This is a genomic window from Nitratifractor salsuginis DSM 16511, from assembly GCF_000186245.1.
In the GTDB taxonomy this organism is placed as follows: domain Bacteria; phylum Campylobacterota; class Campylobacteria; order Campylobacterales; family Sulfurovaceae; genus Nitratifractor; species Nitratifractor salsuginis.
In genome coordinates this window covers 622,456-680,126 of record NC_014935.1, presented here as the reverse complement: position 1 = coordinate 680,126, position 57,671 = coordinate 622,456, and the positions used below count along the sequence as shown (strand labels likewise).

The following is a 57,671-nucleotide window of genomic DNA, read 5'->3' as shown; positions in this document are numbered from 1 at the left end:
CAATACCGACATCTTCAGCCTCAACCGTCTGGGCAAAGCGGTCAAAAACGCCATCACCCATATGGCCTATCCCTATGACGCCGTGATCAGCGAAGATTACCTGCATGTGCTGGCATACTATCTCGACAATGGCTTCGAGGCCCTCAACGACAAAGAGAAAGAGCTGATGGAGAGCCTGGCCCTCATCGATGCCGAAGGCAAACTCCTTCCCGGCGGCGAAGCCCTCGAAGAGGTGCTCCATATCCTCAGAGAGCAAGCCTATCTGCCTGCCAGGACCTTCGATCTCGAAGCGTTGGATGTCGAGATCCTCAGAGGCATCGACGAAGTGATGAAGCGTCACGAGTCCAACCCCGAAGTGCTCCCGGCCCCCGAAGAGATCCGCCACTACCTGCTGGATCTCCCCCTCAAAGAGTACAAAGCGGTCAAAGAGCACTACGGACGCCGGCTCAATGAGGATATGGGTTATCAGAAAAAAGAGGAGCTCAAGAAGAAATTCGCCGAAGCCCTCACAGTTGAAGAACTCTTCAAGAGTTTCTACGAAAAAGGCAACCACTGGCTTGAGAAGCTGATGGATGTGATCGAAGAGTCTCTGATGACCCTCAAGAGCTTCAGCCTCGTCGAAGCCAAACTGAGTGAGGATGGCAAACTCTATTACGATATGACCCCGGAGGGACGTCTGGTCTTCGAAGAGCAGAAAGAGAAAGGCTTCCGCGAAATCAGCGCTCCCGCTGTCAAAGCGATCACCATCCGTGAGAGCGAATTCGGCGCACCCAACCTGGAGTGGTACGAAGCGGCCAAGGCCGAGCACCTCGTCGGCGGCGGCGCCCCCACCCATTCGGGCGAGATCTATGCCGACCTGGCATATAACGTGGAGCGCAAGCCCCACATCACCCGCTTCGAGCTGCAGATCCTGCACAAGCTCCCCGAGCGGGGCTATTTCGTCGAGAGCCTCTACGAAGACTTCGACCCCACCCTCAAAGAGGAGGTCACCTACGGGCTCAACAAGCTCGAGGCACGCGGATTTGTCGAGCTCCTGCCCGATGGCGGTGTCGTCGTCACCGAAGCGGGCCACCTCATCAAGCGGGCACTTAGCGGCACTCCCGAATCCTTCGGCAATGCCCTCAACCCCCTGGTAGTCCGGGTCCTCGACGCGCTGCACGAAGTGGGCAACCTCTATGTCAAGGAGCGCAAAGTGCGTATCCTGCCCAAAAACATCAAAGAGGCGATCAAGATCTCTGGTCTCGATCCCGAGACCTTCAACAAGGCGCTCACCGTGGCCCGTAACGCCAAGTTCATCGGCCACACCAGCATCAACGAGGCCGGCCTGGACATCCTGGAAGCCTACGAGCTTCTCAACAGCTAAAAACTTTGCGGGGAACTCTTCACAATTCCCCCAAAATAAAAAAGCCCCTCCTCTTTGCAGAGGAGGGGCTTCCTTCCTATTTCGAGTCTATCCCGAAATATATTATCTCATCCAAATATTCTCAAGCACACCCGGCACTCAGAAACAAAATCCCGCCTTTTCCAACTCTTTGCGAATCACAGCCATTTGGGCATTTTTGCTTTCACCGCACCAATCAGGGGCCAGGAGTGTCTCATCCTGGATTCCGGCGGTCATACGTTGGATGCTTACATCTGCGGGTTTGAGGCGAAGGGCTTCGATGAGTACCTCGATATACTCTTCGCGGGTGATGGGAGTGAACTCTCCCCGTTTATATTCATTGGCCAACAGGGTCTGCTTTACTACATACAGAGGGTGATATTTGACCGAGTCGATCCCCCAGTCATAGGCAGCTTTGGCGGAATCGAGCATCATTTGCTTATCCTCACCAGGAAGGCCGAAGATCAGGTGGCCGCAGACTTTGAGCCCCTTGTCTTTGGCCTTTTTGATCGCCTGTTCCACATTGAGGGCATCGTGTCCGCGATTGATTCTCCGGAGGGTCTCATCATAGATCGACTGGATCCCGTATTCGATCCAGATCTCATACTCTTTGGAGAGCTCGGCCAGATACTCCAGGGTCTCATCGGTAACACTGTCGCTCCGGGTCCCGATGCTCAGTCCCACGACCCCCGGATAAGCCAGGGCCCGTTCATAAAGGGTCCGAAGGGTCTCGAATGGGGCATAGGTGTTGGTAAAGGCCTGGAAATAAACCAGGAATTTCTTCACCCTTTCTTTTCGGCGGAAAAGCTCCTGGGTGCGGGTGACCTGCTGGTGAAGTTCGGCAAGCTGGCGATCGAGGATCGGATTGTGGGGTGAATTGAGGTTGAGAAAGGTTTTGCCGGCGTTCTGGGCGAGGTTGGGACTGAACGATTCATTGAGGCAGAAGGTGCATCCCCCTTTGGCAACAGTCCCGTCGATATTGGGGCAGGTAAATCCGCTCAGCCCCACCGGGACTTTGCGCACCCTCTCACCGAAACGCTCTTTGAGATAACGCCCGAAGGTGTAGAGGGGCTGTATCCCCTTCGTACCGCAAGCCAAGGATTATTCTCCGCCGCAGCTGGGCGATTCGGTGCATCCCCCGGCAAAATAGTTGCCGTCGAAGCTCACCAGGGAGTAGTTGCGGTCACGGCCCAGGGCATCGACCAAACCGTCGAGGGAAAGGAAGCCTACGCTGTCGGCCCCGATATACTCTGCGATCTCCTGAGGCGTATAGCGGGTGGAGATCAGCTCCGCCTGGGTGGGAGTATCGATCCCGTAGCGGCAGGGAAATTTGATCTCGGGAGCGGCGATGCGCATATGCACCTCTTTCGCTCCGGCGTGGCGGAGCATCCGCACGATCTGTCGGGAAGTGGTTCCCCGCACCAGGGAATCGTCGACGATGGCGACTCGTTTCCCCTCGATCAGATATTTGATGGGAGAGAGCTTGAGCTTGACCTTCAAATCCCGGATCTGCTGGGTCGGCTCGATAAAAGTCCGGCCCACATAATGGTTGCGCACGATCCCCATTTCGAAGCGCAGCCCCTGCCCTTCGGCAAAGCCCATAGCCGCCACCCCGCTGTCAGGCACCGGCAGGACCAGGTCCACGTCGGCGGGCTGCTCTTTGGCCAGGTTATGCCCCATCTTCACCCGGGTTTCATAGACATTCTTCCCGTCGATGATGCTGTCGGGCCGGGCGAAATAGATATATTCGAAGGCGCAGGGGCGGTAGTCGGGTTCGAAGATCTGCTCGCTCACCGGCTCTTTGCCCTCTTCGAAGATCAGCATTTCACCCGGGCGCACATCCCGGACAAACTCGGCATCGACAAGATCCAAGGCGCATGTTTCACTGGCGGCGATCCATCCGCCGTCGGGCAGCCGCCCCAGACTCAGGGGACGGATCCCGAAACGGTCGCGGATGACAAACATCTTCGATCGGCTCTGAATGATCAGGCAGTAGGCCCCTTCGATTTTGGTGAGCATATCCTTGATCCGGTCGACGAGATGGTCTTCCTGGCTCTTGGCGATCAGATGGACGATGTTCTCCGTATCCATATCGGTCTGGAAGATCGCTCCCCGCTCGATGAGGCGGTTGCGCACCTCCATCTTGTTGACCAGGTTGCCGTTATGGGCGACGGAGATCTCCCCCAGTTTGTATCGGGCGAAGACCGGCTGGGCATCCAGCACCGAGTCCTTACCGGCCGTGGAGTAGCGGTTGTGCCCGATGGCGCAGCGCCCTTCCAAAAGCTGAAAACTCTCTTCGTCGAAGACTTCGGTCACCAGCCCGCGATTTTTGATCAGACGAATCTTCTCCCCGTCGGCGCTGCTGATCCCCGAAGACTCCTGCCCCCGATGCTGCATAGCAAAAAGGGCGTAATAGGCGATCTTGGCAGCGGTGTCACTCCCGAAAACTCCCACAACGGCACACATTATCTTTCTCCTTCGGAGTCTGGTGAATGGTGAATAGTGAATAGTGAATAGTTGCGGGTTACATTGCTTTGCAACGTCTCCTTCTCAAAAAGAGCAATGCTATCGCATTGCATACCGAAATTCCTCATTCCTAATTCCTCATTCCTCATTATCATATGCCCAGGCAGTCGTTGATGCTGTAGAGGCCGGGCTCCTGATCTACGAGCCATTTGGCGGCGCGGATCGCCCCTTTGGAGAAGGTCTCCCGGCTGGTGGCCACGTGGGTCAGCTCGATATATTCTCCATCGTTATAGAAGCCCACCGTATGGCGGCCGACGATATCGCCGCCCCGCAGGGCCATCACGGCGATCTCGTCCTTGCTCCTGGGGCCGATCTGGCCGTCACGGCCGCTGACGCGCACCTTTTCCAGATCGAGGCCGCGGCCCTTGGCTGCGAACTCGGCAAGGGTCAACGCCGTCCCGCTGGGTGCATCCACTTTGTGGCGGTGGTGCATCTCGACGATCTCGATATCGAAATCCTTGAGGGTGGAAGAGACCTGCTGTACCAACTGTTTGAGCAGAGCGATGCCTGCCGACATATTGGAAGCGTAGAGCACCGGCATCTTCTTGGACGCCTCTTCGATGAGATTTTGCTGATGGACACTCAATCCGGTCGTTGCGATCACCAGTGCGGTCGGATTCTCCATCGCCGCTTCGCAGAGTTCCTGGGTTGCCGCCGGAGCGGAGAAGTCGATGACGACGTCACAGACTTTGAGCATTTCGGGAATGCTGTTGGTAGCCAAAACCCCTTCGGGAAGCTCCTGCTTCAGCTCATCATAGACGTGGACAGCCGAAAGCTCCAGCGTGTCATCTTCCATAACGTTCTTGATGAGATGGGCTCCCATTCGGCCGGTTGCTCCGAGAATTCCTGTTTTGATCATTAGAGTTCGTTCTCCTGAATATAGTGAAGGGCTTGCATACCCGCAATGGCGCCGTCGCTCGCGGCACAGACCACCTGTTTGGGGGCTTCGATCCGCAGATCTCCCGCGGCGAAAAGGCCCGGTACGGAGGTATGCATATTGAGATCGACGATCACCTGCCCCTGTTCGTTGACGTCACAAAGGAAGCTGCCGTCTTCCTGCTTGAGAACCTTGTTGTTGACGTTGTTCCCGACAAAGACAAAGAGGCCGGGAACCTTCAGCACTTCTTCGCGGCCGTCTTTGAAGCGGATCTTGACCCCTTCGAGGCCCATCGCGTCGCCGAAGGCCTCTTCGACGGTCGCATTGAGGATAAACTCGATCTTGGGATTCTTCATCGCCCGCTCCACGGTCGGAGGCGCGGCGCGGAAGGTGTCGCGACGATGGATCACATAGACTTTGGAGCAAATATTGGCTAGGTAAAGCGCCTCTTCGAGTGCGGTATCCCCACCTCCGAGCACGGCGACCTCTTTATCTTTGTAAAAGAAGCCGTCGCAGGTAGCGCAGGTACTGACCCCACGGCCGAGGAACTCCTCTTCGCCCTTGAACCCGGCGCGTCTCGGAGTGGAGCCGGTGCAGACGATCACCGTTTTCGCTTCGACCGACTCGTCGCCGCTGAGTTCGACAATAAAGTGCCCAGCCTCGCTTCGACGCACCCGCTGAACCTCTTTCATCTCATGTTTGAGACCGAAGTGCATACACTGCTTGGGCCAGGGCTCCATCAACTCCATTCCCGTCAAAGGGGGATCTTCGCGGAAGACACCGGGATAGTTCTCGATTTCACTACTCTGAGTGATCTGCCCTCCCGGCATTCCCATCTCATACATGACGACCTCTTTGAGTCCGCCGCGTGTGGTGTAGAGCCCCGCGGTCAAACCGGCCGGCCCTCCTCCGATAATGGCACAATCGAGCATCATCTCTCCCTTGTTTATGAAAGCTTGCATCGCTTCGCCGAGACGAAACGGGGCAAACTCTCGGCCGACGATCGGCCAAGAAGGCCTTAGGCCAGCAGAGCGTCGAGCTTCTCTTTGAAGACCTGCTTGCCGGCGGCACCGACCATCTGATCGACCAGTTCCCCGTTTTTGAAGAAGAGGATGGTGGGGATGGAGCGGATACCGTACTTGATGGCGATCTCCTGCTCTTCGTCTGTATTGACTTTGGCGATGGTCGCTTTGCCCTCATACTCCTCGGCCAATTCCTCGATCACAGGTGCGATCATCCGGCAGGGTCCACACCAGGGAGCCCAAAAATCTACGAGAACAACGCCCTCTTTGATGGTGTCATCGAAGTTGTCTTTGGTCAGTTCAACATATTTACCCATTATTCTTCCTTTATGTAGTGATTTGCGAGGTTGATTATACCCAGTTTCGTGTAATGTTTGGTAGATACCAGAGAAATTTACTCCGATTTTATTTCCGGTGTCTCGAGAGGAAGCGGATACTCCGGAAAAAGCGCGGAGCGTGTCCCGGGAATCGGCTCATTTCCCACAGCTTTGACCGTATAGACGAAGGAAATTTTCGGCGCTTCGCTTCGATTGGCCCCCGCCCGATGAAGGAGTCGGCAATGGAAGAGGACCAGATCCCCCTTCTCCAGCGTGAAACGCACACGCCCCTCGATCCAGGGCCGGTTGGGAGCGTAATCGTCCCGGAAAAAATCCCGTTCATCGAAAGATTCGGGCGAAAATTCCTGCCGGTGGGAGCCCGGGATAAACTCCAGGACACCGTTCTGCTGGGTTTCACGGCCCAATGCCAGCCAGACACTGAGCAGGCGGTCGTCCCGGTAGTGCCAATAACGTTCGTCACGGTGCCAATGGGTCGGGGTGCTGCTGTGGGGCATCTTGGTCATGATCGAATTGTGATGGGCCGTCACCAAAACCGGCATTTCCTCCAATAGCTCCGCCAGCAAAGGGCGGATGGCAGGTTCACGCATCCACTCCCGGAAAAGAATGTCCCGATCGTAGACCTGCCGCAGCCTCCGCACCGTCTCCCGATACTTCTTCTTGTCGATACCGATATATTCCGATTCCATCTCCAGAGGAGGGATCCGGTACTTCAAATGGACGTGGGCGATCCCTCTGATCGCATCACAGCGCTCCGGCTCCACCGCCTGCCGGAAGAGTAAAAAGCCCTGCTCGTGAAATTTTTGGAGCTCTTCATCACCCCACTCGATTCTCAATGACACGTCACTTCCTTATTATCTGATTATCTGATATTCTCCAGCCGCTCGATCTCGTTCCGTATCACGATGGATGGGAAATAGGTCATCCACCTCTTATTCGCCATAATACTGAAGCGGGACAATAACTTGTTGGTTTCTTGCTCACAAAATTATACAATTATACATCGAATCAAGATTTTTGGAAGCATTTTTAACTAAAAGAAGTGGCGCATAGGAATTTCACAGTTAGAATTCCAATCTTGCCCAATTTATGGTCATAATCGTTTCATTTCACTATCTCTCCTTTGGAAGATACATCGTCCATACTTTGAAACTCATTATCAAACTGCAGCAAAAGATTATGCTTTATTCCTTGTCTCTAACGTTGAAGCAAACTTTTTCACTCAATAGTAAAAAATTTTTTTAATAATTTGAAATCTGAGGTTTACAATACTTTTTGCTGCTATCTATTATTTTACATACAATTGGTTATCTTAAAAAACTCTATAAATTATTTCCAAATTTATTTACTAATAGTTTTTGGAAATTTTTAATAGTATCATTCAAAAAGCAATCGAAGAAAGAGAACTATAAGAATGTTCCAAAAATGGGCAAATATACCGGAATGGGCAATAGGATCGGGAATTCTGGCGGGCAGTGTTTTAGCGGCTCTCCTACTCTTTTATCGTAAAAAAAAGAAAACCCGTTCTTTCATAAATACTGCAGAATTTAAAGCATTTAAAAAGACGTGCCAAACCGCAGAAGAGACAGTCATTATTGTCGATAGAACCTATCATATCGTTTTTGCCAATAATGCCGCAAAAATGCTCTATCCGATCGATAGAGGACAAAACCTTAAAGAGATAACAAAAGAAACCTTCCGCTACTACAATCCCCAAGAACAGGAATGGCTCCCCCTCGACGAGCTAATTCACCGTCACCGCAAACGCAAAACCGAGCACGCCAGTCTCTTTACACTACAACTTGACAAAGAGGGCACCGGCCAGGTACAAGTCAAAGTGAGCTCGATCAAGTCCGAAGACAATCAGCATATGGATATTGTTGTCGTTCGTGATACGAGCTGCGAACAATCTCTGGTTAAACTTCAAAATACCAATAGCTTCAGTGGCTTACCCAACCGTTATAAAGCCTTCGCCGACATCGGATCCCGTATTGCAAGCAGCACCCGTAGAACCCGTTTTGCCGTCATTGTTCTGGAAATGGACAATGTCAGCCGTTTACGTGGAGCGCTTGGATACAACGATATGGAACGGATTCTCTCCCATATTGCCAACGCCATCCGGGAGATGGAAGAGGAAGGAAATATCAAAGGATACCATTTCGACTACTCGACCTTCGTACTCATTCTTGATCAACCAAAAGATATCCACAGCATCCATCTGACGATCAGCCGCTTCGGCAAATTGGTTGAACAGATCAAGAGCACGGCAAAAGAGATGTTCAGACTCTCCTTCTCCACAGGCGTCAGTCTCTTTCCCGAGCATGCAACGGTAAATGACCTTCTCAACAGTGCTTTTGCCGCCTTGGCCAAGGCGCAGGAAGAGGGTTCAGGCCATACCGTCATCGCCCAAAAAGACAAATTGCTCCAATCCGATGCCGTACTGACTCTCAGCCGTGAGATCAAAGAGGGTTTGAAGAATCGCGAATTTAAACTCTATTTCCAACCCATCTTTAGCAGCCAAGATCTTCGTCTGGCCGGAGCCGAAGTGCTTCTGCGCTGGAAGCACATAGAAGGGATGCGTCATCCGGGTATGTTTATCCCTTTTGCCGAGAAAAGCGGTCTGATTATCGATATCGGCTATTACGTGCTCGAAGAGACCCTGCGTATGCTCACCCACTGGAACCATTCGGGCTTTCTACCGATTCAACTCAATATCAATCTCTCACTGCGGGAACTGGAGAGCATAGAGTTTATGAATCATCTCAACCGGGTGCTCTACCAATACGATATCGGGGATTCAGGCATCAAATATGAAATCACTGAATATGCCTCGATGCACAATCCCATTTTGACTCGGGAGCGGTTGGAAAAGTTACACCAAATGGGTATCAAGGTCGCCCTCGATGATTTTGGAACCGGCTACTCCTCCTTTTCCCATTTGGCGGAGTTTCCCATCGATACCCTCAAGATCGATAAGAGCTTTGTCGACAATATGGTCCAGGATCGAAGCAAGCAGCACATCATCTCCAGTATCACCAAACTCGGGCACAGCCTGGGAATGAATCTCGTCGCCGAAGGGATTGAAACCCGGGATCAGGCAAAACTGCTTCAGCAGATGGGAGTCGACCTCTTCCAGGGCTACTATTTCGCCAAGCCGATGTCTCAGCTAGAGTTCCAATACCTGCTGACTCATCCCGACGAACAGAAGATTACAGTGTAATATTTTCCAACAACTCCATCTCACCTCGTCGCACGATGAGCGCGTCGATGCAAAGAGGAAGATCCAACCCCTTTTCTTTGAGATAGTATTGCGCCGAGTTGATGACCCGGCGCAGTTTGGTGGGGGTAAGATTATAGATCGGGTCGAAATCCTGGGAAGCGCTTTTGACTTCAACGAAGTGGAGGATACCGGATCGCTCGGCAATGATATCGATCTCCCCCAACTTGCGAGCATAGTAGTTACGTTCTATGATCCGAAAACCCGCCTCCTCCAGAAAGCAGGTCGCCAACTCCTCCGCATCGTTACCGAACTGCCGCAAAAGATTACGCTTCATCTTCTTCTCAAATAAAAATTCTCAACGCATTCCATCTTCCATCTTCCATCTTCCATCTTCCATCTTCCATCAACTTCCCGCCCACGCTTCTCCCACGGGGATCACTTCCACTTTGACCGATTTGAATCGAGCGGTGAGGATCAGCTCATCCGATTCATCCCCGAAAAGGGTATTGATCCGGCTTTTGGCGTGATGGAAAGTACAAAAGAGGGTCCGGGGGCGGATAGCGTCGCTGTAAGCCACCTTGAGCGCTTCGCTCTCCCCGTGCTCCGAACGTAGGATCACCCGTTCCCCGAAACGCTCCTCATCTTCGGAATTGGCCAGGAGGATATCCTCGTCATATCGGCTTTTGAGGCGTTGGCTGCGTTTGGTCTGGGCGGCGTTGTTGTAGTGGGCCAGGGTCCGTCCGGTGGTGAGGTAGTACCCTTCTAGAGAATCTCGGTAGAAACGCCCCTCCAATATTTCCTCGACCATCCCCCGCTTTTGCCACTGACGGTAGACGAAACGCCCCAGGCCGTCTTCAGTCCGGAAATCGAGCAGATGCAGGATCGGGGTATCCTCGTGGTAGATGGGCCACTGCATACCCCGCTTGCGGTGACGCTCCAACCGATAGTAGGCGGCACCGCTGAAACGCTCGGGGGCTTCCCGGCGCACTTCGTTCCAGACATCCTCGCTGGAAGCGAAATCGAAGTTTGCTCCGTCACCGAGTTTCTTCGCCATTAATGTCAGCACTTCCCAATCGTCGGGCAGATCACTCTGCACCAGAGGCTGAGAGAGGTGAAGCCGGCGCATCGCGTTGACATAGACCCCGGTCTTCTCGTAGGCCGATTTGACCCCCACCACGATATCGGCACGCTGGGCGATCTCGGTCATAAAGAGCTCCTGGACCATAAGAAAATCGAGCTGCTCCAAGGCCCGGTCGATCTTGTTGAGATTGGGGTGGATATGGGCCAGATCCTCTCCCATATTCAAAAGCGCCTTGATCTCTCCCCGCTGCATCGCGTCGATAAGCTGGGGTGTCATCAGCCCCACCTCCCTGGGAGGACGGTAATCGGGAGCATAATAGGGCAGACAGCCCATATCGCAGGCGCCTTGCACATTGTTCTGCCCCCGCAGCGGCATCAAGCCCGCCCCGCTCTTGCCGATATTGCCCGTCAGCAGGGCCAGATGGGTCAGGGCCATCACCGCATAGGAACCGTCGATGTGCTCCGTGATCCCCAGGCCCCAAAAGATCATAGAACGCTTGAGGGCGTACTCCCTGGCGATATTGGGGATCATCTTCGCCAAATATTCATACCCCTCGACTTGCTTGAAAAAGGCGGGGTCGGCATAGGGGTCGTTCAGGATTTTCTCTTTGTACTCTTCGAAATTTTTGGTGCGCTTGGCAATAAACTCCTCGTCGTAAAGCTCCTCTTCGATGATCACCCGAGCCATCATATTCAAAACCATCAGATTGGCTTCAAAAGGGATGATACAGTCGTGTTTGGCCAGCTTGGAGAGCTTGGTGCGGCGGACATCAATCACCGCCAGATTGTTCTGGGTGCGGGCCACATCCACAATGCGGTTGGCGACGATGGGATGGGCTTCGATGGTGTTGGAGCCGATGACGATGATAAATTCCGTTTCATAGATATCGTTGTAGGGGTTGGTCGCGGCCCCTTCGCCGATGGTAGCCCGCATCCCTTTGAGGCTGGGAGAATGACAGACCCGGGCGCAGTTATCCACGTGAGGCGATCCCATCGTCTCCCGGCAGAATTTCTGAAAGGCATAGGCGCTTTCACAACTGGTTCGCGCCCCGCCGATGGCGCAGAAACTTTTGGGACCATAGCGCTCCCTGATCTGCGCCAGCTTTGCCGCGGCGATATCGGTGGCAGTCTCCAGATCCGTCTCCATCCAAGTCTCGTCCAGAGGCTTCAGCCGCTCGGCGTAACGCTCCGCCAACTCAGGGTTTCGCTCCAGAAAACTCCGGCGCACCCGAGGAATGCGCACCCGGTCTGCCGCCTCGACAAAATCAAAGCCGTATTTGCCCTTGATGCAAAGCTTGCCCTGGCTGACTACTCCATCTTTCTGGGCATAGACTTTGACGATCCGGTTGTTCTCCACCACCCCGGTAATATCACACCCCACCCCGCAGTAGGTACAGACACTCTCGACCTCTTGACGCTCGACCTCTCTGTTCATCTGCTCTCCCGATATTTTCTGCTACTTTGTAACCTACTTTTGCTTAATTAGTCGTAAGATAGTCGCAAGTCGCAGGCACGGGGCTCCGCCCCTCAAGTCACAAGAAGAATTGTGTTACGTGCTATCTGCTAAGTCTCCAGTTTCACCACGTTGTTGATGGAAGGTGTGAGCTTGGGTTCAATTTGAAATTCAAGAGAGGAGTGATAGGCTGAGACATCTCAGAATAAGGCAAAGGAGAGATGAAACAGCACTATCATTGCAATGCGAGGACCAACTCGCATATACGCCAAAGTATACAGAAATCCAAGGCAAGCAATCAAGAGTTGGCCCGACGTTTCGGTGTCAGTATTCAGACAATCAGTAAGTGGCGGAACCGTCAAGAGACACAAGATCGTAGCAGTCGGCCCCATACGATTCATTATGCGCTAAATAACCTGGAGCGGGAAATTGTACGCATCGTGCGAACCTGTACCTGGATGCCCCTGGATGATCTGGTAGAGATCCTACGAAGTGTGTTTCCCGGTATCAGTCGATCTGCCGTGTACCGAACGCTCAAAACATTGAAGATCAGCCGTGTTCCCGAAGAGAAGCGAGCCAAGGCAAAGAAGTTCAAAGAGTATGCTCCGGGCTTTGTCCATATGGATGTGACCTATCTGCCAAAGATCGATGGAGTCAAATACTATCTCTTTGTAGCCATCGATCGTGCGACACGCTTGATGTACTACAAGGTCTACCGAAGCCGAAGTGCCGGTAGTGCAATGGATTTCCTCGAAGAGTGTCAACGCTTCTTCCCTTTTAGGATCACTCATATCCTGACCGATAACGGAATGGAATTTACCGACCGATTCAGTCAGGGACGAAAGGAACCGACCGGAAACCATCGCTTCGACAAGCTCTGCAAAGCGTTAAAGATCACCCATCGTCTCACGGAACCCTTCACTCCACAAACCAACGGAATGGTCGAACGAGCCAATGGTCTGATTAAAGAGCGAACCATCAAAGTACAGAACTATGAAAATCTAAAGCAGATGAGAGCTAAAGCGGTTTTTCGGGTTGCTAAAAATCCTTTAAACCTTCGGTAATATGGTGCCTAAAAAGGACTTTTTTACAGATGGCTTGTAAAAAAGTGCCCTATCTGTGGTTCAAAAGCGACGAAAAAGAATGGTAAAAGAGCAGGAATTCAGCGCTATTTTTGCCAAAGTTGCCGGCAGAGCTTCTCTTCTCGTAGACGTCCCTCCCGCCTCAGAAAACGACTCTTTACTGCCTACTTCTATGAGCACCAAACCCTCAAAGCCTTATCCCGGACCTATCATAAGGATCGGGAGTGGATTCAACGTCAGATTCATAGCTATGAACCGCCAAAGACTTCACCACATCCCAGACCGGTCACTTTGGTTATCGATGCGACATTCTTCGGAAAACGGGGAGAGGGCTTTGGTGTTCTTGTAGCTAAAGATATCCTGAGTGGCCAACTGGTAGCGTATCGTTTCATTCAGACTGAGACGCTCAATGAATATGCGATGCTTCGGCAAAGCCTTCTGGATCAGGGCTTTATCATCCAGGCCGTCACCGTCGATGGCCGACGGGGATTGTTTGGGCTCTTTGCCGACCTTCCGGTTCAAATGTGCCATTTCCATCAACAAGCCATTCTCACTCGTTATCTGACGCGCAGACCTACCTATCAAGCCTCTAGGGATCTCAAGCGTATCGCTTCCTATCTTGGACAGACAACCCCCTGCCGTTTCCGCTATATGCTGGAAGCCTGGCTCCAACGGCACAAAGATTTCTATGAAGAAAAAACCCCTGACGATTCTCCACGTGGATGGCATTACACCCATGATCGACTCCGCTCGGCCTATCGAAGTCTTGAACGCAATCTTCCTTATCTCTTCACGTATAAAACCCATCCTCATCTTGGCATAGCCAATACAACCAATACTTTGGATGGTGGACTCTTCTCTCCTATGAAAGCTTTATTGAAAATCCATCGGGGTATTGGAGACTCTATGAAGAAGAAACTCATCACTGATTTCCTAGAAAAAGCAATGAAATAGCAACCCGAAAACCCGCTTTAAGTCGCAGATGATAATGGATTTGGATAAGTTCCTTCTTTACTATCTCTTTACCAGACGCCACGGAGGACTCAGAAAGGAATTGAAAGTCAAAACACCTTTTGAAGCATTGCGCTACTGGTATAATCTGGAATCTGATCTATTCAGGAAATCTCCTGAGATGTTCAAAGCCGACACACTGCTCTGGCTTCAACAACGTGGTGAAACCTGACAGCTAAGTGCTACGATTTTTTCAATTCAAAATCCAAAATCACCTTCCATCTTCCATTCTCCATTCTCCATTCTTCGGTTACTCATTACTCGGTTACTCGGTTATTCCGTTATTAAGTCTCTCCTTCGCCCGTCGCACGATCTCCTCATCCTCCGCCAGATCGAGCCAGCGGAATTTCTGACCGCTCTGGATCGTGCCGTCGACGATATCACCGCTGTCGCGATAAGCCAGATCCAGCCGGGCGATCTCAAAGCCGCTCTTCGTTCGGCAGAACTTCTCCAGCCGCTCACTGCTCTGAAGGTTGGTATAGAGAAAACACCAACTCTTCAAACCGTTGCGTCCCACCCTTCCCCGAAGCTGATGGAGCGTCGCCAAACCCAGGCGCTCTGCCCCCACGATGACGATGGTCGTCAATCTGGGCAGGCTGATCCCCACTTCGATCACCGTGGTTGCCAGGAGGATTTTGCCCTGCTCCCGAAACTCCAGCAGAATCTCCTCTTTGTTCCTGTCCCTGCCGTGGGTCACATAGACTCCCTCGTAGCGCTTCTCCCAAAAGCCCCTCGCCTCGTCGATCGATTGATAGGGGATCTGCTCGCTCTCCTCCACCAGGGGGTAAACGATGAGCACCTGATGATCCTCTTCCAACTCCTTTTCGATGTGCCGCAACAGCTCGGGAAAGTCACTCCGGCCGATTACCCGGGAGTGGATCTCCTTCTCGAAAGGAGTTTGGGTGATGAGGCTCACATCGATGAGCTCCGACTCCATCATCGCCTGGGTCCTCGGGATGGGGGTGGCGGAGAATTGCAGATAGTGGGGGCGGCGCTCCCCTTGGCTTACCAACGCCTCCAGCAATGCCCGCTGTTTGGTGCCGAAGCGGTGCTGCTCATCCACCATCACCAGAGCCGCCTCGGGCAGATCCTCCAGATAGAGCAGTGCGTGGGTGCCGATGATAAAATCAGCCTCCCGGTAATCCCCTTCGCTATTGCCCTGCATCACCAAAGCCACTTTGAGCTCCCGGGGGAGATATTTGCACGCCTCTTCATAGAGCTGCCTCGCCAGGATGGAGGTGGGCGCCATCAGCACGGAGCGATCACCACCCGCCATCACCGCCGCCGCCAGGATCACCATCGTCTTGCCGCTGCCCACATCCCCGATGATCATACGCCGCGCCGCCTTCTCCTTTTGGGAGAGGTCCTTTTGGATCTCGGCGATCACTTTTTGTTGATCCGGCGTCAAGGTAAAGGGCAGGGTTTCGACAAAAGGTTCGATAGGCCGGTTTAGCGCCTTGAGGGCGGGATAGTCGTGGCGTTTGGAGCGAAGCTTGCGCAGGTGGTTGTAGGCTTCGATGAACTTGAGCTGCCCCACAACCTCTCCCTCGATCTGAGGCGGGGGCGCTCCGGCCTCGCTGTAGCGCTCGAGGAAATGAAGACGCATCAGCAATCCCACCTCCTCACTCTGCAGCCCCTCGGCAAAAAGATTGCGTTCGGTGACATAATTCTCGATCAAAGCCCGCATCTGAGACTCTTTGAGCACCGTTTTGTATCGGGGGAAGATGCGCCCATACTCTTTGAGGGAGCGGGGCTGGGCGATCTGGGGCCACCCGTTAAAAAGGGAGACTTTGCCGTGGATGATATGGCGGCTTCCGGGTTCGAAGAGACGCTGATGGTAGGGTGTGGCTTTGAAAAACTGCCCGCTGATCCTCCGACCGAGAGCGGGGAGAAAAAAACGCACCTGCATCCGCCCCCCCCGGATCCGGCGATCCTCCACCTGCGCCTCAAAGGTCTGCACCCGCCCCGGCTCGATCCTGGAAGCAAGCCGGGTATCCTCATAGGAACTCGGCAAAATCAGCGCCAGGTCCAACAGAGTCCGGATTTTGAGCTTTTGGAACAACCGTTTCGCTTCAACCTCTTCCATACCCACTCTTTATAGATTATTATTACACCGGCGACCATTAATCCAATATTTGCGATGGAGCTTTCACTCGATGGCGACAAAGGAGCACTCAACCCCGAAGGGGCACCGCAGGTGTTTGCGACTGCCAGAGCTATCGAGTGAAAGCTCTGGTTGGAGTGAAAATCATATTTACTCTTTAGAATATTACAGAATAAAGTAGGGTTAGAAGAAGTTTTATAAACAATTTGCAATATTCTTGAAGTTTTGGATTAGGAAATCTTTTATGTCAAATGAGCTTATATATCATTGGAAGATCAAAAAAGGACGTCAGTCCCTTGCGTTTTCTTTTTCTTTGCTTCGTTTCCTTTTTCTTTGTCGCAAAACAAAGAAAAAGAAATGAAGAGGGAAACCGCTAAACTACTTTTTCGTGACGATCGACCAACTCAACTTCCCGATCTCAGGATGGGCGTGAATAAAGGCATTCAGATCCTCCAGCTTCATCGTCCGGATCATCTCCAGCTCTTTGGCCGACCACTCAAGCCCCAATCCGTCGTAATACTCGTGGAAAGCCCGGCTCATACGCTGGGAGAGGGTCTCGGTGCGCAGGGGCTCGCTGCCTAAAAAGAACTTTTTGGCGCTCTCCAGCTCCTCGGCGCTGACCCCACCTTTGAGGAAACGGTCGACCACCTCCTTGACCACCTTTTGGGCCTCTTTCTGACTCTCGAGTTTGGTCTGGAGGTATCCGCTGAAATAGCTGTGGGTGCGCTGGACTGCCAGACGGCCGTAGGCGGAGTAGGCCAGGCCCCGCTTGACCCGCACCTCCTCCATCAGGCGGCTGCCGAACCCCCCGCTTCCCAGGATGAAAGCCGCCACTTTGCCGTAAACCCGGTGGGTATCATTGGCCTCCATCGCGTAGGGGGCTCCGAAGTAGATATAGGCTTGGTCCGTCTCTTCGGGGGTGACGACTTCGCGTTCTTTGTCGTTGGCGCTGAAATGGGGGATGGGGGCCACCTCTCCGTGAGTCAGTGCTTCAGCCGCCTTTTCGACCGCCTTTTTCACCTCCTCGGGAGTGAACTTGCCCCCGATGACCACGATAAGATTCTCCAGATGCAGATGATCCTTCAGATAGCTCTCGACCTGCTCCAATTTCAGATGGCTGATGCTTTCGGGAGTTCCCAGTGCCGGATGGGCCAGCGGAGTCCCCTCGAAGAGGATCGAGCGCAGCTTGGTCGCGGCGATGTAGTCAAAGTCGCTCTCTTTTTGGCGCAGCTTGCCCAGGGTCTGGGTCTGCACCTTTTTGAAGGCTTCGGGAGTCAGGTTGGGGTCACGCAGCAGCTCGGAAAGTTTCCCCAAACCAAAGTCGAATTCACTCTTGAGTGCTTCGAGAGAGAGGACGAAGGTCTCCCGACCCGTATCGGCGTGCAGCTGCACCGCCCGGTTCTCCAGAGCCTCGGCGAAGGCGATGGCCCCCTCTTTGCGGGTCCCCTCTCCCAGGATCCCGGCGCTGAAGCGTGCGATCCCCGGCACCGTATCGGCTAGGGACCCGCTATCGCGGAACACAAGCTCCATCGACGCCAGGGGAAGGCGTTTCTCCTTTTCGAAGACGACGGGGATCTTGACCCCTTTGACGGTAACGTGCATCAGTGTTGCGGCCATAATTGTTCCTTGAACTATAAAAATCGCTGTAATAATCTTCAATATCGAGCGTTGAGCGCTGAGCGTTGAGCGCTGAGTAAAAATTGAGCGGAGCCACTGCACCGCCTTCCGAAATTCCTCATTCCTCATTCCTCATTCCTCATTCAAAAATATTCGAGAATTTCATAAGCGGTGTTCCTTTTGGCGGGGCGTTCGCCGATGTCGCGGATGAGGCGGATCATCTCCTCCTGGTTCATCCGGTTGCTGGCCCCGGCGGCGGAGACTACATTCTCCTCCATCATCGTGCTGCCCAGGTCATTGGCTCCCCAGAGCAGTGCCATCTGTCCAATGTAGCTGCCCTGGGTGACCCAGGAGCTTTGGATGTTGGGGACATTGTCCAGGAAGAGCCGGGCGACCGCCAGGAGCCGTAGATAGCGGTTGGCCGACTGTTTGCGGATCTCGGGGATCTCTTCGACCAGTCGGGTGTTTTTGCCCTGGAAAGACCACATAATAAAGGCCCGAAATCCCCCCGTCTCATCCTGGAGCCGGCGGATATGATCGAAATGCTCCACGATCTCCCGGTCGGTCTCCACGGTGCCGTACATCATCGTCGCCGTGGATTTGATCCCCAGCTTGTGGGCTTCGCGATGGACCTCCAGCCAAGTATCCTTGTCCAGCTTCTTGGGAGCGATGATATCCCGCACCCGGTCGCTGAGGATCTCCGCTCCGGCCCCGGGGATGGAGGCCAGCCCTTTGGCGTGGAGCCTGCGGAGCACCTCCCGGATGGAGATATTGGAACGTTTGGCGATGTAGTCGATCTCGATGGCGCTGAAGCCGTGGATGGTTATTTGCGGATATTTCTTATGAATATGCTCCACCAGATCCTCGTACCACTCGATCTCCAGCTTGGGATGCACCCCTCCCTGAAAGAGGATCTGGGTCCCCCCAATGGCCAGAAGCTCCTCGATCTTTTGATCGATCTCCTCGAAGCTCAGGATGTAGGCGTCGTCATTCTTCTCGTGGCGGTAAAAGGCGCAGAATTTGCAATCGACCCAGCATACGTTGGTGTAGTTGATGTTGCGGTCCACCACGAAAGTCGTCACCCCTTTGGGATGCAGCTCCTTTTTGCGGGCATAGGCCATCCGCCCCAACTCTTTGAGATCGGCGTTCCGGATCAGATCCACCGCCTCGTCGATGGTCATACGCATAAATGGGCTCCTTTATGCGTATGAATGAGAAATGAGAAATGAGAAATGAGAAATTTCGGTTCTTGTCGCTTCGCGACACCTCTTTTTTGAATATAGTGCGTTGCCCTGCAACGCTGACCATAATTCCTCATTCCTAATTCCTCATTCCTCATTATTCGAAGCCGCCTCCGGCTTCGCTACCGGTTTCCCGACAGCATCTAGGACCCCGTTGATAAATTGCGGGGATTTCTCGTCGGCCAACTCTTTGGCCAGTTCCACCGCTTCGTTGATGATGATGGGGCGGTCGGTTCCCTCGATGAGGATTTCGTAGGCTCCCAGGCGGAGGATCGCCTTTTCGACTTTGCCGATCTTGGAGTAGTCCCAGCTCTCCAAATGTTTCTGGATCTCTTCGTCGATCTTGTCGAGATTTTCGATGGTCCCTTTGAAGAGCCGCATGGAAAATTCCCGTTGCTTGTTGCGGATCTTGTCACTCTCCAGGATCTCTTCACTGAACTTTTCGATCCCGTCATTGCCCAGATCGTAGGCATAGAGCAGACCCACTACCGCCCGTCTAGCCTGATGTCGTGTCGCCATATTTCACCTTTTTTGGTCGCACGACGCAAGCACGGCGGCTACGCCGCCTCACGTCGCAAGTTTTTTATATTTATTATATTTAACGAAAGCGTTGCAAAGCAACGCATACCAAAATTTCTAGTTACTAGTTACTAGTTACTAGTTTCTAGTTACTCATTACATCATAGAGGTTGATCATCTCGATCAGGCTGCTCATCGCTTCGCCCCCTTTGTTGCCCGCTTTGGTGCCGGCCCGTTCGATGGCCTGCTCGATGCTGTCGACGGTGAGCACGCCGAAGGAGACCGGCTTGGCATATTTGAGGGTGACGTTGGCGATGCCCTTGGTCGCTTCGGCGGAGACATAGTCGAAGTGGGGCGTCGCTCCCCGGATCACCGCGCCCAGGCAGCAGACGGCGTCGTATTTGCCCGAAGCCAGCGCCCGGTCCAGGGCGAAGGGGATCTCAAAGGCCCCCGGTACCAGGATCAGATCCAGGCTCTCGGGATCACCGCCGAGGCGGGCATAGGTATCTTTGGCCCCCTCTACCAGGCGATCGGTGATGAAATGATTAAAGCGTGCGGAGATAATGGCGACCTTTTTGCTTGGGTCGACCCGAAGGTTTCCTTCGACGATGTTCATACTGTTCCTTTATTCTACGATACTGCGAATGGCGTCGATCTGGGGAATCAGACGCTCGAGGTCTTGCAATTTTATCATATTGGGCCCATCGCTCAAGGCGACGGAGGGGTCGAAATGGGTTTCGAAGAAGAAGCCGTCCACTCCCGCTCCCGCAGCCGCCCGTGCCAGGGTGGGGACGAATCGGCTGTCGCCGCCACTGGTGGCCCCGCCGCTGGCCGGCATCTGCACCGAGTGGGTCGCGTCAAACACCACCGGAGCGAATCGGCGCATGATGGGGAAAGAGCGCATATCGACTACCAGGTTTCCGTAACCGAAGGTCGTGCCCCGCTCCGTGAGCCAAACTCCGTATTTCTCCGAAGCCTCGTAATTCACTTCGCCCTCGTATCCCCGGGTTTTGAGGACTTTGGCCACGGAGTACTCCATCGCCTGGGGAGCGAGGAATTGCCCCTTTTTGATGTTGACCTTGGCCCCGGTCTTGGCCGCGGCGACGAGCAGGTCGGTCTGCCGGCAGAGAAAGGCGGGGATCTGCAGCACATCGGCCACCTCGGCCACCGGCGCAGCCTGGGCGGGCTCGTGGATATCGGTCAGAATGGAGTAACCGAAGCGCTCTTTGACCTCCTGGAGGATCTTGAGCCCCTCTTCGAGTCCGGGGCCTCGAAAACTATCGAGAGAGGTTCGGTTGGCCTTGTCGAAGCTGGCCTTGAAGTAGAATTCCTTGGTACAATCCTCGTGGTAGGGCATCAACGCCTCGGCGATCCGGAAGATATTCTCCCGGTTTTCGATGACGCAGGGTCCGGCGATCAGAATCATTAATCGTTCCTTGCACTGAATTCTCTTCGAATCATACCCAAATCTCTCCGGCCCCTCAGCGGCGTTTCATATAGAGAACCCCGATCACGGGAACGGCGACGGTATAGGCGGCATCCAACTCTCCATCGGTAGAGACCGCCGCGACGATTTTGCGGCTGCTCTTCTTTTTCTGGGGGATGACAATATAGACGATCTTCTCTTGCTTACCGACTCTGAGTCGGGAACGTTCGGATGCGGCATTCCGCTCGTCCGGAACAGTCACGGTGATATAGCCGCCGTTTTTTTCGGCACCCACGACACGGTAGCGGCCGCTTTTGAGCATCTGAGGATGGGAAAGAAGGTTAAAAAGCAGTGTCGCCGGGTCCTCATCACTATAGTAGGGAAGCTTTGAACGCTCCTTTTTCCTTAGCTTGCCTCTCTTCCACTCACGGGTACTTTTCTCCACCTTCCGATGAACCGGATCGATGGAATAATCGTGAATCTTCTTTTTCTTTTTATCCTCTTCTTGGTAGCTGTAATGGTGGGGAACCCGCCTCAGCCCCTTCCACTTCCCTTCCGAGAGAACCTGCCAATGTCGATGCCGGGTCAGCGTGGCGGCGATGCCGTGGGTTTTCGCCTCCGCTACGATGCGATAACCCTTCTGCGATGTATTGTTCTCCCTTATCTGGACACTCCCCAGAGTTCCAAAGAGGGGAGAGGTGATGCGATACTCCCAGGTTTTGGCCTCCAGTGTCATAAGCAAAAGACCTGCAACGATCAATCCTACAAATAGTCTCCACATAATCGACCTCCGTTTCAGACATTATATCTCCCATTCAATCGAAAAATTGTAGAATGATCGTCAAACTAACAGAGGTGAAGTATGGCAAAAATATCCACGGTGGAGCAAAATGCATCGATCGCGATCCAACAGGTTACCCAGACCAGTCAGGAGCTGCTCAAAAACATCGATCGGGGATTCTTCCAGGAGGTGCAACCATACATCAACAAACTCTATACCGGTCCGATAGGCCACTATATGGCCAAGACGATCCTGGGGATTCCGTTGGGGAATATTCTCGCAGCCTTTCTCGCTTTTACTTTCGTCATTTTATTACGCAAAATCCTCACCCGTCACATCACCCGCTTTCTCCTCTATTTGACACACAAGACGGAAACGCAACTGGACGATATCATCGTCAATGAACTCAAACGGCCCATCCGCTTCCTTTTTGTCATCATCGCCTTCGATCTCGCCTTTCAATTTCTTTTCCTGGACAACCGTTACACCCAGCTCTTTTTGAGTACGCTTCTGATCGTGGATATTTATTGGGTCTTCTACGCTTTCACCCCTGCTCTCCAGAAATTTTTGGATGATTACAGTGATAAAAATCCTCATCTCTCCCGGGAATTGGGCGAATTTCTGGTGCGCATCATCCGTTTTCTGATCATCTTCACCGGACTGGTCAGCGTGCTTTACAATTTCGGGATCAATGTCAGTGCTTTTCTCGCCTCCCTGGGACTGGGCGGTCTGGCCTTCGCCCTGGCGGCCAAAGATACCGCCGCCAACCTTTTCGGCTCCATCGCCCTGATGCTCGACCAATCGATCAAAATCGGCGAATGGATCAAAGTCAACGGCGTCGAAGGGATCGTAGAAGATATCGGGATGCGCACCACTAAGATCCGCACCTTCGAAAAATCCTTTGTCGTCGTCCCCAACTCCATCGTCGCCAATACCAACATAGAGAATTTCTCCCGCCGGGGAATCCGGCGCATCAAGATGAGCATCGGACTCACCTACGACACCCCCGGGGAAACCATCCGCCAAATCGCCGAAGAGATCCGCGAAATGCTCCAGACCCATCCGGGGATCGCCCACGACCAGACCCTTATGGTCCGTTTCGACCGCTTCAACCCCAGCGACCTGGGGATCTTCATCTACACCTTCACCAATACTTCGGATTGGGAAAAGTATCTGGAAATCAGAGAAGATATCAATCTGAAAATTATGGAGATCGTGGAAAAAAATGGCACCGACTTCGCCTTCCCCTCCCAGTCGATCTATGTGGAGAAACTGCCGGATAACCAAGTAACCAAGCAATGAGCAACCGATGAATGGAGAATAGAGTGTTGAGTATTGAAACATCGGATAATTATCAACATATATCCCAATGACCAACGACTAACGACCACAAAGTTGCGACTTGAGGGACAAAGCCCTGTGCCTGTGACTTGCGACTAATGACTGATTTCCCTTTCCGCTATAATTACATCAAACATATAGAAATGCCTGCTTCCATTTCTCCATCATCAAAAAATTAATAGGATTTATCTATGAAAAAAGTCGCCATACTGGGCCGCCCCAATGTAGGGAAAAGCTCCCTCTTCAACCGTCTGGCCCGCAAACGGGACGCCATCACTTCCGATGTGAGCGGCACCACCCGGGACATCAAGAAAAACATCGTCACCATCAGCGAAGACCGGGAGTTCGAGCTCCTCGATACCGGCGGGATCGACGAGAGCGATGCCCTCTTCTCCAAAGTGGCGGAGATGTCAAAACGAGCCGCCAAAGAGGCTGACGTCATCCTCTATATGGTCGACGGCAAAAAACTCCCCGACGAAGAGGATAAAAAACTCTTCTACGAGCTGCAGGCGCTGGACAAACCCATCGCCCTCATCGTCAACAAGATCGACAATGACAAGGAAGAGCAGGAGCGCTTCTGGGAATTCATCGAGTTCGGCGCGGAGAATGTTTTCCCCATCTCCGTCAGCCACAATCGCAAGCTCAATCCCCTCTACAAATGGCTCGAGCGCTACATTCCGCCTGCGGAAAAGACGGCGCAATCCCTACAGGCCGACGAAGACTTCAGCCTCGAGCAACTCCTGGAGATGGCAGAACAGCCCCAGGAAGAAGAGGATCGCAAGATCAAAGTCGCCATCCTGGGCCGCCCCAATGTCGGCAAAAGTTCCCTGCTCAACGCCCTGCTGGGTGAAGAGCGCTCCGTCGTCAGCGAAGTGGCCGGCACCACCATCGATCCCGTCGATGAGACCATTATTCACGGCGATTATGAGATCACCTTCGTCGACACCGCGGGAATCCGCCGCCGCTCCAAGATCCTCGGCATCGAAAAATACGCCCTGGGACGCACCGAAAAGATGCTCCAGGAGGCCGATATCGCCCTGCTGCTCATCGACGCCACCACCGGTGTGACGGAGCTCGATGAGCGGATCGCCGGCCTCATCGACAAATACAAGCTCGGCGCCCTGATCGTCGTCAACAAGTGGGACATCCGCGGGGAAAAGGAGTACAAAGAGGCGATCCAGGATATCCGCGACGAGTTGAAATTCCTCCACTACGCCCCGATTATCACCGTCTCCGCCAAGACCAAGCAGCGGGTCTCCAAGATCCTCGATCAGATCACGGCGATTTACGAGCGCTACAAACAGCGCATCCCCACCTCCAAACTCAACGAAGCGATCCAATACGCCATCCGCCGCCACCACGTCCCCAGCCACCACGGCCAGGTGGTGCGCATCAAATTCGCCACCCAGTACGCCACCAAGCCCCCCCGCATCGCCCTGGTGGTCAACAAACCGGGGCTCCTGCACTTCAGCTACATCCGCTACCTCGCCAACACCCTCAGAGAGCAATTCGATTTCGAAGGAGTCCCCCTCGAAATCGTCGCCCGCAAAAGAGGCGAACGTTCCGACGAGGAGGAGTAGAGCCCCCGTCGGGGGCAATCAAAGGACAGGAATGATAAAAAAACAGGAAATGGATAGGACGGAGTAGATCGTGTCCAAAAGTCTCTTTGGACACCGCTATTGTAGGGGCGATCGCTTACCTCCTCATTACCCCGGAGCCGGCTGCCGACGGCTCTGAGCGGTTCCCCGCTGCCCTTTTGGATATAATCACGAAAAATTTTATCCCGACAGGATCAGCAACCATGCGTGTACTCTCCGGTATCCAACCCTCCGGCAAACTCCACATCGGCAACTACTTCGGCGCCATCGCCCAGATGCTCAAACTCCAAAAGGAGCACGAGCTCTTCGCCTTTATCGCCAATTACCACGCTCTCAGCGGCGGAGCCGACCTCAAAGAGCTCAAGCAAAACACCTTTGAAGTCGCCGTGGATTTCCTCGCCCTGGGGATCGATCCCGACAAGACCGTCTTCTGGGTCCAGAGCCACGCCAAAGAGGTGCTGGAGCTCTACTGGATCCTCTCCCGCTACACTCCCGTAGGGCTGCTGGAACGGGCCCACAGTTATAAGGATAAGGTGGCCAAGGGGATCGCTCCCAGCCACGCCCTGTTTAGCTATCCCGTGCTGATGGCCGCCGACATCCTCCTCTACGACGCCCAGAAGGTCCCTGTAGGCAAGGATCAGATCCAACACCTGGAGATGACCCGGGACATCGCCATCAAATTCAACAACGAGCACGGAGAGATCTTTACCATCCCCGAAGCGATGGTCGAAGAGTCCGTCGCCGTGGTCCCCGGTATCGACGGGGCCAAGATGTCCAAGAGCTACGGCAATACCATCGAGATCTTTATGGAAGAGAAAGCCCTGCAGAAACGCTGCAACAAGATCGTCACCGACTCCACTCCCCTGGGAGAGCCCCTCGACCCTGAAAACTGCAACGTCTATGCCCTGGCAAGCCTCTTTCTGGATGAGCAGGGCAAAACGGAGCTGGCCGAGCGCTACCGCAGTGGCGAATACGGCTACGGCCACTTTAAAAAGGAGCTCAAAGAGCTCATCTGGGACCACTTCGCCCCGGCACGCGAAAAGAGAGCCTACTACCTCGAACACCCCGAAGAGGTCTTCGCCATCCTGGAAAGCGGCGCCGCCAAAGCCCGGGCCGTAGCCGAAGAGAAGATCGCCATCGTGCGCGATGCCGTGGGCATCCTCTAGAGGATACACTGTTTGAAAGAGATCAAAGTCGTTTTCCGCCGTCTGGTCTTCCCCTACTGGAAAGACTACATCACTTATTTTATCCTGGCGGTCATCGGTATGATCCTCGCCGCGGCGGGCACATCTGCCTCCGCCTATCTGGTCAAACCGGTCCTCGACGAGATCTTCCTCAAAAAAGATGAAGCGGCCCTTCATACCCTCCCCTGGCTGATCATCCTCGTCTATGCGATGAAAGCGGGAGGAAACTTTCTTCAATCCTACTACACCGAACACATCGGACAGGATATTATTCGCCGGATCCGCAACCGGATGATGCGAGTGATGCTCTCACTCGATTTGGGATTCTTTCAGCGCTTCCGCTCTGGGGAGCTCATCAGCCGGAATATCAATGACGTCGAACGTCTTAAGAACATCGTCTCGACTTTACTGCCTGTTTTCGCCCGGGAGACACTGACAGCTGTGGGATTGCTGGGAGTCGTCATCTACCAGAGCCCCCATCTGGCACTCTATGCTCTGGTCTTTCTGCCTGCGGCAATCCTGCCAATCGCCCTCATCGCCAAACGCCTCAAGAGGCTCTCACACAAAACCCAGGAAAAGACCTCCGACCTGACCTCCCGACTGGCCGAAATTCTCAACAATATCGAAATCATCAAAGCCCACGCCACCGAGGATTTCGAGCATGGTCGCTTCGCCAAAGAGAACCGCGACTACTACAGCCTCACGATGAAATCGATCCGCACCTCTTTGATGAGCAGTCCGGTGATGGAGCTCCTGGGAGCGATAGGGATCGCTTTCGTTATCTACATCGGGGGACAGGAAGTCATCGACGGGACTATGAGTACAGGAGCCTTCTTCTCCTTTATGACGGCACTTTTTATGCTCTACAGCCCTATCAAACGGATCACCAACATTATCAACCAGCTTCAAAACGCTCTGGCCGCCTGCGAACGGATCCTCTTTCTTCTGGATCAAAAACCTCAAGTCGCTTCGGAAGGCACACTGGAACTCACGGAAGCGAATCAACTCCGCTTCGAAAATGTCTATCTCTCCTATGGCGAAACAGAGGCACTCAGGGGCGTGAGCCTCACAGTTAATCGAGGAGAGAAACTGGCTCTCATCGGCCCCAGCGGAGGTGGAAAAAGTTCATTGGTCAATCTGGTGGTACGCTTCTTCGATCCGCAGAAAGGAGAGATCCTGATCGACGGCCATTCCCTGAAGGAGTATGCCCTCCCCTCTTTAAGGAAAGGGATCTCCATTGTTACCCAAAGAGTCTATATTTTTCACGACAGTGTCGCAGCCAACGTCGCCTATGGCAATCCGATCGATCCCGAGCGGGTTGCCCAGGTACTCAAAATGGCCAATGCCTGGGAATTCGTCCAGGTAATGGGAGGAATCGACACCCTACTCGAAGAGCATGGCACCAATCTCTCCGGTGGTCAGCGCCAGCGCATCGCCATCGCCAGAGCCCTCTACAACGACCCCAAAATCATTATCTTCGACGAAGCGACCAGTGCTCTGGATAATGAAAGCGAGCGACTCATCACTCAGGCCATCGACAAAATTTCACAGGACCGCATCACCCTCATCATCGCTCATCGCCTCAGTACCGTAAAACGGGCCGACAAAATCGCTGTTTTGGAAAAGGGACAGGTCGTCTGTCTCGATACGATAGAAGCTTTGGAGGAGACTTGCCCTGCCTATCAAAGACTTGCAGGGGCGATGGAGGCGGAATAATTCCGGCTAGCGATCAATCCAAAAGAGATGAGGCTTATCGCTCATAAAGCACAAGCACCTACTCTATTCCGCCTCGGCTTGCTCACCCAGCATCTCCCACATCTTCTCTTCGGGCAGCAGCGTCACTCCCAGCTGCTTGGCTTTGTCGAATTTACTCCCGGGGTCCTCTCCGTAGATCACATAATCGGTCTTATGCGACACTGTATTCGTCACGTGGGCTCCCAGGTGCTCCAGCATCTCCTTGATCTCGGAACGGGGCTTTTTCATCGCGCCGGTAAGCACCACAGTCTTGCCGGTGAAGGGAGACTCCACTACTTCCTCTTTTTGAGGCGGTTTGGGTCGGACAATCTCCATCAGCCGCTTGACCTTTTCCCCATTGACCCGCATAAACTCCAGGAAACTGTTAGCCATCTCTTCCCCGAAGCCTTCGATGGAGAGGAGTGCTTCTTTGTCGGCATGGATGAAATCGAGGCCGAACTTTTCACAGATCTTTTTACTGGCCACCTCCCCGATGTGCTCAATCCCCAGGGCGTTGACGAAGCGCCAGCACTCCCGACCCTTCGACGCTTCGATCGCCTCCAGGAGTTTCTCCGCCTTTTTCTCCCCGAAGCCCTCCAGCTTGAGGAGGTCCTCCTTCTTCAAATGGTAGAGGTCCTCCACATCCTTCACCAGCCCCGCGTCATAGAGCTGCTGGACGATCTTCTCGCCCAGGCCGTCGATATTCATACACTGCTTGGAAGCGAAGTAGATGATGGAGTTGACCACCCGCGCGGGGCAGGAGAGGTTCTGGCACTTCACCAGCGGCCCTTCGTCGAGCACTTCGCTGCCGCAGACCGGGCAGCGGGTGGGACGTTGGATCGGCTTCTCCTTTCCGGTGCGGTATTGGGGCAGGACCTTGATGATCTTTGGGATCACATCGCCGCTGCGAATGACTGTGACCATATCGCCGATACGAATGTCGAGCTTCTCGATGTAGTCGTAGTTGTGCAGGGTCGCCCGCTCCACGACCACCCCTTCGATCTCTACCGGCTCCAGCACCGCGACCGGGGTGATGACCCCCGTGCGGCCTACCTGGGGGATCACATCCAGCAATCTGGTCTGCTTCTCCACCGCCGGGAATTTATAGGCCACCATCCACCGGGGATATTTGACCGTATATCCCAGGATCTCCTGCAAAGCGATCCGATCCACCTTGACCACCATTCCGTCGAGCATCACCGGAAGTTGGGAGCGCATCTTGTCCAATTTCTCATAGACCGCTTCGATCTCTTTGGGGGTGCGCTTGACCTCTCTGAGCGGCGGTTTGCGAAAGCCCAGGTCATAGACATAACCCATCAGGTCACTGAGGTATTCGTAGTCGAGGTCATTGACCCCCACTCCCCAGGGCTGGAAGATGAGGTTCCGCTTGGCGGTGATGGAGGGATCGAGCTGGCGCAGGCTGCCCGCCGCCGCGTTTCGGGGATTGGCGAAGGGCTGCTCCCCCGCCGCGATCCGCTCTTTGTTGATCCGCTCGAACTCTTCGATCGTCATCAGCACCTCGCCCCGGATCTCGATGAGGCTTTTATGAGCGATATCCAGGGGGATGGAGCGGATCGTTTTGGCGTTGGCGGTCACATCCTCCCCTTCCACGCCGTCACCCCGGGTGATCGCCTGCTTGAGCAGGCCGTTTTCGTAGATCAGGTTGAGGCTCGCCCCGTCGAATTTGGGTTCGATGTAGTAGCGCTCACCGGGATACTTTTTGTCGATACGGTTGAACCACTCTTCGAATTCAGCAGCGTTGAAGACATCCTCCATACTCCACATCCGGCTGAGGTGTTTCGCCTTTTTGAACCCCTCTTTGAGAGGAGCGCCGACCCTCTGGGTCGGAGAAGTCGGATCGATCTCATCAGGGTGGGCCTTTTCGTAAGCTTCCACCTCCCGATAGAGTCGGTCATAGACCTCATCGGTCACTTCCGGATTGTCCTCGACGTAATAGGCGTAGGCCCAGCGTTTGAGCTTGGCGACCGCCTCTTCATACTCCTGGTGATTACGGATCATTCTCGGCCTTTGTTCTTCGGTTTTGAGGATATTATAACCCATTTTACACGCCGGCCACAGAGGCGATTTGTTATAATGAGCTATTGTTCACAAAGGAAGATCGATGAGACGTCTGCTCTGGATTTTGATATTGTTGCTGCCACTCTCTCTCGTCGCGAAAATGCAGTTTTCCGACCCGCAGCCCAGTTTCGACCATCCCAGGAAATGGGTGGTCCCCGTCAAGACGGATGACATTCACGTCGTCAACCACATCATCGGCGCCATCAACAATGTCCTCAATGAATATCCGCCGGAGAGCCTACAGGTAGCGATGGTCTTCTACAGCTCCGGCATGCGGGTCATCCGCAAAGATTACGATCCCAAAACCCTCAAACGCCTCCGATCGCTTATGGACGGCTACGACGTAGAGATGGTCGGCTGCCTCAACACGATGAAAACGATGGGATGGAAGAAAAAAGAGTATATCGACGGGATCATCTACCGCCAGGCAGGCGTCGCCGAAGTCCTGGAGCGCGCCGTAGCGGGGTGGATCGTTTTTGCACCTTATTAAAAGTCACAAGTATGGGCTTTCAGGCCTCAAGTTGAAAGAATAATTATAAATTACTGTGTAAGTATATAGCGTTTGGAGTTTTAAGCCTTACGGTAAGTACACATAATATAAGTTTAACTAAACTATTTGGTCGTGTGCTGTAATTTTTTGATTTGTATATTCCACAACATCTTTTATTACCAATTTATGAATAGCAGATGTAAAGCATTCTATAAAGTCGAAGTCGATTTCACCATTTTTTATTGGTAATTCAACCAATATATTCTTAAAAGTTTCATTCACATCCCTTACTAAAACAGACAACAGTTTCTTTTTCTGCTTATTTAAAACTGCAGACATCCATTGAACCGAATATTGGCTAAGCTCTATTTTAGGGGTAACTTTTCTTACAAATTGCCCAGCATACCAAGGTCTTTGTCTAAAAAAGAAATCCATTTGCAACAGCCCTAAACTCCAAACTCCCCCAGGATTAAGGTTTTCTTTATTCACAAATCCTGTTGATTGCAATATACCCTGATTTTGTGAAGTCCTCGTCACATAGTCATAATCATCACCAACAGTAAGTCTATCTTTATTAAAACTTTGTGTACTCTCTATATAAAACAAATCACCTAACTTAAACTCACCCCAATCAATATCCCCATCTTCAAAGTCATCTAAAGCCTTCTGCTCTTCCGAAGTTAGGTAATAATCTTTAAATCCTGTTGCAGACAAATATGCATCCAGTTTTTTGATACGATCTGCTTCTATCTTTGCAATAAAATGACCCATAAAGTCGAAGTTGATTTCTCCATTTTTTATTGGCAGTTCAACTAGTGTATTTTTAAAGGCTTCGTCTAAATCTCTTACTAAAACAGATAAGAGTTTCTTTCTCTGCTTATTTAAAACTGTAGACATCCATTGAATCGAATATTCGTCAAGCTCCATTTTGGGGATAATTTTTCTTACAAATTGTCCAGCGTACCAAGGCTTCCGTCTAAAAAAGAAATCCATTTGCAAAAGCCCCAAGCTCCAAACTCCAGCCGGATTAAGATTTTCTTCATTCACAAATCCCGTTGACTGCAATATACCTTGATTTTGTGAAGTTCTCGTCACATAGTCATACTCATCACCAACAGTAAGCTTATCCTTATTAAAGCTTGAAGTGCTCTCAATATCAAATAAATCACCTAATCTAAACTTACCCCACTCAACATCTTCTAGCATTTTGTTAAGTGGGGAATCTACTTTCCCGAAGTATCTCCTTGTTTCTTTAAAAGTTGAGAGACTTCCCATGCCAAATAATCGCTTACAGTGCGTTTAAAATCTTCCAATGTTGGTTTGGTATCTATTGGAATAGATTGATTCCAGTCCGCACCGTTATCAGGATCAATCGTGTTTTCGTAATATTCATTTTCGGTCAATATATTCAGTTTGCTTTTACCAAATCTTACCAAATCCACGAGCTCTTGGTAACGTTCTTTGGCACGGTCTGTATCTTTAATATTATTTTTAGCTCTTTTACGATTGGATCGAGTATAACCATCATTGGAAAAATCAATAAACTTTACCCTTTCATCTTTGTGATGCGCTTCATTGACACGAAACACATAAATATAGGTTTGTACACTCGATTTACCGATGAAAAGATCACTTGGCATCTTTATACTGGCAATTAGTGTATGTTTTTTAAGTATGCGTTTGTTAATCTCCTTAGCTTTTCCTGAACCCGCTGAGCCTTGAATGATGATGGCGGCATAACCTTTATTCATCATATTCAAGGCCTTTTCCACAAAGACCATACCATTACCTTCGGCCGAATAGGGGGGATTGAGGATAAATGCATCGGCTGGGAATCGTTCATTAGTTTTACCATAGCCATATTTCCCATCAAAGGTAAGTGAATCCTCATTAAGAATATTGGAGCTACCATCGCCCATCAAAATCATATTCAAAATTGCCAACATATAAATATTGGAAAGGACCTCTAATCCAAGGAGCTGTTCTGCTTTGATTTTAGCTTCTTTATGCGCAAGTTCTTCCGGAGATGCAATGGTGTTTCTTGCATCGTTAATCATTTCATTCATAGCTGCCACCAATAAACCTGCTGAACCCGTAGCGAAGTCCCATACATAGGAATCTTTGTTCACTCGTGCAAGCTTTACCAAGAGATTTGCAATATAGGAAGGGGTAAGAACCACGTCATTTAGTTTGTCTTGAGAAAAGCCTAGCCACCCGTACATTTCATTGAACAGCTTACCTGTGAAGTCAGTAGTTAAACCAATTTTATAATAAATTCCCAAGTCATCAACTATCTTGCTAAAAACACGTTTTAACTGGCTTTCTCCATCGACAGGCTTATTGATATTCTCCGTTAATAAAGTGTTTGAGAGCGTTCTGACGATCAATTCCTTTTTGCCTTCCGGGATATTTTTATGTTTTAAAAACGCCCGAATTTTTCTAACAATAATATCACCGTCACGATTCCCCTCTTCGGTTAATGATTTCAATTCTGACTTTTCAAGAGGTGCCACTTTGTTAGGAACCCCCAATGTGGCAATAATGGATGCGGCAACAAGATAAACACGATCATTTTCAGACAAACCCTTTTCGTTTTCGTAAATATCCTGATTGAGTTTGCGTAAACTGGTATCAATTTCTTTTTCTCTCTGTGCTTTAATTCTCTCTAATTCTTCATCTGACAAACTCAATGATTTTACTTTTTCAATAAAATCATCAAAATATTCAGGAGCCAAAAAAGAAAGATCCGTATAATCTCCTACTTTTTGACCAACTCCAAAATTGTCTTTTGAAACAAAATACACACCAATTTCATGCTGTAGCTTACCAGAGCTGTCTTTGTAGCCTGTCACACCAATAGCGATAATATCAGTATAACTTGTGTGATGTAAAACAGCATTTGCATAATGAACCGCTCCATTGACAGCATAGTTTTTAATATTATTAAAATTTGGCTCATTTTTTGCAGTCATATTGTCAACCTGACCGTCAGCATCAAGTTTTACAAGCTTGCCTTTATAACCTTTATACTCAATAAGAACTGGGTAATAATTGAGTTGTTTATCTTGCAATAAAAGTTTAGCATCAGGACGATTCCCACCCTTACCTCCGCTTTTAGAGTAGTATTCATCCAAAGCCTTATCAATTTCGCTGTTCAGAGATTCTTGTTCAAGCTTGTAAGGCAACTTATAAGACTTCAACCATCCATTAACTAAATCTGCGATATTAGGTTCAACTGATTGCACTTTTGCCATCTTATAAACTCCATTTTATTTTATGAGATATCATAGCTCAATCTAAAAAAAATCTAACTTTATATTTTATAGATAAAAAATTAAGAGAAATTTTCGATCTTCCATCCCTCAAAGTCCTATCGCTTCCCAAACCGCCAAGGCCTGCCGATGCTCGGCCACGTCGTGACAACGGACAATGGTGGCGCCGTTCTCCACCGCTTTGAGATGGATAGCCAAAGTCCCGGGCAGACGGGCTTCGGTGGGGGTGGGGATGATCCTGTCGATCATCGATTTGCGACTCGCGCCGATGAGCAGTTCGCATCCGTGGCGCAGGAAATTGGCGTGGTTGCGCAGAAGTTCCAGATTGTGCTCCAGGGTTTTGCCGAAACCGATCCCCACATCCAAGATCAACTGATCTCTCGACAGGCCCGCCGCTTCGCACGCTTCGATCCGCTCGGTGAAAAAGGCATCCACCTCGGCGGTCACATCCTCGTAGTGGGGATCGAGCTGCATCGTCTGGGGGGTGCCCTGCATATGCATAATGCAGAGCCGCGCCTGGTAAGCCTTGGCCAGGGCGATAATGCGCTCATCCGTCGCGCCGGTGATATCGTTGATGAGGCCGAAGCCTTTTTGGAGAGCATACTCCACCACCGCAGGGGTATAGCTGTCGATACTGAAGAGGGCTTTCTCCGTCAGGCCTGAGCGCTCGAGCGCCTCACAGATGGGGCGCACCCGTTCCAGCTCCTCTTCGGCAGAGACCGGCTCCGATCCGGGGCGGGAGGAGACGCCGCCGATGTCGATGATCGCCGCGCCCTCCCCGATCATCGCCTCGATCCTCTCAACGGCCGCCTCACCCAGAAAGCGGCTTCCGGCGTAAAAGCTGTCCTCGTTGGCATTGAGGACCCCCATAATCTTCACCGGCTCTCCGGGCTCATTCAAAAAGCCCTCCAACTCCCCCGCCAGACGCTTCAGGCCGAAGGGTTGGGCCCGCTCTTTGCGAGCCAAGGTCCGCAATTGGGCGCGGGTAGCGATGAGCAGGGCATCCACATACTCCGTCTCGCAGGTGATCACACCGCTCGGCACCGCCAGGTCGGCGCCGATACTCAGGGCATCCTGCTTGAGGATGTTGGCGGCGGGTGTGCGCAGACGGCGGATCTTGATCCAGAGGGTCTGCATCTTCTCCGCCATAATCTTCACCCCGCCGCTCTCGACACCGAGTTCCCGGAGGACCCGCTTGCGTTCCCGTACGATTCCGATCCGATAAAGCTCCATCAGCACTCCTTTCAGCGTTTCTGCCGGCGCTTGCGTTTGGCCAAAAGCTTCAGCAGCACCGTGGTCAGGACAAAGGAGCCCGGCGATCCCACATCCAGGGCCCTCACGACATCCCGAAAAGTATCCAGCGCCCGCTCGTCCAGATCGTACGCTCCGCTCTCGATGGCCTTTTTCAGGAGAGCCTCCACCAGGGGACGCGCCTCCGCAGCCCCGATGCGGTTGTGTTTTTGGAGAAAGTCATAGACCGAAGCGATCTCCAGGTTTTTCACGTCGAGCTCCAGCTCGACATCCGCCCTTCCCCGATCCATCACTGTGATGGGCAGGCGGGAGCGGATCGTGGGCAACACTGAAGCTTTGGAGCGAAAAAGGAGGATGAAACTCTTGTTGGGGGGAGGCTCTTCGATCACTTTGAGGAGTTTGTTCTGCACTACGTCGCTGAAGCTGTCACCCCCCAGCAGGATCACCTGGGGCTCTTCGCTGGCCAGATAAGCCTTTTCCAGGGCCAGGGAGACATCCTCGACCTTGAAGCTCCCTTCCCTGAGGATGGGGATGAGCCTTGCTCCCATACGCTGAACCGATTCTCCGATCTCCTCGGCAAGGCTTTCGAAGGGGGCGGAGGTCACCAGGACCCGGCTTTTGAGCCAATCCATCAATCCAACGCCACCTCATTGAAGAGGGCCGCCTCCACCGTCCGGTCGAAGAGGCGATAGAGTTGCAGGAGCTTGATATCCAGGAGCGGGTCGTGCCGGCGCAGGGAAAAGCTCCCCGGGACCTGCTCATCCAAAAGCCAGAGGAAATTCCCTTCGTTACTCAGGGCGATCTTGGCGTAGCGGTGGCTCCCCTCGCCGATATACCAGAAAAAATACCCCTCGGGAAAAGAGATCTCCAGCATATCCTCCAGCAGTTGCTGATCCTGGGAACTCTCGATCTCCGGGAGGTTGGGGAAAAGCTGCTTCAGGGGATAGACCGGGAGAAAGGGGCGGCGGCGCTGGGGGTTGTTGATGGAGCCCAGGACATAATGAGCGAACCACTCCCGGGCCGGATCGGTCAGCAGCAGCATACTCTGCCCCTCCAGGAGCCGAGAGACGGCACTTTTGGCGGGGGGGACCCAGTCGAAGCGAAACTCCTCCATCCAGCTGAAATCGGAATTCTCAGCCCGGATCGCCTCCAGGGTCCACTCCAGGAGCTGCTGCATTATTTATCCAGTTCGTAGGTCTCGTGGAGCACCCGTACCGCCAATTCGCCGTATTTTTCGTCGACGATCATCGAGATCTTGATCTCACTGGTGGAGATCATCTCGATGTTGATGTTATTCTCGGCCATCGCGCTGAAGGCTTTGGCGGCGATGCCGCTGTGGGACTTCATCCCGACCCCGACGATGGAGACTTTGCAGACATTCTCATCGTAATCGGCTTCGCCGAAATCCTTCTCGAAGCTGCCGATGACCTTCTTGGCCGCCTCCAGCTCACTCTGGGGGACGGTAAAACCGAGGTTGGTCTTCCCCTCTTTGCTGGCATTCTGGATAATCATATCGACATTGATCTGCTCATCGGCCAGGCGGTTGAAGATCTCCGCCGCGATCCCGGGACGATCCTCCACATCCCGCAAGGAGACCCTTGCCTGATTCTTATCTAGTGCGATTCCGCTGACCAAAACTGCTTCCATTGCTTCATTCTCCTCTGCGATAATTGTACCCGGTCCGTCACTGAACGAACTCTTGGCGATGATCTTGACCCCCATCTTCTTGGCCAGTTCCACGGAGCGGTTCTGCAAAACCTTCGCTCCCAGGCTGGAGAGCTCCAGCATCTCGTCGTAGGAGATGTAATCGAGCTTTTTGGCTTTGGGTTCAATACGCGGATCAGTAGTGTAGATGCCGTCGACGTCGCTATAGATTTCACAGGCATCGGCGTGCAGGGCCCCCGCCAGCGCCACAGCGCTGAGGTCGCTGCCGCCCCGGCCGAGGGTCGTGACCTCTCCCTTCTCATTGATCCCCTGAAAACCGGCGACGATGACGATCTTGCCCTCTTTGATCCGCTCTTCGATGGCGGAAGTATCGATCGACTCGATTCGGGCATAGGTGTGGGTGCCGTCGGTCTTGATCCCCGCCTGACGGCCGGTCATCGCAATGGCGTCGTAGCCCATCTCCTGCAAAGCGATGGCCAAAAGCGAAGCAGTGACCCGCTCGCCGGAGCTGAGCAGGATATCCATTTCCCGCTTGGAAGGGGTCTTGGAGAAGTGGTGGGCATAGTCGATGAGCTTGTTGGTCTCCCCGCTCATAGCCGAGACGACCACGACCAGATCATTCCCCTCTTCCCGTGCCTTGGCCACTCGCTTGGCGACATTTTCGATGCGTTCCAGGCTTCCGACACTGGTTCCGCCGTATTTCTGTACGATGAGCATCTACAACAATCCTTTTTTGATGAAATAGTCGACCACCTGCCGATAGACCCTTCGTTTGAAAAAGGTGATCCGGCGGAACAGTTCGTCCATCTCCACATATTTGTACTCTTCAAACTCCGGTGCTTCGAAGGAGTTGAGATCGATCTTCGCCCCCTCTTTGAGCTTGACCAGAAAATACTTCTGGCGCTGCCCTTTGAAAGGGTAACGTCTGGGGTTCCGACTCTTTTTGGGAAAATCGTAGCTGATCCACTCGGGATACTCGGCGATAATCTCTACTTCGTCGGTTCCGATCTCCTCCTTCAGTTCACGCAGCAGCGCTTCCCGGGGAGATTCGCCCTCGTCGATCCCTCCCTGGGGAAACTGCCACCCCTTGCGCATCCCTTTGCGTCGGGCGATCATAAACTCTTTGCGTTCCGGATAGTTCGGCGAGAGTACAATGGCGGCCACATTGGGCCGATACTCTTTATATTTTCCCATTGTCAACCCGCTTGCCGTGCCTGCCGCACTAGCGGACGAAGCACAATTATTTTGCTACTATTTTAACGGAAAAGGCATTACAGCCTTTTGAAACGAGAGGAGTTTTCTCCAAAATATGCTGCTTTATATTCACATCCCCTACTGCGATTCCAAATGCCATTATTGCAGTTTCAACTCCTATACCGGGCGCTTTGATACCCGCCCGGACTATATGAAGGCGCTGCACCGTCAACTCCTCTTTGAACTGGAGCGCTTCGAGGCGACCCCCGGCTCCATCGAAACTCTCTTCATCGGCGGCGGAACCCCCAGCACGGTCCCACCCGAACTCTACGCCCCTCTTTTTGAAACCCTCAAACCCTACCTGGCCTCCGAAGCGGAGCTCAATTGCGAAGCCAACCCCAACTCCGCTTCGGACACGTGGCTGAAGGGAATGAAAGCGCTGGGGATCAACCGGATCAGTTTCGGGGTCCAGAGCTTCGACCCCGACAAGCTCAAGCGCCTGGGGCGGGCCCACACACCCCGGCAGGCAATCGAAGCGGTGGAGCGTGCTGCCGACATAGGCTTCAAGCGCCTCTCCCTCGATCTGATCTACAACTGCGCCGGAGATGACCGTGAGCTGCTCAATCGGGATCTCGACATCGCCTCGGACCTTCCCGTCGGTCACCTCTCCGCCTACGAGCTGACCATCGAAGAAGGCACCCCCTTCGCCCAAACGCCTGACGTACGCCAGGAGAATGTGGCCCTGGCCCGATGGATGGCCCGGGCGATCGAAGAGCGGGGCTTGCCCCAGTACGAGATCTCAAATTTCGGCGATCCCTGCCGCCACAATCTGGGCTATTGGCAGCTAAAAGACTACATCGGGCTGGGGGCGGGAGCGGTGGGCTTCCGGCAGGACCGCCGCTACTACCCCCCTACCGCCCTGGATCGCTACCTGGCGAACCCGCTCTCCCATCGGACCGAGATCCTCTCCGCGGAAGATCTCAAGACCGAGCGCCTCTTTTTGGGATTGCGCTCCCGACTGGGTGTCGACGAAGCCTGGCTCAGCCCTTCGGAACGGGAACGGGCCCGACTGCTGGTCAGGGAGGGCAAACTCCTCACCCGTCCCGGCGGCTACCGCAACCCCGATCTCTTTCTAGCCGATGAACTCGTCCTCTTTCTGATGGATTAGTGCATAATTATGCTGTTCTATGAAACCATTGCCGAAGTTATTACTCCGCGTGACCATTAACCCGATGTTTGCAATGGAGCTTTCACTCGATGGCGACAAAGGAGCACTCAACCCCGAAGGGGCACCGCAGGTGTTTGCGACTGCCAGAGCTATCGAGTGAAAGCGCAGTCCGGAATGAGAATAATACTATCCAGTTTAATACCTTAAAAATCCATCCATAAGTTCTCCATTCTCCATTAACATAATTTTTTTGGGTAAAATTGACCCAATTTCTCCCCGAAAGACGGGGATAGAAGGAGTCCCATGTTTGGAATGGGTTTCAGCGAAATATTGGTGATCGCCCTGGTGGCCATCCTCTTTCTGGGGCCGGACAAACTCCCCGAGGCGATGGTGCAGATCGCCAAGTTTTTCAACAGTGTCCGCAAGACCATCAACGAAGCCAAGAGCACCTTTGAAGAGGAGCTCCATCTCAAGGAGCTCAAGGAAGAGGCGCTAAGCTATCGTCAAAGCCTCAGCGAAGTCGGCTCGGATATCAGCGGCTTCAAAAACGCCATCTCCAACCATACCGATGAGTTGCAAGAGGCGATTGAGATCGCCCGAAGCGGTATGCCGACCGATCGGCTCAACGAATCGGTCGATGATCTCCTGGAAGAGGATGAACCGACCGGCGAAACATCTCAGCGTCCGGGGGTTACCGAATACAAAGAGATGGCCCGCAAAGCCCTCGAAGAGGCGGAAAACTCCGCGGAGGCACAAACGGCCGAAACTCCCTCCGTCGAGGACAAGGGCCCCGAAAGCAGCCCCAAAGAATCATCCCGGCCTGCCGGGTTCAAACACCTCGATAATGAAGCGAACGCCTGATGTTTGAGAGTATGAAACCCCACCTGGCGGAACTCCGCCAACGCCTGGCCATCTCCGTTCTCGCCGTCTTTGTCGGCTTCATCATCGCCTTCACCTTTCACAACGCCATTCTCGGATGGATAACCAAACCCCTCAACAATGCCCTGATCCAGGTCGGCAAAATCGTCGAAAAACGGGAGATGGGGACGTGGAAGATCTCTGGCAACGAGCACAACGCCACGCTGGCCCCTTCCAAAAGCCCCGCTCTTTTGAGCGACCACGCCCAAAGCGCCGAGAAGCTCCACCGTACTCTGGCCGAAGCTTCCCAGGCCACCCAAAACCCCAAACTGCAAAAGCTTCTGAGCCAGGCGGCCTCCGCCGCGGAGGAGCTGGCGCGCAACAGCCGGATCCTGCGCAAAGCCCTGGTCAAAGAGGAGAACCTCACCCGCCAGGCAGTCAACCAGAACCTCCGCGAAAAGAGCTTTAACGGAATGATCACCACCCACCAGGTGGGCGGGGCCTTCTTCGTCGCCCTCAAAGTCTCCTTCTTTGCCGGGATCCTGATGGCGATGCCGGTGATCCTCTGGCAGCTCTGGCTCTTCATCGCTCCCGGTCTCTACGACAATGAGAAAAAGATGGTCCTCCCCTTTGTCGTCGGCGGATCGGTGATGTTCCTGATCGGGGTCCTCTTCGCCTACTACGTCGTCACCCCCTTCGGATTCCAATTCCTCATCACCTTCGGCTCCTTCCTCTATACGCCACTGATCAATATCGAAGACTACGTGGGCTTCTTCACCAAAATCCTCATCGGCTTCGGGATCGCTTTCGAGCTGCCGGTGGTCGCCTACTTCCTGGCCCTACTTGGGCTCATCACCGACAAGACCCTCAAAGACTACTTCAAATACGCCATCGTCATTATTTTCCTCCTGGCAGCCTTCCTGACCCCGCCGGATGTGCTCACCCAGCTTTTGATGGCGGCACCGCTGATCCTGCTCTATGGCCTCTCGATCCTCATCGTCCACTATGTCAACCCCTACAAGCCCGAAGAAAAGGAGGATGACGAAGAAGAGGAAGAGGATGAGTTCGAAAAGGCCGAGCGGGAATTCGAAGCCCTGGAGAAAGGCTCTGAATCCCATGAAAGCTGACGAGCTTGATTGGCTGACCCAGAGTTACGACTATACCCTTCCCCCCAAGCAGATAGCCACTCAGCCCGTCGAACCTCCCGACGCCGCCCGGATGCTGGTCTTCGACCGGCGTGACGGGAGCATCCACCACGCCCGTTTCCGCGATCTGGAGCGCTTCCTCCCCTCTGAGACGGCGCTTTTCCTCAACGATACCCGGGTCATCAAAGCACGGCTCTACGGCACCAAAGCCACAGGCGGCCGCGTAGAGCTCCTGCTCAACAAGCCGCTGCCGGACAACGAATACCTGGCGATGATCCGGGGGCGGGTGCGTGAGGGGACGCGCCTGAGTTTCGATGAGGGGCTACAGGCCGAGGTGCGCGCCCTCCTGCCTGACGGTGCCCGCAGAGTGCGTTTCTATCAAGAGGACAAGGAGCTAGATTTTTCCCGTTTGGTAGAGATCCTGGAGCGCATCGGCCACGTGCCTCTGCCTCCTTATATGAACCGGGAGGATACCCCCGAAGATACTCGGCACTACCAGAGCCTCTTCGCCAGAGAGGCCGGGGCCGTCGCCGCCCCGACCGCATCGCTCCACTTCACCCCCGAGCAGCTGGAGCGTCTCAAAAGCACTCACCCCTGCTACACCCTCACCCTGCACGTGGGAGCCGGCACCTTCAAGCCCGTGGAAAGCGAAAAGATCCTCGAGCACCCCATGCATTCGGAATATTTCCGCATCCCTCCCGAGGCGGCGGAGTACCTGCGCGGCGACGCTCCCCTGCTCGCCGTGGGCACCACCGTCACCCGCACCGTGGAGTATTTCGCCCGCACGAGCCGTACCGAGGGGGAGTGTGATCTCTTTTTGCACCCGGGCAATCCTCCCCGGAGGGTCAACCACCTCCTGACCAATTTTCACCTGCCCAAGAGCACCCTCATCATGCTCGTCAGCGCTTTTATCGGGCGGGAAAAGACCCTCGAGCTTTACCGGGAAGCGATCCGAGAAGGGTACCGATTCTACAGCTACGGCGACGCCATGCTCATCCTCTAAAAGGAGTCAAAAATGGATATGATCCTCGATCCCCGCTATCTCTCCCTGCATATCGCGATCGTCCTGATCGCCGCGACACTGCTCTATCTCCTCTTCCGGGAGATGCGCAAACCCAAAAAAGACCCCAACGAAGACCCCGACACCAAACGGATCAACGATATGCTCAAAGATTGATCCATCCCGGCGTGTTATAATGCCTATATGAAAAAATATTATCCCGCGCTTTTTCTCGTCGCACTCTTCCTTCTCCTTGCCGGTTGCGGCCCCAAATACGACTACACCATCCACAAACCCAAGGTCCGCTACCACAAACCCCACAAAGAGGCGCTCAAAGAGCTCCTCGACGACCAACTGGGCAAACCCTATGTCTGGGCCGAAGAAGGGCCCGACGCCTTCGACTGCTCGGGGCTGGTCTACTACTGTTACGCCAGTATGAATATGAAGCACGTCCCCCGCGTCGCCCGGGAACAGGCCAAAGTGGGCAAAAAGGTCCCCGTCAGCGGGCTCAAATACGGCGACCTGATCTTCTTCGACACCACCCCCAGAAAGACCGGGCAGATTACCCACGTGGGGATTTATATCGGCGACGGAAAATTCGAGCATGCCGCCAACGAAAAACAGGGGGTCAAGATCAGTTCGATCACAAGCCCCTACTACCGTTCCCGTATCCGTATCTGCCGGCGCTGGCTCCCCGAGGAGGGCCCCGAGGGCAGCTTCAAACCCATCGCCCCGATCCGCATCGCCTCCACCAACGCCGAGTGCAAACAGTGCTACAGCGTGCCTAAGAAGGTCACTGCCGACCACGGCCGCTGGTTCATCCAGGTCGGCTCCTTCCGGGGCAGACCCGATCCCAAATGGCTCGCCCACATTACCGCCCTGGGCTACGACTACCGCTCGGTGCCGGGCATCCAGGGGATGAAACGCCTCCTCGTCGGCCCCTTCGCCACCCGCGAAGATGCACAGCAGGTCCTCCCCAACGCCCGACACGAGTTCAACCCCGACGCCTTCATCAAGGAGCTTTGAGGGAGCTTTGTTCTCTGAGTCCCTTTAGGGTATGATAGTTCTCAAAAAAGGACTGGATCCATGCCCAGCTCGTCAAAAAAAATTCTTTTTGTCTTGATCGCCGCTTCGTTCACGATGCTCACCGCCCGCCCCATCAGCGCCCCGCTGGCGGTTTTCGAATCGACCAAACTTCCTCACCGTACCCTCAAAGAGGGCCCCAGTATCTTCGGCACCCTTCCCTTCTTCAATGAAAAGAACGCGACCGAAGCGGAGAAACAAGAGTATAAAAAGATGGTCAAAGAGGTAAAAGAGCGGGAAAAAGCCAACGAGAAGTATCGTCACAGCAAAGCGATGCAGGTCTTCGAATCGACCAAGATCCACCGGGACCCTTCCCAGGGGCCCAGCGCCGTGCGCAAAGCCTTCTCCGAAGTCTTTTCAGCAGTAGGTTTGGAAGAAAATGAAGGAAACGAGAAAAAAGTAGAAAATAATAAATAGAAATTTCGGTTTGCTGCCGAAGGCGGCCCTTTCAACCCTCAGCGTTCAACGCTTAATTCTCTTCTTGTAATAGGCCACTACCCCCAAACCGATCACGACACAGAGCGCGATGAATCCGATGGAGCCGATGATGACTCCCGGAGTGACGGGCTGGGAGAGATCAGGCATCCATCACCTCGGCGCAGCGCTCGCAGAGCTTCTCTTCACCGGTAGAACTGTAGCGCCAGCAGCGGGGGCATTTCTGTGCCGGAGCCCGATGGATCGTAAAGCGCAGATCGTCCACACTGAAACTCCCCAACTCTTCGGTCTCCAACTCCGGTGCCACGGCACTGACCACGAACCAATCTTCCAGATCCTTGGGATTCTGAAGCGGTAACTGCTCCACCGGACCGGCAATGGCCAGCTCCAGGGTCGCTTTGATCACCTTCTCCTTCTTGAGCCAGTCCACCGCTTCGCTGAAAGCTTCTCTGGCCGCCAGGAGCACTCCGTCGTCGAAGGGCTTGCTCAGCTCGGGCAGCGGCGTATACTCCATATCGAAGACGTCGTTCCACTCCCCTTTGATCACCGCCGGCGCATACTCCAACACCTCGTCGGCGGTATAGGTGAGCGTGGGGGCGATCAGGGCCAGCATACTGCGGGCGATCATCGCCATCGCCGTCTGGGCACCCCGGCGGCCGGGAGCGTCGGGAGCGTCACAGTAGAGCCGGTCTTTGGAGATATCCATATAGATCCCGCTGAGCTCATTGGTCAGGAAATTGTTGAGCCGTGAGAATCCCCGGGAGAATTCATAAGCGTCGAAGGAGCCTTTGACCTCGGCGAAGACTTCGCCCGCTTCGGCGAGGATCCAGCGGTCCAGCTCTCCCAGCTCTTCGACGGGGCGCAGGGCCTTGAGATCGTTGACATTGGCCAAGAGGAAGCGGAAGGTATTGCGGATCTTGCGATACTGCTCTGCCGTCTGCTTGAGGATGCCGTCGCTGATCTTCAAGTCGCTCTGATAGTCGCTCAGCGCCACCCAGAGCCGCAGGATTTCCGAACCGAACTGCTGGGTGACCTTCTGGGGCGCAACGACGTTGCCCCTCGATTTGGACATCTTCTCCCCGTTCTCATCGACGGTGAAGCCGTGGGTGAGGATGGAGCGGTAGGGGGGATGGAAATTGATCGCCGAACTCAGCAGCAGAGAGCTCTGGAACCAACCCCGGTGCTGGTCGCTCCCCTCCAGATACATATCGGCGGGGAATTCTCCGGCGTCGTAGCGGCGGGATTTGAGCACGGCGTTCCAGGTCGAACCGCTGTCAAACCAGACGTCGAGGATGTCGTTGACCTTCTCCAGCTCTTCGGGTTTGTAGCCGCTGCCGGGATAGAGGAGCTCTTCGATGGGGCGGTCGTACCAGGCGTCGCACCCCTCTCGCTCGAAGATGGCGGCGATGAAGTTGAGCACCTTTTCGTCCAGGATCACCTCTTTGGTCTTTTTGACCCGGAAAAAGGCGATGGGCACTCCCCAGGTACGCTGGCGGGAGATACACCAGTCGGGCCGCCCCTCAACCATCGAGCGCAGGCGGTTGCGTCCCCAATCGGGGTAGAAGGTTGTCTCCTTGATCCCCTTGAGCGCCAGGCCGCGCAGGGTCTCTTCGGACCCCTCCGGCTTGGCATCCACCGCGATGAACCACTGCTTGGTCGCCCGGTAGATCACCGGCTTCTTGGTCCGCCAACAGTGGGGGTAGGAGTGGGTGAACTTGCTCGATTTGAGCAGTGCGTCCCCCAGGAGTTCCAGAATCTTTTCGTTGGCGTCAAAGATATGCATCCCCACGAACTTCTCCGGCTCGGGGAGGAGCTGATGGCCTACGATGCTCTCGTCGTAGCGTCCCTGGTCATCGACCGGCATCAAGACTTCCAAGCCGTATTTGAGCCCGGCAAAATAGTCATCCTCTCCGTGGCCGGGGGCGGTGTGAACCGCTCCGGTCCCGCCGTCGAGCTCCACATGCTCGCCCAGGATGATCTGGGAGGGCCGGCCATTAAGGGGGTTGATGGCCAGCTTGTTCTCCAACTCTTTGGCCGAGAATCTGCGCACGGCGTGGCCCGAGACCACTCCCTCCTCGATCAGGGCGTCGTAGCGGCTCTCGGCCACGATGTACCCGTCGTCGGTGAGCACGTAATTCTCTTCGGGCGCTAGGGCGATCCCGGTATTGGCGGGCAGGGTCCAGGGGGTCGTGGTCCAGATCACCACCGCTGCTTTGCCGTGGATATCCAGCTCCTCCTTGGCCTTGTCGGAAAGTTCGAAAGCGACATAGATGGAGTAATCCTCTTTGTCCTTATACTCCACCTCGGCATCGGCCAGGGCGCTCTCGGCCGCCCAGGACCAGTAGACCGGCTTGTTGCGCTCCACCAGCAGTCCCTTTTTGGCCACGTCGCAGAGGGTGCGGTAAATGTTGGCCTCGAAGGCGAAATCCATCGTCACGTAGGGGTTTTCCCAGTCGCCGATGACCCCCAGGGATTTGAAACCCTCTTTTTGGATCTCGATGTATTTGGCGGCATGCTCCCGGCAGAGTGCCCGAAACTCACTGACGGGCATCGCATCTTTTTTCGCTTTGCCGATGCGCTCCTCGACCTTCTGTTCGATGGGCAAGCCGTGGCAATCCCAGCCCGGGGTGTAGCGTACCGCTTCACCCTGGAAGTAGTGGTGTTTGACGATGATGTCTTTGAGGATCTTATTGAGGGCGTGGCCGATGTGGATCTCGCCGTTGGCGTAGGGAGGGCCGTCGTGGAGGGTAAACATCTTACGCCCCTCACGGTTGGCTTTCATCCGATCGTAGGCGCCCTCTTCAAACCATTTGGTATAGCGAAGGGGCTCGTTTTTCGGAAGATTTCCCCGCATAGGGAAATCGGTTTTAGGAAGCAGCAAAGTCTCTTTGTAATCCATCTGGGCACATCCTTGGAGCTTATGAAATTGAGGGGATTATATCTTAAAGAGGTTTAGGAGCAAAAATCTCTCAGGAAATGGGCATCTCCGCACCACTCTGCGGCACCTTTATCAAAAAGGGCATAAGGTCACTGGTCATTGGGAGAGTTGAGTGTTGAGTGTTGAGAAGTTTTATTGTTTGGTTGTTTGTCTATTGAAAAACCGGATGAGAATCATCCAGAGAGCATAAAAGCCTCTCTTACTCCAAAATTCTCCATTCTCCATCCTCAATTTTCCATTCTCCATTATACTTTCCTACTTAGCCCGGTACTTCTCATAAAAGTGGTTCGTCGCTTCCACGAATCCGTCCACCGATCCGCAATCGAAACGTCTGCCTTTGAAACGGTAGGCGATCACCCTTCCCTCACCCGCTTGCTTGAGCAAAGCATCGGTGATTTGGATCTCCCCTCCTTTGCCGGGCTTCGTTCGGCGTATTTTGTCAAAAATGTCGGGAGTAAGGATGTAGCGGCCGATAATGGCCAGGTTGCTTGGGGCCTTTTTGGGGTCGGGCTTCTCCACCATATTCTGCACACGATAGATCCCCTCTTCGATCTCTTCGCCGGCGATAATGCCGTATTTGTGGGTCTGATCGGCAGGAACCTCTTCGATGGCGACGATGGAGCATCGAAAACGGTTGAAAAGCTCCACCATCTGCTTGAGGACCGGATCCCCTTCCTCGTGATCACAAAGGTCATCGGCCAGGATCACGGCAAAGGGTTCCTGACCAATCAGGGTCTCTCCGGTGAGAATGGCGTGTCCCAACCCTTTCATCTCTTTTTGTCGGGTATAGGAGAAGGTACAATGCTCGATCACGTCACGAATTTCACGAAGAAGGGGCTCTTTGCTCGTCCCTTTGATCTGATGCTCCAGCTCGTAGGAGATATCGAAATGGTCTTCGATGGCGCGCTTGCCCCGGCCGGTGACGATAGCCATCGTGTGAATCCCCGCCGCCAGGGCCTCTTCGACTCCATACTGGATCAGAGGCTTGGTCAGGATGGGAAGCATCTCTTTGGGGGTCGCTTTGGTCGCCGGCAGAAAGCGGGTCCCGTAGCCCGCCGCCGGGAAGAGGCATTTTCGGATCATCACATTACCTTGTATTTTGAGCGTTTATTGTGGGGATTATATCGAGTTCATCTCCGGCCTCCTCTTGACAGAATGGCCCAATTACTCCACAATGTATAGCAAACCGATACTCCAAAGGAGAAATGATGCCCCGTGGATTGACCCTGCTCTATCTTGGAGAATCCCTCTCCGCCCACCCGACCCTGCCTGCCTATCTGCACAGAGCTCTGGCACAAAAAGGACTGAAGCCTGTCCGGGAGCTCAGGATAAAACCCTTGGATCCCGATCTGCCTCTCCTGCTCCAAAAGATCCTGGAGGAACCCAGGGGGGATCTGTTGATCGCCGCCACGGAGGAGAGCTTCGCCCTGGCGGGCCGGATACTCTGCACCCTGGGCAATGAGGCCCTCGAGACCCGGGAGGGGATGCTCCTCCCCGCCTCCGCCGAAGCGGTAGAGCCCGACAGCTATCGCTACCGCCTCCAGGGACGCGCCGTCAACGTCCTGCGGCTCCTCCCCTGGCAAACTCTGCCGCCCATCCTCCTGGAGCCCGTCGCCCATCGCATCTATCACTTCTTCACCGAGACCGACCCGCTTCCCGAAGACCTGGGGATTGTCGACCCGCTGCGTGAATCCGAGCGACTTCCCCAGGCTTTGAGGGAATTGGCCTTGCGTGAAGTCGAAAATCTCGGCATCGTCCCGATCCTGCCGGGATGGTATCGCCTGGAACTCCGGGGGGAAGAGTCCCTCGATGATCTCGAAGCTTCCCTGGCCCCCTGGCAAGAGCAGATGATCCCGGGGCCCTCCCTCGTCGAATCCCTCATTCAATACTTTTCGGCGACCGGCCGCAAGATCACCTTCGCCGAGAGCTGCACCGGCGGACGCCTGGCTGCGACCTTTACCTCCGAACCCGGCGCTTCCGACATCCTGGAAGGAAGCTACGTCACCTATGCCAACCGGATCAAGAGCGGATGGCTGGGCGTCCGAGAGGAGACCCTGAGAGACTACGGCGCCGTGAGCCGGGAGTGCGTGCTGGAGATGGCGGCCGGAGCCAGAGAGCGAGTCCCCGCCGATCTCGCCGTCGCCATCAGCGGGATTGCCGGCCCCACGGGAGCCGTCCCGGGCAAACCGGTCGGCACCGTCTACCTCTGCCTTCGAGATGCCCGGGGGCCCCATACCGCCCGCCTGCAGCTCCACGGAGACCGCAACGCCATCCAGGATCAAAGCGTCCTCTACGCCCTCTCATTTATCGTGCGAAACGAAAAAGAAAAAATTTTCAAATTTTTTTCCGAAAACTCTTGACAGGGGAAAAATTGTGGGCTATAATTCTGCCCACTTAAAGCCACTAACGGCTTTTTGTTTACGACCCGTTAGCTCAGTTGGTAGAGCAACTCCCTTTTAAGGAGTGGGCCCTTGGTTCGAATCCAAGACGGGTCACCACCAGGTAACAACTTTTTTGATGACTGTTTGGACTAGATGACCCTTTCATCTAGTGGCCAAGGATGCTACGTTTTCCACGTAGACACAGAGGTTCAAATCCTCTAAGGGTCGCCAAAAGATTCGGGAGTTGCCTGCCCGGTCGCTTAGCTCAGTTGGTAGAGCGCCACCCTTACAAGGTGGATGCCAGTGGTTCGAGTCCACTAGCGACCACCATCCAGGATGCGGCGGTAGTTCAGTCGGTTAGAATACCTGCCTGTCACGCAGGGGGTCGCGAGTTCGAGTCTCGTCCGCCGCGCCACGATTCATTTTTTCTCCTTTTGATTGATTTATTTTATAGTGATTCCTCCTCCTTTATGTCAAACTATAAAATAGTTTAGGGGCCTCTACCTAGGCCCCGCCTTTTCTCATCTTTTTCGTTTCTCTTCCCGGACATCAATTCTCCTGATTGGATATAATCCGACTATTATAAAAGCCGAGGAATTCCCTATGCGATTGTTGTCTCTTTTTCTCTTCACTGTTTTATTCCTGCATGCAAAACTCGATATCGTCGTCAGCATCGTTCCTGAGAAATATTTCGTCAGACAGATCGCCGGGCCTTATGCCGACATCACCGTCATGGTCCCCCCGGGCAGTTCTCCCCACAGTTACGAACCCAAACCCTCCCAAATGCGCTCCATCAGCGATGCCGATCTCTATTTCGCCATCGGTGTAGAGTTCGAAAAAGCCTGGCTGCCCCGTTTTCTCTCCCAAAATCCGAATCTCAGGGTCATCGACCTCTCCAAAGCGGTCCAAAAGATCCCAATGCAAAGCGGGCACCATCACGGAAAATATGAACCTACAGCACACCGGCACGAGAACGAGGGTCTCGATCCCCACATCTGGCTCTCGGTGAGAAATGTGGAAAAGATGGCTCCGATGATCGAAAAGGCCCTGGAGAGCGAAGACCCCGGGCACGCAAGCGAATATCGCAAAAATCTCCAGGCTTTCGAAGAGCGTCTCAAAGCCCTGGATCGCCGTATCGCCGCCAAACTCTCTCATCTTCCCAAGAGAACCGCCTTTATGGTCGTGCACCCCTCCTGGGGATATTTCGCCCGGGATTACGGTCTACGCCAACTCCCCGTGCAGATCGAAGGCAAAGCGCCCAAGCCCCGACAGCTGATGAGACTGATCGACGAAGCCAAAAGGGCAAAGGTCCGCGCCATCTTCGTCCAACCCGAATTTTCCGACAAAAGCGCTTTGGTTCTCGCCAAAGAGTTGGGAATCCCTGTCATCAAAATCTCCCCCCTCTCCGAAGATTGGGAAGCCACACTGCTGAAGCTCGCCGAAGCGATCGCAGGACCGAAAGCACCATGAAGATCCTCAAAGTCGAAAAGGTCAGTTTCGCCTACGACCGGGAACCGGTCCTGAAGGAGGTGAGCCTGGAAGTGGGAGAGCGGGAGTTCGTCGCCATCATCGGACCCAATGGCGGAGGAAAATCCACCCTGCTCAAGCTCATCATGGGACAGTTCGAACCCCAAAGCGGACAGATCACCGTCCTGGGGAAATCCCCCAAAGAGGCACGGGAAGAGATCGGCTACGTCCCCCAGAACACCAACGTCAATCTGGAGTTCCCCATCCGGGTCCTCGACGTGGTGATGATGGGCAATCCCAAACAACATCGGGAAGCGGCAGGCTGGTGGGAGCGGCTCTTCCCCGTCCGCTACAACGATATCGAGAAGCGTTGCGCCTACTCCACCCTGGAAAAGGTGGGCATGGAAGCCTATATGCATCGCCGTATCGGCGACCTCTCCGGGGGGCAGCGCCAGCGGGTTATGATCGCCCGGGCCCTCTGCGCCCACCCCCGACTGCTCATCCTCGACGAACCCACCTCCAGCATCGATGTCGAAGGGCAGCAGCAGATCTTCTCCCTGCTCAAAGAGCTGAGCAAAGACCTCAGCATTCTTGTCGTCAGCCACGATCTTTCGGTGATCACCGATTATGCCGACAAGGTGGTCTACCTCAACCGCACCGCCTACACCCACGATCTGCGCAACGCCCCCATCCATCTCAAACCACCCGAAGGAGATCACTTCTGCGAAGTGGAGCTGATGCAGATGCTTTCGCAGAAGAGCTGCGACTGTGAACAGCACGGGGGAAAGGAGAAGGATTCATGACTGAAATCTTCCATTACACCTTTATGCAAAATGCCCTACTCGCCGGGATCCTGGTGAGCCTGGCCGCGGGGATCATCGGTTCGCTGATCGTCGTCAACCGCCTCGTTTTCCTCACCGGCGGCATCGCCCACAGCTCCTATGGGGGGATCGGCCTGGCGATCTATTTTTCCCTGCCCATCTTTCTGGGGGCTTCCCTCTTCACAATCGCCACGGCACTGCTGCTCGCCTGGCTCACCTTCCGCCGGCGCCATCTCAGCGATACCTATATCGGAATGATCTGGGCTGTGGGGATGGCCCTCGGGGTGATCTTCGTCGACCTGACGCCCGGCTATAACGTAGACCTCATGAGCTATCTCTTCGGCTCGATCCTGGCGGTGGAGCATCGGGACCTCTGGTTTATGGGCCTTTTGCTGCTGGGAGTACTCTTTTTCGTCCATCGCTGGTATCGGGAGCTACTGGCAATCAGCTACGATAGTGAATACGCCGAGCTTCGGGGCATCCCAAGCTCCCGCTTCTATACCCTGCTGCTGATCCTCTCGGCTCTCACCGTAGTTGCGGCCATAAAGGTCGTGGGATTGATCCTGGTGATCGCACTGATGACCATCCCCACCCATATCGCCCAGCACCACTCCTCCACTCTCTACGGCATGATGATCCGCTCGGCCCTGCTCGCTGCTCTCTTCACCCTGGCGGGCCTCTGGCTCAGCTACCGCTATGATCTCACCTCCGGGGCCTGCATCATCCTCGTCGGAGCCACCGGGTTGATCGCCGATGCCCTCTACCGGCGTTTCGGCCCGAAAGCCGCCTGAGCTGAGGCAGATCAACTCCCCCGCCTCCGGGCTGTGCTACACTTTCGCCATATTCATATCAAGCAAAAAAGATCAAGGAGAAACAATGGCTTACGACAATGAACCGGTAGAGGGCGGCAGCCTCCTGACCGTCACCGCGGAGATCGTCTCTCTGGAACCCGAAGGGTTCATCATCAAAGTCCACAACGACGAAACCAACGAGACCTTCGAAGCCCAGAGTGTCCGGGAGTATGCCGAATTTCTCATCGAAAGCGTCAACAAATCAGGCCGGGACAATTTCGTGGCCCAGTGGCTCCCCTCCCCCAACGCCCGCCGCTACGATATCGACCTGGTAGGGATGCAACTGGGGATGATGCAGGATTGGATGGAGAAAGAGCTGGTACAGGAGGGCGATCTCGAAGATGACGGCGGCCTGATGGAGGCGATGCGGGAACAGAGAGAAAGCGAAAATTCGAGCTAAAGCGGTTTTTCGGGTTGCTAAAAATCCTTTAAACCTTCGGTAATATGGTGCCTAAAAAGGACTTTTTTACAGATGGCTTGTAAAAAAGTGCCCTATCTGTGGTTCAAAAGCGACGAAAAAGAATGGTAAAAGAGCAGGAATTCAGCGCTATTTTTGCCAAAGTTGCCGGCAGAGCTTCTCTTCTCGTAGACGTCCCTCCCGCCTCAGAAAACGACTCTTTACTGCCTACTTCTATGAGCACCAAACCCTCAAAGCCTTATCCCGGACCTATCATAAGGATCGGGAGTGGATTCAACGTCAGATTCATAGCTATGAACCGCCAAAGACTTCACCACATCCCAGACCGGTCACTTTGGTTATCGATGCGACATTCTTCGGAAAACGGGGAGAGGGCTTTGGTGTTCTTGTAGCTAAAGATATCCTGAGTGGCCAACTGGTAGCGTATCGTTTCATTCAGACTGAGACGCTCAATGAATATGCGATGCTTCGGCAAAGCCTTCTGGATCAGGGCTTTATCATCCAGGCCGTCACCGTCGATGGCCGACGGGGATTGTTTGGGCTCTTTGCCGACCTTCCGGTTCAAATGTGCCATTTCCATCAACAAGCCATTCTCACTCGTTATCTGACGCGCAGACCTACCTATCAAGCCTCTAGGGATCTCAAGCGTATCGCTTCCTATCTTGGACAGACAACCCCCTGCCGTTTCCGCTATATGCTGGAAGCCTGGCTCCAACGGCACAAAGATTTCTATGAAGAGAAAACCCCTGACGATTCTCCACGTGGATGGCATTACACCCATGATCGACTCCGCTCGGCCTATCGAAGTCTTGAACGCAATCTTCCTTATCTCTTCACGTATAAAACCCATCCTCATCTTGGCATAGCCAATACAACCAATACTTTGGATGGTGGACTCTTCTCTCCTATGAAAGCTTTATTGAAAATCCATCGGGGTATTGGAGACTCTATGAAGAAGAAACTCATCACTGATTTCCTAGAAAAAGCAATGAAATAGCAACCCGAAAACCCGCTTTAAGTCGAAAATTCCGAAGAAGAGGATGAAAAGCCGGAGAGAAGTAGTGAGAGTTGAGCACTGAGCGTTGAGGCTCAGGAACTCGTTATTCGGTTACTCATTACTCGGTTACTCAATTACTCATTCCTTTCCCAACTCTTCACGAACCAACCCGACCCAATAGCATACCCCGATCTCGATCAGATCGTCGTTGAAATCGTAGCGCGATGAGTGGAGCGGGATCGTTTCGGCTTCCGGATCGCTTTTGCTCCCGAGCCAGACATAGGCTCCGGGGACCTTTTGCAGGTAGAAACTGAAATCCTCCGACCCCATACTGGAGGGGAAATCACTCTTGATCCGCTCGGGGCCGACACAGGAAGCGGCTGAGCGGTAGGCTGAACGGGTGTAGGTGTTGATGGTCGGAGGGTAGCGGTATTCGTAGTCGACTTCCGCCTCGGCACCGAACCCCGCCGCCATCGAGCTGGCGAGCTCCCGGATCCTCTGCTCCACCGTCTCCTGCACTTCGGGATCGAAAGCCCGGACCGATCCGCCGATCCGGCAGGTATCGGGGATCACATTGAAAGCGACGCCGCTCTCGATCGTCGCTACGGTGACGACGTGGGCCTTGGCGGGGTCGATGGAGGTCGCAGAGATCTCTTTGATCCCCTGGACCAGATGGGCGGCGACGAGAATGGGATTGACGGCGCGATGGGGCTGGGAGCTGTGGCCCGAACGTCCCCGGATCTTCACTTCCCAGGTATCCACCGAAGTCATCACCGGCCCCTCTTTGATGAGAAAGGTACCAAAGGGTTCGCTGGGCCGTGTATGCAAGCCGTAGATGCGATCCATCGGGAAGCGCTCGAAAAGCCCGTCGTCGATCATCGCCTTGGCTCCGGCGCCCCCCTCTTCCGCCGGCTGGAAGATCAGGACGACCCGCCCGTCGAAGTCCACCGACTCTTTGAGGAGTTTGGCCGCCGCCAGCAGCATCGTCACGTGACCGTCGTGCCCGCAGGCGTGCATCACCCCCTTTTCCTTGGAAGCGTAGGGGAGTCCCGTCTCCTCCTCGATCGGCAGAGCATCCATATCGGCCCGCAGACCGATGGCGCTACCGGGCTTTCCTTTGTCGATCCAGGCGACGATCCCGGTCCCCCCGATCCCCTTTTCGTAGGGGATATTATACTCCTCCAGTTCCCCGCAGATCCGCTCCGCGGTCCGGTGTTCCTTGTATCCCAGCTCCGGCATCCTGTGAAGCTCGTGGCGGAGCGCTTTGTAATAATCGATATCCAAAGGCAATCTTTTCACACTATCTCCTTCTTACCTGACACGATATTTTTTAAAACTTTTTCCAAAAGGAGAGACTCAGTAAAACATAGACCGTATAGCACTCCAGACGCCCGATGATCATCCCGATGGAGAGAATGATCTTGTCGATATCACTGAAGAATCCGAAGTTATCCGCCGGGCCGACCTGGGCGAAGCCGGGGCCGATATTGCCCACGATCGCCAGCGCCCCCGAAATGGAGGTCATCGCGTCAAATCCCCGGCCGTAGAGGTAAAGGGAGAGCAGTACATTGGTGAAGATGTAGAGAATGAAAAAGCCGAAGGTGGAAGCGATGACATTCTCCTTGAGCTTGTTGCCGTCCACATAGACGGCGATGAGCGCCCTGGGATGGAGGATCCGCTTGAGCTCGGCGAAGAGGGTCTTGATGATTACCACGTAGCGGATCACCTTGACCCCTCCGGCGGTGGAGCCGGCGTTTCCGCCTACGAGCATCGCCAGGAAGATCAAAGCGATGGCGGGATGGCCCCAGACCCCGTAGTTGGTGGAGGCGAAACCGGTCGTCGTCATCACCGAAGCGACTGTGAAAAAGGAGTGGGTCGCCGAGAACCAGAGCTGAGCCGAATCGTCGATCTCGTGGGTGAGGGTCAAAAAGATGGAAAGAACAAAAAAGACGATCAGATACCAGCGCACCTCTTCACTCTTGTATCCGCTGAAATCCCGGTAGAGCAGGCGCAGATGGGCGAGGAAGTTGATCCCGGCGAGGAGCATAAAGACCGTCGTCACCCAGATGATGGCATCGCTGTGAAAGCCCCCCAGGGAATCGTTTTTGGTCGAAAAGCCTCCTGTGGAGAGGGTCGAGAAGGCGTGGTTGAGGGCATCGAACCAGTTCATCCCCAAAAATTTCAACAGCAGCATATCGAGGATCGTCAACCCCAGATAGATCCCCCAGAGGCTCAGCGCCGTATCCTTGATCTTGGGGCGGAGCTTTTCGATCTGAATCCCCGTCGATTCGGCTTTGAAGAGGCTAAGGCTGCCGGAGGGGTTGATCATAGAGAGCAGTCCCACGCCCAGGACGATGATCCCCATTCCTCCCATCCAGTGCATCAGACTCCGATGAAAGAGAATGAAGTGGGGCAGCGACTCGATATCGCTGTAGACCGTCGCCCCGGTGGTGGTAAAACCGCTGACCGCTTCGAAAAAGGCTGAAGCAGGAGAGACATAGGTATAGAGCCACAGGGGAATCCCCCCGCCAATCCCCAAAAGGATCCAGAGTAGATTGACCGAAAGGATGCTTTCACGGATCTTCAAATCCACCTTGTGATTTTTCAGGATGAAAAAGATTCCCGCATTGATGAGAAAGAAGATCGTCAAAAAGAGCATCAATTTATCCACAGGCTCTTCGTAGTAGATCGCTACCGGGATCTCCGTGGCGAAAAAGGCTCCCACCGCCATACCGATGAGGGCCAGGACTTTGAAGATACTCTTAAAGTCCATGGAACCACTGCTCCAGTTTTTCCGTCTCCTCTTCGTGGGCGAAGGCGATCAGCACATCTTCGGCCATCAGCTTCATCGCTTCGGTAAAGCGGATCATCTCCTTTTCCCGGATCAGATAGAGCAAAGCCTCTCCCGTGCTTCGGTAGGGCTTGATCTTTTTTCCTTCCAAAACGGAGCCCGGAAAAACCTTGCGTAGGAGGATGACCCCCCGTCCGCCGCAATATTTCCGCTCAGTCACCACATGGCTGGAGTGGATCCGCTCGACGATCGTATGATAGGCACTCATCTTGGGCCCCCGCACGACCACCAGGCCCAGGCTGTGCATCAGGTTGTAGTACTCCATCTCGTTGTTGACGGCCACCACCTTTTGAATCCCGTGCTCTTTGGCTTCGAGGCATTTGATGATATTGTATTCGTCGTTGCCCGTCGCCGCGATCAGCATATCGGCATGGGCCAATCCCTCCTCTTCGAAGAGCTCCGCCGTCCCGTATTTGCAGCTCAGGGTCATCACTTCACCCTCCAGAGCTTCATCGGCGATATGGCACTGCTTGAGATCCTCTTCGACGAGCTTGACCTCTTTGCCGTGTTCGATCAGTTTCCGGGCGATGGAGATCCCCAGATCCCCGCCGCCGAAGACGACACAGCGCTCGATACTCTCGGGAGCTTCCACCTCCAGGCGGGGACAGAGGGCTTTGATCCGCTCTTCATCCCCAAAAAGATAGACCAGATCGCCGGTTTTTACTTCGGCACTGCCCCCTTCGGGGATGAAAAACTCCTTCTCCCGCTCCACGCCCACCACGGCAAAGCCCTCCGGCTCCAGCGTCAGCAACTCCGCCTCCACACTGACACGAAGAGAGATGAGTTTCAGAGGAGTGTAGGCGAAGCTCTTGACATTGTTGGCCCGAGGATAGGCGAAGAGCTGCTCTACAGTATTGGAGGTCAACTCCAGGGGGAAGACCGCTTCGTCGATCCCCAGCTTTTCCCGGATGGAGCTCTTGGCGAAAAACTCGTTGCGCAGGCGGATGAATTTGCGCTTGACTTCAATGGTATCCCCGGCGATCAGCGTGGAGATAAGGTTGGCTTCATCCATATCGGTCACGGCGATGAAGAGATCTGCCTCCTTGTCGATCAGTTTCCGATAGGTTCTGGGGTCTTCAATATCCCCGTTGACCGGAAGAATATCGAGACTCTCCTGGAGCCGAGCCAACGCTTCGGCATTCCGGTCGATGACCGTAACATTGTGAACAGGGGAGAGCGTACGTGCCAGGTTGTAGCCGACCTTGCCGGCTCCGGCGATAATGATATCCATTCAAGGACTCCTAAAAGGATTTCACGAGCTCAATTATTATAGCACTCGGGACGTAAACAGGGATTGTTTCAGATCATCCCAGGTACTCTCGATCTCCCGGTAGCCCGCGTCGATCGCCTCGTCGATCCGGTCAAAGTCAAAAAGCCCCATTCCGGCAACTCCCTTCACCTCCAGATAGGCGTGTGCCAACTCCCGGGAGGGGCGGATATTGGAGTTGAGCATAATCATCAGGGAGCGCATCAGCAGTGAGCGGAAATTTCCAGGGGGCTCTCCTTCGAGGGGATTGACATTGATCGCCAGCACCGGGGCATCGAAATCCAGAAGCGGCTTTACCGGCAGATTGTCGCTGAAGCCCCCGTCGATATACCACTCCTCCCCGATCTTCCGGGGCCCGAAGATCGGGATCAGCGCCGAAGAGGCGACGACATTGGCGATGGGGTCCCCTGTGCTCAGATAACGGGTCTGCGCCCGGTCCAATCCGGTCACGCAGGTGAAACAGGGGATCGACAGCTCTGCATAATCCAGTGTGCCCAGAGCTTCGCGC

At 53.9% G+C, this 57,671-nt stretch carries 52 protein-coding genes, 4 tRNA genes and 1 pseudogene (2 of these 57 only partly in view); 27 read left to right on the top strand and 30 right to left on the bottom strand.

The genetic code is table 11. From position 1 onward, the window contains the following. Positions 1-1,363, top strand: partial view of a DUF505 domain-containing protein gene (locus NITSA_RS03400; protein ID WP_013553631.1) — the 3' portion only. The gene continues 587 nt to the left of window position 1, outside the view; only the last 1,363 of its 1,950 coding nucleotides appear in the window; its start codon lies beyond the left edge, outside the window; it ends in the stop codon at positions 1,361-1,363. Positions 1,364-1,501: 138 nt separating this feature from the next. Here the strand turns inward: NITSA_RS03400 and mnmL are convergent, their stop codons facing one another. The 6 genes from mnmL to NITSA_RS03370 all read right to left on the bottom strand — a co-directional run bounded on the left by mnmL (position 1,502) and on the right by NITSA_RS03370 (position 6,983). After that, entirely contained in the window at positions 1,502-2,479 is a 978-nt protein-coding gene (gene mnmL, locus NITSA_RS03395) for a tRNA modification radical SAM protein MnmL/YtqA (protein ID WP_013553630.1), read from the bottom strand. Positions 2,480-2,482: 3 nt separating this feature from the next. Then, entirely contained in the window at positions 2,483-3,847 is a 1,365-nt protein-coding gene (gene purF, locus NITSA_RS03390; RefSeq protein ID WP_013553629.1) for an amidophosphoribosyltransferase, read from the bottom strand. Between the two features lie 151 nt (positions 3,848-3,998). Next, positions 3,999-4,766, bottom strand: coding sequence for a 4-hydroxy-tetrahydrodipicolinate reductase (gene dapB / locus NITSA_RS03385; protein WP_013553628.1), 768 nt, complete (start codon positions 4,764-4,766; stop codon positions 3,999-4,001). Further along, positions 4,766-5,716 (bottom strand): thioredoxin-disulfide reductase, encoded by a 951-nt coding sequence (gene trxB / locus NITSA_RS03380; protein ID WP_013553627.1) that lies wholly within the window; start codon positions 5,714-5,716, stop codon positions 4,766-4,768. The genes dapB and trxB overlap by 1 nt, the downstream gene beginning before the upstream one ends. 86 nt (positions 5,717-5,802) lie before the next feature. Continuing rightward, on the bottom strand, positions 5,803-6,123 hold the full coding sequence (trxA, locus tag NITSA_RS03375; protein ID WP_013553626.1) for a thioredoxin: 321 nt from the start codon (positions 6,121-6,123) through the stop codon (positions 5,803-5,805). Between the two features lie 77 nt (positions 6,124-6,200). Further along, a complete protein-coding gene (locus NITSA_RS03370) occupies positions 6,201-6,983 on the bottom strand; it encodes a phytanoyl-CoA dioxygenase family protein (protein WP_013553625.1) in 783 nt (260 codons plus the stop codon). 800 nt (positions 6,984-7,783) lie between these two features. Between NITSA_RS03370 and NITSA_RS03365 the strand changes: the two genes are divergently transcribed. Beyond that, positions 7,784-9,361 carry a putative bifunctional diguanylate cyclase/phosphodiesterase gene (locus tag NITSA_RS03365; RefSeq protein ID WP_169308527.1) on the top strand — a complete coding sequence of 526 codons (1,578 nt, stop codon included), beginning with the start codon at positions 7,784-7,786 and terminating at the stop codon, positions 9,359-9,361. Here NITSA_RS03365 and NITSA_RS03360 read toward each other — a convergent pair. Together NITSA_RS03360 and NITSA_RS03355 are read right to left on the bottom strand one after the other, a co-directional pair. Then, positions 9,351-9,695, bottom strand: coding sequence for a YraN family protein (locus NITSA_RS03360; RefSeq protein ID WP_013553623.1), 345 nt, complete (start codon positions 9,693-9,695; stop codon positions 9,351-9,353). The two genes, NITSA_RS03365 and NITSA_RS03360, sit on opposite strands and share 11 nt — an antisense overlap. A 69-nt stretch (positions 9,696-9,764) precedes the next feature. Further along, positions 9,765-11,876, bottom strand: a complete 2,112-nt coding sequence (locus NITSA_RS03355; RefSeq protein WP_013553622.1) for a molybdopterin oxidoreductase family protein — start codon at positions 11,874-11,876, stop codon at positions 9,765-9,767. A 239-nt stretch (positions 11,877-12,115) separates the two neighbouring features. Between NITSA_RS03355 and NITSA_RS03350 the strand changes: the two genes are divergently transcribed. From NITSA_RS03350 to NITSA_RS03340, 3 genes and pseudogenes are all read left to right on the top strand, one after another. After that, the gene (locus NITSA_RS03350) at positions 12,116-12,958 is read left to right on the top strand and encodes a DDE-type integrase/transposase/recombinase (RefSeq protein WP_013553621.1); all 843 of its coding nucleotides are present in this window, start codon (positions 12,116-12,118) and stop codon (positions 12,956-12,958) included. A 51-nt stretch (positions 12,959-13,009) separates the two neighbouring features. After that, positions 13,010-13,930: an IS256 family transposase, variant Zn-binding type gene (locus tag NITSA_RS11070; protein WP_083799710.1), complete on the top strand. Its 921-nt coding sequence runs from the start codon at positions 13,010-13,012 to the stop codon at positions 13,928-13,930. A 25-nt stretch (positions 13,931-13,955) separates the two neighbouring features. Further along, positions 13,956-14,159: pseudogene (locus tag NITSA_RS03340) on the top strand (DDE-type integrase/transposase/recombinase); the annotation flags it as partial. A gap of 93 nt (positions 14,160-14,252) precedes the next feature. Here NITSA_RS03340 and recG read toward each other — a convergent pair. From recG to NITSA_RS03305, 7 genes are all read right to left on the bottom strand, one after another. Next, entirely contained in the window at positions 14,253-16,073 is a 1,821-nt protein-coding gene (gene recG / locus NITSA_RS03335; RefSeq protein WP_013553619.1) for an ATP-dependent DNA helicase RecG, read from the bottom strand. Between the two features lie 396 nt (positions 16,074-16,469). Next, the gene (locus tag NITSA_RS03330) at positions 16,470-17,708 is read right to left on the bottom strand and encodes a M16 family metallopeptidase (RefSeq protein ID WP_013553618.1); all 1,239 of its coding nucleotides are present in this window, start codon (positions 17,706-17,708) and stop codon (positions 16,470-16,472) included. 143 nt (positions 17,709-17,851) lie between these two features. Next, positions 17,852-18,895, bottom strand: a complete 1,044-nt coding sequence (locus NITSA_RS03325) for a dehypoxanthine futalosine cyclase (protein ID WP_013553617.1) — start codon at positions 18,893-18,895, stop codon at positions 17,852-17,854. Between the two features lie 141 nt (positions 18,896-19,036). Next, positions 19,037-19,468 carry a transcription antitermination factor NusB gene (gene nusB / locus NITSA_RS03320; protein WP_013553616.1) on the bottom strand — a complete coding sequence of 144 codons (432 nt, stop codon included), beginning with the start codon at positions 19,466-19,468 and terminating at the stop codon, positions 19,037-19,039. A gap of 145 nt (positions 19,469-19,613) precedes the next feature. After that, positions 19,614-20,084, bottom strand: a complete 471-nt coding sequence (gene ribH, locus NITSA_RS03315; protein ID WP_013553615.1) for a 6,7-dimethyl-8-ribityllumazine synthase — start codon at positions 20,082-20,084, stop codon at positions 19,614-19,616. Between the two features lie 9 nt (positions 20,085-20,093). Further along, entirely contained in the window at positions 20,094-20,915 is an 822-nt protein-coding gene (kdsA, locus tag NITSA_RS03310) for a 3-deoxy-8-phosphooctulonate synthase (RefSeq protein ID WP_342626802.1), read from the bottom strand. A 34-nt stretch (positions 20,916-20,949) separates the two neighbouring features. Further along, positions 20,950-21,675, bottom strand: a complete 726-nt coding sequence (locus tag NITSA_RS03305) for a DUF3108 domain-containing protein (RefSeq protein ID WP_013553613.1) — start codon at positions 21,673-21,675, stop codon at positions 20,950-20,952. A gap of 81 nt (positions 21,676-21,756) precedes the next feature. Here NITSA_RS03305 and NITSA_RS03300 point away from each other — a divergent pair, with 81 nt between their 5' ends. From NITSA_RS03300 to NITSA_RS03285, 4 genes are all read left to right on the top strand, one after another. Then, positions 21,757-22,977 (top strand): mechanosensitive ion channel family protein, encoded by a 1,221-nt coding sequence (locus NITSA_RS03300; protein WP_013553612.1) that lies wholly within the window; start codon positions 21,757-21,759, stop codon positions 22,975-22,977. Between the two features lie 230 nt (positions 22,978-23,207). Further along, positions 23,208-24,596, top strand: a complete 1,389-nt coding sequence (der, locus tag NITSA_RS03295; protein ID WP_013553611.1) for a ribosome biogenesis GTPase Der — start codon at positions 23,208-23,210, stop codon at positions 24,594-24,596. Between the two features lie 221 nt (positions 24,597-24,817). Further along, positions 24,818-25,780, top strand: a complete 963-nt coding sequence (gene trpS / locus NITSA_RS03290; protein ID WP_013553610.1) for a tryptophan--tRNA ligase — start codon at positions 24,818-24,820, stop codon at positions 25,778-25,780. Positions 25,781-25,792: 12 nt separating this feature from the next. Continuing rightward, a complete protein-coding gene (locus NITSA_RS03285; RefSeq protein ID WP_013553609.1) occupies positions 25,793-27,514 on the top strand; it encodes an ABC transporter ATP-binding protein in 1,722 nt (573 codons plus the stop codon). Positions 27,515-27,577: 63 nt separating this feature from the next. Here NITSA_RS03285 and ligA read toward each other — a convergent pair whose 3' ends face one another. Then, the gene (ligA, locus tag NITSA_RS03280) at positions 27,578-29,551 is read right to left on the bottom strand and encodes an NAD-dependent DNA ligase LigA (RefSeq protein ID WP_013553608.1); all 1,974 of its coding nucleotides are present in this window, start codon (positions 29,549-29,551) and stop codon (positions 27,578-27,580) included. 103 nt (positions 29,552-29,654) lie between these two features. On the opposite strand from ligA, the gene NITSA_RS03275 reads away from it, so the two are divergent. Beyond that, a complete protein-coding gene (locus NITSA_RS03275) occupies positions 29,655-30,101 on the top strand; it encodes a DsrE family protein (RefSeq protein ID WP_013553607.1) in 447 nt (148 codons plus the stop codon). Between the two features lie 117 nt (positions 30,102-30,218). On the opposite strand, the gene NITSA_RS03270 is transcribed toward NITSA_RS03275, so the two are convergent. The 7 genes from NITSA_RS03270 to NITSA_RS03240 all read right to left on the bottom strand — a co-directional run bounded on the left by NITSA_RS03270 (position 30,219) and on the right by NITSA_RS03240 (position 37,483). Beyond that, positions 30,219-31,307, bottom strand: a complete 1,089-nt coding sequence (locus NITSA_RS03270; protein ID WP_042203652.1) for a restriction endonuclease subunit S — start codon at positions 31,305-31,307, stop codon at positions 30,219-30,221. A 17-nt stretch (positions 31,308-31,324) separates the two neighbouring features. After that, the gene (locus NITSA_RS03265; protein WP_013553605.1) at positions 31,325-33,355 is read right to left on the bottom strand and encodes an HsdM family class I SAM-dependent methyltransferase; all 2,031 of its coding nucleotides are present in this window, start codon (positions 33,353-33,355) and stop codon (positions 31,325-31,327) included. A 108-nt stretch (positions 33,356-33,463) separates the two neighbouring features. Beyond that, on the bottom strand, positions 33,464-34,606 hold the full coding sequence (gene folP, locus NITSA_RS03260; protein ID WP_013553604.1) for a dihydropteroate synthase: 1,143 nt from the start codon (positions 34,604-34,606) through the stop codon (positions 33,464-33,466). Between the two features lie 11 nt (positions 34,607-34,617). Next, a complete protein-coding gene (locus tag NITSA_RS03255; RefSeq protein ID WP_013553603.1) occupies positions 34,618-35,256 on the bottom strand; it encodes a DNA polymerase III, delta' subunit in 639 nt (212 codons plus the stop codon). Beyond that, a complete protein-coding gene (locus tag NITSA_RS03250; RefSeq protein ID WP_013553602.1) occupies positions 35,256-35,801 on the bottom strand; it encodes a HobA family DNA replication regulator in 546 nt (181 codons plus the stop codon). The genes NITSA_RS03255 and NITSA_RS03250 overlap by 1 nt, the downstream gene beginning before the upstream one ends. Beyond that, complete coding sequence (locus NITSA_RS03245) at positions 35,801-37,006, bottom strand: aspartate kinase (protein ID WP_013553601.1); 1,206 nt, start codon at positions 37,004-37,006, stop codon at positions 35,801-35,803. The genes NITSA_RS03250 and NITSA_RS03245 overlap by 1 nt, the downstream gene beginning before the upstream one ends. Continuing rightward, positions 37,007-37,483 (bottom strand): RNA pyrophosphohydrolase, encoded by a 477-nt coding sequence (locus tag NITSA_RS03240; RefSeq protein WP_013553600.1) that lies wholly within the window; start codon positions 37,481-37,483, stop codon positions 37,007-37,009. It lies immediately after the preceding gene. Between the two features lie 115 nt (positions 37,484-37,598). On the opposite strand from NITSA_RS03240, the gene hemW reads away from it, so the two are divergent. The 7 genes from hemW (at position 37,599) to NITSA_RS03210 (ending at position 43,154) form a co-directional block, all read left to right on the top strand. Beyond that, positions 37,599-38,651: a radical SAM family heme chaperone HemW gene (hemW, locus tag NITSA_RS03235; RefSeq protein WP_013553599.1), complete on the top strand. Its 1,053-nt coding sequence runs from the start codon at positions 37,599-37,601 to the stop codon at positions 38,649-38,651. A 303-nt stretch (positions 38,652-38,954) separates the two neighbouring features. Beyond that, entirely contained in the window at positions 38,955-39,512 is a 558-nt protein-coding gene (tatB, locus tag NITSA_RS10780; protein WP_013553598.1) for a Sec-independent protein translocase protein TatB, read from the top strand. After that, the gene (gene tatC / locus NITSA_RS03225; RefSeq protein WP_013553597.1) at positions 39,512-40,636 is read left to right on the top strand and encodes a twin-arginine translocase subunit TatC; all 1,125 of its coding nucleotides are present in this window, start codon (positions 39,512-39,514) and stop codon (positions 40,634-40,636) included. The genes tatB and tatC overlap by 1 nt, the downstream gene beginning before the upstream one ends. Continuing rightward, a complete protein-coding gene (gene queA / locus NITSA_RS03220) occupies positions 40,626-41,657 on the top strand; it encodes a tRNA preQ1(34) S-adenosylmethionine ribosyltransferase-isomerase QueA (protein ID WP_013553596.1) in 1,032 nt (343 codons plus the stop codon). The genes tatC and queA overlap by 11 nt, the downstream gene beginning before the upstream one ends. 12 nt (positions 41,658-41,669) lie before the next feature. Further along, complete coding sequence (locus tag NITSA_RS11385; RefSeq protein WP_013553595.1) at positions 41,670-41,831, top strand: hypothetical protein; 162 nt, start codon at positions 41,670-41,672, stop codon at positions 41,829-41,831. 27 nt (positions 41,832-41,858) lie between these two features. Then, a complete protein-coding gene (locus NITSA_RS10775; protein ID WP_013553594.1) occupies positions 41,859-42,680 on the top strand; it encodes an NlpC/P60 family protein in 822 nt (273 codons plus the stop codon). Between the two features lie 60 nt (positions 42,681-42,740). After that, a complete protein-coding gene (locus NITSA_RS03210) occupies positions 42,741-43,154 on the top strand; it encodes a hypothetical protein (RefSeq protein ID WP_013553593.1) in 414 nt (137 codons plus the stop codon). 45 nt (positions 43,155-43,199) lie between these two features. On the opposite strand, the gene NITSA_RS11700 is transcribed toward NITSA_RS03210, so the two are convergent. The 3 genes from NITSA_RS11700 to galU all read right to left on the bottom strand — a co-directional run bounded on the left by NITSA_RS11700 (position 43,200) and on the right by galU (position 47,193). Beyond that, entirely contained in the window at positions 43,200-43,322 is a 123-nt protein-coding gene (locus NITSA_RS11700; RefSeq protein WP_013553592.1) for a hypothetical protein, read from the bottom strand. Continuing rightward, positions 43,315-46,071, bottom strand: coding sequence for an isoleucine--tRNA ligase (gene ileS / locus NITSA_RS03205; protein WP_013553591.1), 2,757 nt, complete (start codon positions 46,069-46,071; stop codon positions 43,315-43,317). Before ileS ends, NITSA_RS11700 begins: the two co-directional genes overlap by 8 nt. A 294-nt stretch (positions 46,072-46,365) precedes the next feature. Next, on the bottom strand, positions 46,366-47,193 hold the full coding sequence (gene galU / locus NITSA_RS03200) for a UTP--glucose-1-phosphate uridylyltransferase GalU (protein ID WP_013553590.1): 828 nt from the start codon (positions 47,191-47,193) through the stop codon (positions 46,366-46,368). Positions 47,194-47,318: 125 nt separating this feature from the next. Here galU and NITSA_RS10770 point away from each other — a divergent pair, with 125 nt between their 5' ends. The 10 genes from NITSA_RS10770 (at position 47,319) to NITSA_RS11065 (ending at position 53,045) form a co-directional block, all read left to right on the top strand. Continuing rightward, positions 47,319-48,470, top strand: coding sequence for a nicotinamide-nucleotide amidohydrolase family protein (locus NITSA_RS10770; RefSeq protein WP_013553589.1), 1,152 nt, complete (start codon positions 47,319-47,321; stop codon positions 48,468-48,470). Positions 48,471-48,532: 62 nt separating this feature from the next. Further along, a tRNA-Lys gene (locus tag NITSA_RS03190) sits at positions 48,533-48,608 on the top strand. Between the two features lie 38 nt (positions 48,609-48,646). Continuing rightward, a tRNA-Glu gene (locus NITSA_RS11260) sits at positions 48,647-48,722 on the top strand. Between the two features lie 23 nt (positions 48,723-48,745). Continuing rightward, positions 48,746-48,821: transfer RNA gene (locus NITSA_RS03185), tRNA-Val, on the top strand. A gap of 8 nt (positions 48,822-48,829) precedes the next feature. Further along, positions 48,830-48,906: transfer RNA gene (locus NITSA_RS03180), tRNA-Asp, on the top strand. Positions 48,907-49,094: 188 nt separating this feature from the next. After that, entirely contained in the window at positions 49,095-49,961 is an 867-nt protein-coding gene (locus tag NITSA_RS03175) for a metal ABC transporter solute-binding protein, Zn/Mn family (RefSeq protein WP_013553588.1), read from the top strand. Beyond that, positions 49,958-50,761: a metal ABC transporter ATP-binding protein gene (locus NITSA_RS03170; RefSeq protein ID WP_013553587.1), complete on the top strand. Its 804-nt coding sequence runs from the start codon at positions 49,958-49,960 to the stop codon at positions 50,759-50,761. The genes NITSA_RS03175 and NITSA_RS03170 overlap by 4 nt, the downstream gene beginning before the upstream one ends. Further along, complete coding sequence (locus NITSA_RS03165; RefSeq protein ID WP_013553586.1) at positions 50,758-51,570, top strand: metal ABC transporter permease; 813 nt, start codon at positions 50,758-50,760, stop codon at positions 51,568-51,570. Before NITSA_RS03170 ends, NITSA_RS03165 begins: the two co-directional genes overlap by 4 nt. Before the next feature lie 85 nt (positions 51,571-51,655). Further along, on the top strand, positions 51,656-52,030 hold the full coding sequence (locus tag NITSA_RS03160; RefSeq protein WP_013553585.1) for a hypothetical protein: 375 nt from the start codon (positions 51,656-51,658) through the stop codon (positions 52,028-52,030). A 94-nt stretch (positions 52,031-52,124) separates the two neighbouring features. Continuing rightward, on the top strand, positions 52,125-53,045 hold the full coding sequence (locus NITSA_RS11065) for an IS256 family transposase, variant Zn-binding type (protein ID WP_083799710.1): 921 nt from the start codon (positions 52,125-52,127) through the stop codon (positions 53,043-53,045). Positions 53,046-53,183: 138 nt separating this feature from the next. On the opposite strand, the gene NITSA_RS03150 is transcribed toward NITSA_RS11065, so the two are convergent. The 4 genes in view from NITSA_RS03150 to NITSA_RS03135 are tightly spaced (at most 36 nt apart) and all read right to left on the bottom strand, a layout consistent with a single transcriptional unit that may run on beyond the window. Continuing rightward, on the bottom strand, positions 53,184-54,344 hold the full coding sequence (locus NITSA_RS03150) for a M20 aminoacylase family protein (RefSeq protein ID WP_013553584.1): 1,161 nt from the start codon (positions 54,342-54,344) through the stop codon (positions 53,184-53,186). A gap of 31 nt (positions 54,345-54,375) precedes the next feature. Then, complete coding sequence (locus NITSA_RS03145) at positions 54,376-55,818, bottom strand: TrkH family potassium uptake protein (RefSeq protein ID WP_013553583.1); 1,443 nt, start codon at positions 55,816-55,818, stop codon at positions 54,376-54,378. Continuing rightward, on the bottom strand, positions 55,808-57,127 hold the full coding sequence (locus NITSA_RS03140; RefSeq protein ID WP_013553582.1) for an NAD-binding protein: 1,320 nt from the start codon (positions 57,125-57,127) through the stop codon (positions 55,808-55,810). The genes NITSA_RS03145 and NITSA_RS03140 overlap by 11 nt, the downstream gene beginning before the upstream one ends. Before the next feature lie 36 nt (positions 57,128-57,163). After that, positions 57,164-57,671, bottom strand: the 3' portion of a protein-coding gene (locus NITSA_RS03135; RefSeq protein ID WP_013553581.1) for a patatin-like phospholipase family protein. It continues 260 nt past the right edge of the window; only the last 508 of its 768 coding nucleotides appear in the window; the start codon falls outside the window, past its right edge; the stop codon is at positions 57,164-57,166.

Excerpts from the sequence above, each read along its gene's own strand:
- ribH (WP_013553615.1), bottom strand. The coding sequence starts at position 20,084 with ATGAACATCGTCGAAGGAAACCTTCGGGTCGACCCAAGCAAAAAGGTC.
- der (WP_013553611.1), top strand. The coding sequence starts at position 23,208 with ATGAAAAAAGTCGCCATACTGGGCCGCCCCAATGTAGGGAAAAGCTCC.
- NITSA_RS11700 (WP_013553592.1), bottom strand. The coding sequence starts at position 43,322 with ATGCCTGATCTCTCCCAGCCCGTCACTCCGGGAGTCATCATCGGCTCC.
- NITSA_RS10775 (WP_013553594.1), top strand. The coding sequence starts at position 41,859 with ATGAAAAAATATTATCCCGCGCTTTTTCTCGTCGCACTCTTCCTTCTC.
- NITSA_RS03350 (WP_013553621.1), top strand. The coding sequence starts at position 12,116 with ATGAAACAGCACTATCATTGCAATGCGAGGACCAACTCGCATATACGC.
- trpS (WP_013553610.1), top strand. The coding sequence starts at position 24,818 with ATGCGTGTACTCTCCGGTATCCAACCCTCCGGCAAACTCCACATCGGC.
- NITSA_RS10770 (WP_013553589.1), top strand. The coding sequence starts at position 47,319 with ATGCCCCGTGGATTGACCCTGCTCTATCTTGGAGAATCCCTCTCCGCC.
- NITSA_RS11385 (WP_013553595.1), top strand. The coding sequence starts at position 41,670 with ATGGATATGATCCTCGATCCCCGCTATCTCTCCCTGCATATCGCGATC.
- recG (WP_013553619.1), bottom strand. The coding sequence starts at position 16,073 with ATGGAAGAGGTTGAAGCGAAACGGTTGTTCCAAAAGCTCAAAATCCGG.
- NITSA_RS03325 (WP_013553617.1), bottom strand. The coding sequence starts at position 18,895 with ATGCGTATGACCATCGACGAGGCGGTGGATCTGATCCGGAACGCCGAT.
- NITSA_RS03145 (WP_013553583.1), bottom strand. The coding sequence starts at position 55,818 with ATGGACTTTAAGAGTATCTTCAAAGTCCTGGCCCTCATCGGTATGGCG.
- NITSA_RS03330 (WP_013553618.1), bottom strand. The coding sequence starts at position 17,708 with ATGGCCGCAACACTGATGCACGTTACCGTCAAAGGGGTCAAGATCCCC.
- NITSA_RS03240 (WP_013553600.1), bottom strand. The coding sequence starts at position 37,483 with ATGGGAAAATATAAAGAGTATCGGCCCAATGTGGCCGCCATTGTACTC.
- NITSA_RS03305 (WP_013553613.1), bottom strand. The coding sequence starts at position 21,675 with ATGTGGAGACTATTTGTAGGATTGATCGTTGCAGGTCTTTTGCTTATG.
- galU (WP_013553590.1), bottom strand. The coding sequence starts at position 47,193 with ATGATCCGAAAATGCCTCTTCCCGGCGGCGGGCTACGGGACCCGCTTT.
- hemW (WP_013553599.1), top strand. The coding sequence starts at position 37,599 with ATGCTGCTTTATATTCACATCCCCTACTGCGATTCCAAATGCCATTAT.
- NITSA_RS03355 (WP_013553622.1), bottom strand. The coding sequence starts at position 11,876 with ATGAACAGAGAGGTCGAGCGTCAAGAGGTCGAGAGTGTCTGTACCTAC.
- NITSA_RS03250 (WP_013553602.1), bottom strand. The coding sequence starts at position 35,801 with ATGCAGCAGCTCCTGGAGTGGACCCTGGAGGCGATCCGGGCTGAGAAT.
- NITSA_RS03265 (WP_013553605.1), bottom strand. The coding sequence starts at position 33,355 with ATGGCAAAAGTGCAATCAGTTGAACCTAATATCGCAGATTTAGTTAAT.
- tatB (WP_013553598.1), top strand. The coding sequence starts at position 38,955 with ATGTTTGGAATGGGTTTCAGCGAAATATTGGTGATCGCCCTGGTGGCC.
- folP (WP_013553604.1), bottom strand. The coding sequence starts at position 34,606 with ATGGAGCTTTATCGGATCGGAATCGTACGGGAACGCAAGCGGGTCCTC.
- queA (WP_013553596.1), top strand. The coding sequence starts at position 40,626 with ATGAAAGCTGACGAGCTTGATTGGCTGACCCAGAGTTACGACTATACC.
- dapB (WP_013553628.1), bottom strand. The coding sequence starts at position 4,766 with ATGATCAAAACAGGAATTCTCGGAGCAACCGGCCGAATGGGAGCCCAT.
- NITSA_RS03360 (WP_013553623.1), bottom strand. The coding sequence starts at position 9,695 with ATGAAGCGTAATCTTTTGCGGCAGTTCGGTAACGATGCGGAGGAGTTG.
- NITSA_RS03275 (WP_013553607.1), top strand. The coding sequence starts at position 29,655 with ATGAGACGTCTGCTCTGGATTTTGATATTGTTGCTGCCACTCTCTCTC.
- NITSA_RS03160 (WP_013553585.1), top strand. The coding sequence starts at position 51,656 with ATGGCTTACGACAATGAACCGGTAGAGGGCGGCAGCCTCCTGACCGTC.
- tatC (WP_013553597.1), top strand. The coding sequence starts at position 39,512 with ATGTTTGAGAGTATGAAACCCCACCTGGCGGAACTCCGCCAACGCCTG.
- nusB (WP_013553616.1), bottom strand. The coding sequence starts at position 19,468 with ATGGCGACACGACATCAGGCTAGACGGGCGGTAGTGGGTCTGCTCTAT.
- NITSA_RS03210 (WP_013553593.1), top strand. The coding sequence starts at position 42,741 with ATGCCCAGCTCGTCAAAAAAAATTCTTTTTGTCTTGATCGCCGCTTCG.
- ileS (WP_013553591.1), bottom strand. The coding sequence starts at position 46,071 with ATGGATTACAAAGAGACTTTGCTGCTTCCTAAAACCGATTTCCCTATG.
- NITSA_RS03270 (WP_042203652.1), bottom strand. The coding sequence starts at position 31,307 with ATGCTAGAAGATGTTGAGTGGGGTAAGTTTAGATTAGGTGATTTATTT.
- NITSA_RS03245 (WP_013553601.1), bottom strand. The coding sequence starts at position 37,006 with ATGCTCATCGTACAGAAATACGGCGGAACCAGTGTCGGAAGCCTGGAA.
- NITSA_RS03255 (WP_013553603.1), bottom strand. The coding sequence starts at position 35,256 with ATGGATTGGCTCAAAAGCCGGGTCCTGGTGACCTCCGCCCCCTTCGAA.
- NITSA_RS03300 (WP_013553612.1), top strand. The coding sequence starts at position 21,757 with ATGGCAAAAATATCCACGGTGGAGCAAAATGCATCGATCGCGATCCAA.
- NITSA_RS03170 (WP_013553587.1), top strand. The coding sequence starts at position 49,958 with ATGAAGATCCTCAAAGTCGAAAAGGTCAGTTTCGCCTACGACCGGGAA.
- ligA (WP_013553608.1), bottom strand. The coding sequence starts at position 29,551 with ATGATCCGTAATCACCAGGAGTATGAAGAGGCGGTCGCCAAGCTCAAA.
- NITSA_RS03165 (WP_013553586.1), top strand. The coding sequence starts at position 50,758 with ATGACTGAAATCTTCCATTACACCTTTATGCAAAATGCCCTACTCGCC.
- NITSA_RS03140 (WP_013553582.1), bottom strand. The coding sequence starts at position 57,127 with ATGGATATCATTATCGCCGGAGCCGGCAAGGTCGGCTACAACCTGGCA.
- purF (WP_013553629.1), bottom strand. The coding sequence starts at position 3,847 with ATGTGTGCCGTTGTGGGAGTTTTCGGGAGTGACACCGCTGCCAAGATC.
- trxB (WP_013553627.1), bottom strand. The coding sequence starts at position 5,716 with ATGCTCGATTGTGCCATTATCGGAGGAGGGCCGGCCGGTTTGACCGCG.
- trxA (WP_013553626.1), bottom strand. The coding sequence starts at position 6,123 with ATGGGTAAATATGTTGAACTGACCAAAGACAACTTCGATGACACCATC.
- NITSA_RS03365 (WP_169308527.1), top strand. The coding sequence starts at position 7,784 with ATGCTCTATCCGATCGATAGAGGACAAAACCTTAAAGAGATAACAAAA.
- NITSA_RS03175 (WP_013553588.1), top strand. The coding sequence starts at position 49,095 with ATGCGATTGTTGTCTCTTTTTCTCTTCACTGTTTTATTCCTGCATGCA.